Origin of the sequence: Dactylosporangium sp. CS-033363, from assembly GCF_050942475.1 — a bacterium.
GTDB lineage: Bacteria > Actinomycetota > Actinomycetes > Mycobacteriales > Micromonosporaceae > Dactylosporangium.
Genome location: NZ_CP192032.1, coordinates 2,094,469 through 2,150,235 on the forward strand (window position 1 = coordinate 2,094,469; position 55,767 = coordinate 2,150,235).

General features: G+C 71.5%; 54 protein-coding genes (2 of these 54 cut by a window edge). 34 read left to right on the top strand and 20 right to left on the bottom strand.

All coding sequences use genetic code 11. The features are described from left to right. The 4 genes from ACQPZ4_RS09630 to ACQPZ4_RS09645 all read left to right on the top strand — a co-directional run. Positions 1-1,212: the 3' portion of an aminopeptidase P family protein gene (locus ACQPZ4_RS09630; protein ID WP_433058035.1), read on the top strand. The gene continues 228 nt to the left of window position 1, outside the view; 1,212 of the gene's 1,440 nt are visible here — the last part of the coding sequence; the start codon falls outside the window, past its left edge; its stop codon occupies positions 1,210-1,212. A 68-nt stretch (positions 1,213-1,280) separates the two neighbouring features. Continuing rightward, complete coding sequence (locus ACQPZ4_RS09635; RefSeq protein WP_433058037.1) at positions 1,281-1,847, top strand: LemA family protein; 567 nt, start codon at positions 1,281-1,283, stop codon at positions 1,845-1,847. A gap of 5 nt (positions 1,848-1,852) precedes the next feature. After that, positions 1,853-3,667, top strand: a complete 1,815-nt coding sequence (locus ACQPZ4_RS09640; RefSeq protein ID WP_433058039.1) for a DUF2207 family protein — start codon at positions 1,853-1,855, stop codon at positions 3,665-3,667. Positions 3,668-3,733: 66 nt separating this feature from the next. Beyond that, complete coding sequence (locus ACQPZ4_RS09645) at positions 3,734-4,261, top strand: YbhB/YbcL family Raf kinase inhibitor-like protein (protein ID WP_433058041.1); 528 nt, start codon at positions 3,734-3,736, stop codon at positions 4,259-4,261. A 15-nt stretch (positions 4,262-4,276) separates the two neighbouring features. Here ACQPZ4_RS09645 and ACQPZ4_RS09650 read toward each other — a convergent pair whose 3' ends face one another. Together ACQPZ4_RS09650 and metE are read right to left on the bottom strand one after the other, a co-directional pair. Beyond that, entirely contained in the window at positions 4,277-4,759 is a 483-nt protein-coding gene (locus tag ACQPZ4_RS09650; protein ID WP_433058042.1) for a cupin domain-containing protein, read from the bottom strand. Between the two features lie 4 nt (positions 4,760-4,763). Further along, positions 4,764-6,872, bottom strand: coding sequence for a 5-methyltetrahydropteroyltriglutamate--homocysteine S-methyltransferase (metE, locus tag ACQPZ4_RS09655; RefSeq protein WP_433058044.1), 2,109 nt, complete (start codon positions 6,870-6,872; stop codon positions 4,764-4,766). Positions 6,873-6,946: 74 nt separating this feature from the next. Between metE and ACQPZ4_RS09660 the strand changes: the two genes are divergently transcribed. From ACQPZ4_RS09660 to ACQPZ4_RS09670, 3 genes are all read left to right on the top strand, one after another. Then, on the top strand, positions 6,947-7,786 hold the full coding sequence (locus tag ACQPZ4_RS09660; protein ID WP_433058046.1) for a LysR family transcriptional regulator: 840 nt from the start codon (positions 6,947-6,949) through the stop codon (positions 7,784-7,786). Between the two features lie 168 nt (positions 7,787-7,954). After that, a complete protein-coding gene (gene trmB / locus ACQPZ4_RS09665) occupies positions 7,955-8,611 on the top strand; it encodes a tRNA (guanosine(46)-N7)-methyltransferase TrmB (protein WP_433058048.1) in 657 nt (218 codons plus the stop codon). Next, positions 8,608-11,118, top strand: coding sequence for a DEAD/DEAH box helicase (locus tag ACQPZ4_RS09670; RefSeq protein WP_433058050.1), 2,511 nt, complete (start codon positions 8,608-8,610; stop codon positions 11,116-11,118). Before trmB ends, ACQPZ4_RS09670 begins: the two co-directional genes overlap by 4 nt. Here the strand turns inward: ACQPZ4_RS09670 and ACQPZ4_RS09675 are convergent. From ACQPZ4_RS09675 to ACQPZ4_RS09685, 3 genes are read right to left on the bottom strand one after another with little or no spacing between them, the layout of a single operon-like run. Next, positions 11,108-11,941, bottom strand: coding sequence for a class II fructose-bisphosphate aldolase (locus ACQPZ4_RS09675; protein WP_433058051.1), 834 nt, complete (start codon positions 11,939-11,941; stop codon positions 11,108-11,110). The two genes, ACQPZ4_RS09670 and ACQPZ4_RS09675, sit on opposite strands and share 11 nt — an antisense overlap. Then, complete coding sequence (locus ACQPZ4_RS09680; protein WP_433058053.1) at positions 11,935-12,852, bottom strand: 1-phosphofructokinase family hexose kinase; 918 nt, start codon at positions 12,850-12,852, stop codon at positions 11,935-11,937. Before ACQPZ4_RS09680 ends, ACQPZ4_RS09675 begins: the two co-directional genes overlap by 7 nt. Before the next feature lie 39 nt (positions 12,853-12,891). Continuing rightward, a complete protein-coding gene (locus tag ACQPZ4_RS09685) occupies positions 12,892-13,770 on the bottom strand; it encodes an SIS domain-containing protein (protein ID WP_433058054.1) in 879 nt (292 codons plus the stop codon). A 117-nt stretch (positions 13,771-13,887) separates the two neighbouring features. On the opposite strand from ACQPZ4_RS09685, the gene ACQPZ4_RS09690 reads away from it, so the two are divergent. Together ACQPZ4_RS09690 and ACQPZ4_RS09695 are read left to right on the top strand one after the other, a co-directional pair. Beyond that, positions 13,888-14,667, top strand: coding sequence for a DeoR/GlpR family DNA-binding transcription regulator (locus tag ACQPZ4_RS09690; RefSeq protein ID WP_433058056.1), 780 nt, complete (start codon positions 13,888-13,890; stop codon positions 14,665-14,667). Continuing rightward, positions 14,664-15,914, top strand: coding sequence for a Gfo/Idh/MocA family protein (locus tag ACQPZ4_RS09695; RefSeq protein WP_433058057.1), 1,251 nt, complete (start codon positions 14,664-14,666; stop codon positions 15,912-15,914). The genes ACQPZ4_RS09690 and ACQPZ4_RS09695 overlap by 4 nt, the downstream gene beginning before the upstream one ends. On the opposite strand, the gene ACQPZ4_RS09700 is transcribed toward ACQPZ4_RS09695, so the two are convergent. Continuing rightward, positions 15,911-16,954 carry an alpha/beta fold hydrolase gene (locus ACQPZ4_RS09700; RefSeq protein ID WP_433058059.1) on the bottom strand — a complete coding sequence of 348 codons (1,044 nt, stop codon included), beginning with the start codon at positions 16,952-16,954 and terminating at the stop codon, positions 15,911-15,913. The genes ACQPZ4_RS09695 and ACQPZ4_RS09700 overlap by 4 nt on opposite strands. A gap of 89 nt (positions 16,955-17,043) precedes the next feature. Here ACQPZ4_RS09700 and ACQPZ4_RS09705 point away from each other — a divergent pair, with 89 nt between their 5' ends. After that, positions 17,044-17,622 carry a TetR/AcrR family transcriptional regulator gene (locus ACQPZ4_RS09705; RefSeq protein WP_433058061.1) on the top strand — a complete coding sequence of 193 codons (579 nt, stop codon included), beginning with the start codon at positions 17,044-17,046 and terminating at the stop codon, positions 17,620-17,622. Here the strand turns inward: ACQPZ4_RS09705 and ACQPZ4_RS09710 are convergent. After that, positions 17,602-18,396, bottom strand: a complete 795-nt coding sequence (locus tag ACQPZ4_RS09710) for an MBL fold metallo-hydrolase (protein ID WP_433058063.1) — start codon at positions 18,394-18,396, stop codon at positions 17,602-17,604. The genes ACQPZ4_RS09705 and ACQPZ4_RS09710 overlap by 21 nt on opposite strands. 150 nt (positions 18,397-18,546) lie before the next feature. Further along, positions 18,547-18,966, bottom strand: coding sequence for a thioesterase family protein (locus ACQPZ4_RS09715; RefSeq protein WP_433058065.1), 420 nt, complete (start codon positions 18,964-18,966; stop codon positions 18,547-18,549). A gap of 108 nt (positions 18,967-19,074) precedes the next feature. On the opposite strand from ACQPZ4_RS09715, the gene ACQPZ4_RS09720 reads away from it, so the two are divergent. Both ACQPZ4_RS09720 and ACQPZ4_RS09725 read left to right on the top strand, forming a co-directional pair. After that, positions 19,075-19,230, top strand: a complete 156-nt coding sequence (locus tag ACQPZ4_RS09720; RefSeq protein WP_433058067.1) for a hypothetical protein — start codon at positions 19,075-19,077, stop codon at positions 19,228-19,230. Positions 19,231-19,267: 37 nt separating this feature from the next. Beyond that, a complete protein-coding gene (locus ACQPZ4_RS09725) occupies positions 19,268-20,023 on the top strand; it encodes an SIR2 family NAD-dependent protein deacylase (protein ID WP_433058069.1) in 756 nt (251 codons plus the stop codon). 370 nt (positions 20,024-20,393) lie between these two features. Here ACQPZ4_RS09725 and ACQPZ4_RS09730 read toward each other — a convergent pair whose 3' ends face one another. From ACQPZ4_RS09730 to ACQPZ4_RS09740, 3 genes are read right to left on the bottom strand one after another with little or no spacing between them, the layout of a single operon-like run. After that, positions 20,394-22,259 carry a PH domain-containing protein gene (locus ACQPZ4_RS09730; protein WP_433058071.1) on the bottom strand — a complete coding sequence of 622 codons (1,866 nt, stop codon included), beginning with the start codon at positions 22,257-22,259 and terminating at the stop codon, positions 20,394-20,396. Next, a complete protein-coding gene (locus ACQPZ4_RS09735; RefSeq protein ID WP_433058073.1) occupies positions 22,256-22,759 on the bottom strand; it encodes a PH domain-containing protein in 504 nt (167 codons plus the stop codon). Before ACQPZ4_RS09735 ends, ACQPZ4_RS09730 begins: the two co-directional genes overlap by 4 nt. Further along, positions 22,756-22,965, bottom strand: coding sequence for an acetone carboxylase (locus ACQPZ4_RS09740; RefSeq protein WP_433058075.1), 210 nt, complete (start codon positions 22,963-22,965; stop codon positions 22,756-22,758). Before ACQPZ4_RS09740 ends, ACQPZ4_RS09735 begins: the two co-directional genes overlap by 4 nt. Before the next feature lie 315 nt (positions 22,966-23,280). Here ACQPZ4_RS09740 and ACQPZ4_RS09745 point away from each other — a divergent pair, with 315 nt between their 5' ends. From ACQPZ4_RS09745 to ACQPZ4_RS09775, 7 genes are all read left to right on the top strand, one after another. Further along, the gene (locus ACQPZ4_RS09745) at positions 23,281-24,378 is read left to right on the top strand and encodes an AAA family ATPase (RefSeq protein ID WP_433058077.1); all 1,098 of its coding nucleotides are present in this window, start codon (positions 23,281-23,283) and stop codon (positions 24,376-24,378) included. Positions 24,379-24,434: 56 nt separating this feature from the next. Continuing rightward, entirely contained in the window at positions 24,435-25,298 is an 864-nt protein-coding gene (locus tag ACQPZ4_RS09750; protein ID WP_433066412.1) for a DUF58 domain-containing protein, read from the top strand. Then, a complete protein-coding gene (locus ACQPZ4_RS09755; protein WP_433058079.1) occupies positions 25,295-26,245 on the top strand; it encodes a VWA domain-containing protein in 951 nt (316 codons plus the stop codon). The genes ACQPZ4_RS09750 and ACQPZ4_RS09755 overlap by 4 nt, the downstream gene beginning before the upstream one ends. Before the next feature lie 453 nt (positions 26,246-26,698). Next, on the top strand, positions 26,699-27,403 hold the full coding sequence (gene fabG / locus ACQPZ4_RS09760; protein WP_433058081.1) for a 3-oxoacyl-[acyl-carrier-protein] reductase: 705 nt from the start codon (positions 26,699-26,701) through the stop codon (positions 27,401-27,403). A 32-nt stretch (positions 27,404-27,435) separates the two neighbouring features. Then, a complete protein-coding gene (gene fabI, locus ACQPZ4_RS09765) occupies positions 27,436-28,209 on the top strand; it encodes an enoyl-ACP reductase FabI (RefSeq protein WP_433058083.1) in 774 nt (257 codons plus the stop codon). Positions 28,210-28,271: 62 nt separating this feature from the next. Then, complete coding sequence (locus ACQPZ4_RS09770; protein WP_433058084.1) at positions 28,272-29,276, top strand: ferrochelatase; 1,005 nt, start codon at positions 28,272-28,274, stop codon at positions 29,274-29,276. Positions 29,277-29,299: 23 nt separating this feature from the next. Next, positions 29,300-30,088 (top strand): HAD-IIA family hydrolase, encoded by a 789-nt coding sequence (locus ACQPZ4_RS09775; protein WP_433058086.1) that lies wholly within the window; start codon positions 29,300-29,302, stop codon positions 30,086-30,088. A 23-nt stretch (positions 30,089-30,111) separates the two neighbouring features. Here the strand turns inward: ACQPZ4_RS09775 and ACQPZ4_RS09780 are convergent, their stop codons facing one another. Then, on the bottom strand, positions 30,112-30,894 hold the full coding sequence (locus ACQPZ4_RS09780) for a hypothetical protein (protein WP_433058087.1): 783 nt from the start codon (positions 30,892-30,894) through the stop codon (positions 30,112-30,114). 75 nt (positions 30,895-30,969) lie between these two features. Here ACQPZ4_RS09780 and ACQPZ4_RS09785 point away from each other — a divergent pair, with 75 nt between their 5' ends. Next, on the top strand, positions 30,970-31,776 hold the full coding sequence (locus ACQPZ4_RS09785; RefSeq protein ID WP_433058089.1) for a DUF3097 domain-containing protein: 807 nt from the start codon (positions 30,970-30,972) through the stop codon (positions 31,774-31,776). A 42-nt stretch (positions 31,777-31,818) separates the two neighbouring features. Here ACQPZ4_RS09785 and ACQPZ4_RS09790 read toward each other — a convergent pair whose 3' ends face one another. Beyond that, complete coding sequence (locus ACQPZ4_RS09790) at positions 31,819-33,141, bottom strand: serine hydrolase domain-containing protein (RefSeq protein WP_433058091.1); 1,323 nt, start codon at positions 33,139-33,141, stop codon at positions 31,819-31,821. Between the two features lie 111 nt (positions 33,142-33,252). Here ACQPZ4_RS09790 and ACQPZ4_RS09795 point away from each other — a divergent pair, with 111 nt between their 5' ends. After that, on the top strand, positions 33,253-33,687 hold the full coding sequence (locus ACQPZ4_RS09795) for an NfeD family protein (protein ID WP_433058093.1): 435 nt from the start codon (positions 33,253-33,255) through the stop codon (positions 33,685-33,687). Positions 33,688-33,765: 78 nt separating this feature from the next. Continuing rightward, a complete protein-coding gene (locus tag ACQPZ4_RS09800) occupies positions 33,766-34,815 on the top strand; it encodes an SPFH domain-containing protein (RefSeq protein ID WP_433066415.1) in 1,050 nt (349 codons plus the stop codon). On the opposite strand, the gene ACQPZ4_RS09805 is transcribed toward ACQPZ4_RS09800, so the two are convergent. Then, positions 34,812-35,612, bottom strand: coding sequence for a TrmH family RNA methyltransferase (locus ACQPZ4_RS09805; protein WP_433058095.1), 801 nt, complete (start codon positions 35,610-35,612; stop codon positions 34,812-34,814). The two genes, ACQPZ4_RS09800 and ACQPZ4_RS09805, sit on opposite strands and share 4 nt — an antisense overlap. A gap of 22 nt (positions 35,613-35,634) precedes the next feature. Between ACQPZ4_RS09805 and ACQPZ4_RS09810 the strand changes: the two genes are divergently transcribed. The 4 genes from ACQPZ4_RS09810 to lepB all read left to right on the top strand — a co-directional run bounded on the left by ACQPZ4_RS09810 (position 35,635) and on the right by lepB (position 38,297). Then, entirely contained in the window at positions 35,635-37,155 is a 1,521-nt protein-coding gene (locus tag ACQPZ4_RS09810) for a PucR family transcriptional regulator (protein WP_433058097.1), read from the top strand. Continuing rightward, a complete protein-coding gene (locus ACQPZ4_RS09815; protein WP_433058099.1) occupies positions 37,155-37,280 on the top strand; it encodes a hypothetical protein in 126 nt (41 codons plus the stop codon). The genes ACQPZ4_RS09810 and ACQPZ4_RS09815 overlap by 1 nt, the downstream gene beginning before the upstream one ends. Positions 37,281-37,288: 8 nt before the next feature. Continuing rightward, positions 37,289-37,711 carry a DUF3592 domain-containing protein gene (locus ACQPZ4_RS09820; RefSeq protein ID WP_433058100.1) on the top strand — a complete coding sequence of 141 codons (423 nt, stop codon included), beginning with the start codon at positions 37,289-37,291 and terminating at the stop codon, positions 37,709-37,711. A gap of 70 nt (positions 37,712-37,781) precedes the next feature. Next, positions 37,782-38,297, top strand: coding sequence for a signal peptidase I (lepB, locus tag ACQPZ4_RS09825; RefSeq protein WP_433058102.1), 516 nt, complete (start codon positions 37,782-37,784; stop codon positions 38,295-38,297). Here lepB and ACQPZ4_RS09830 read toward each other — a convergent pair. The 4 genes from ACQPZ4_RS09830 to ACQPZ4_RS09845 form a co-directional block, all read right to left on the bottom strand. Continuing rightward, positions 38,294-39,601 (bottom strand): hypothetical protein, encoded by a 1,308-nt coding sequence (locus ACQPZ4_RS09830; RefSeq protein ID WP_433058104.1) that lies wholly within the window; start codon positions 39,599-39,601, stop codon positions 38,294-38,296. The two genes, lepB and ACQPZ4_RS09830, sit on opposite strands and share 4 nt — an antisense overlap. Next, positions 39,598-40,131 (bottom strand): NUDIX domain-containing protein, encoded by a 534-nt coding sequence (locus tag ACQPZ4_RS09835; protein WP_433058106.1) that lies wholly within the window; start codon positions 40,129-40,131, stop codon positions 39,598-39,600. Before ACQPZ4_RS09835 ends, ACQPZ4_RS09830 begins: the two co-directional genes overlap by 4 nt. A gap of 51 nt (positions 40,132-40,182) precedes the next feature. Then, on the bottom strand, positions 40,183-41,889 hold the full coding sequence (locus tag ACQPZ4_RS09840) for a GH25 family lysozyme (protein ID WP_433058107.1): 1,707 nt from the start codon (positions 41,887-41,889) through the stop codon (positions 40,183-40,185). A 138-nt stretch (positions 41,890-42,027) separates the two neighbouring features. Continuing rightward, positions 42,028-43,047, bottom strand: coding sequence for a coiled-coil domain-containing protein (locus ACQPZ4_RS09845; RefSeq protein ID WP_433058108.1), 1,020 nt, complete (start codon positions 43,045-43,047; stop codon positions 42,028-42,030). 47 nt (positions 43,048-43,094) lie between these two features. On the opposite strand from ACQPZ4_RS09845, the gene ACQPZ4_RS09850 reads away from it, so the two are divergent. The 7 genes from ACQPZ4_RS09850 to ACQPZ4_RS09880 all read left to right on the top strand — a co-directional run bounded on the left by ACQPZ4_RS09850 (position 43,095) and on the right by ACQPZ4_RS09880 (position 51,598). Next, positions 43,095-44,369 carry an aspartate aminotransferase family protein gene (locus ACQPZ4_RS09850; protein ID WP_433066418.1) on the top strand — a complete coding sequence of 425 codons (1,275 nt, stop codon included), beginning with the start codon at positions 43,095-43,097 and terminating at the stop codon, positions 44,367-44,369. Between the two features lie 317 nt (positions 44,370-44,686). Beyond that, entirely contained in the window at positions 44,687-45,694 is a 1,008-nt protein-coding gene (locus ACQPZ4_RS09855; protein ID WP_433058110.1) for a MurR/RpiR family transcriptional regulator, read from the top strand. A 38-nt stretch (positions 45,695-45,732) separates the two neighbouring features. Continuing rightward, positions 45,733-46,485 (top strand): sugar isomerase domain-containing protein, encoded by a 753-nt coding sequence (locus ACQPZ4_RS09860; RefSeq protein WP_433066420.1) that lies wholly within the window; start codon positions 45,733-45,735, stop codon positions 46,483-46,485. A 22-nt stretch (positions 46,486-46,507) separates the two neighbouring features. Continuing rightward, the gene (gene ngcE, locus ACQPZ4_RS09865) at positions 46,508-47,911 is read left to right on the top strand and encodes an N-acetylglucosamine/diacetylchitobiose ABC transporter substrate-binding protein (protein ID WP_433058112.1); all 1,404 of its coding nucleotides are present in this window, start codon (positions 46,508-46,510) and stop codon (positions 47,909-47,911) included. 32 nt (positions 47,912-47,943) lie between these two features. Next, positions 47,944-48,885 (top strand): carbohydrate ABC transporter permease, encoded by a 942-nt coding sequence (locus tag ACQPZ4_RS09870; protein ID WP_433058114.1) that lies wholly within the window; start codon positions 47,944-47,946, stop codon positions 48,883-48,885. A gap of 154 nt (positions 48,886-49,039) precedes the next feature. Then, positions 49,040-49,846, top strand: coding sequence for a carbohydrate ABC transporter permease (locus ACQPZ4_RS09875; protein WP_433066423.1), 807 nt, complete (start codon positions 49,040-49,042; stop codon positions 49,844-49,846). A gap of 66 nt (positions 49,847-49,912) precedes the next feature. Then, positions 49,913-51,598: a bifunctional 3'-5' exonuclease/DNA polymerase gene (locus ACQPZ4_RS09880; protein ID WP_433058116.1), complete on the top strand. Its 1,686-nt coding sequence runs from the start codon at positions 49,913-49,915 to the stop codon at positions 51,596-51,598. Here ACQPZ4_RS09880 and ACQPZ4_RS09885 read toward each other — a convergent pair. Further along, complete coding sequence (locus tag ACQPZ4_RS09885) at positions 51,580-52,077, bottom strand: NUDIX domain-containing protein (RefSeq protein ID WP_433058117.1); 498 nt, start codon at positions 52,075-52,077, stop codon at positions 51,580-51,582. The two genes, ACQPZ4_RS09880 and ACQPZ4_RS09885, sit on opposite strands and share 19 nt — an antisense overlap. A gap of 39 nt (positions 52,078-52,116) precedes the next feature. Between ACQPZ4_RS09885 and ACQPZ4_RS09890 the strand changes: the two genes are divergently transcribed. Beyond that, positions 52,117-52,695, top strand: coding sequence for a nucleotidyltransferase family protein (locus ACQPZ4_RS09890; protein WP_433058119.1), 579 nt, complete (start codon positions 52,117-52,119; stop codon positions 52,693-52,695). Here the strand turns inward: ACQPZ4_RS09890 and ACQPZ4_RS09895 are convergent. After that, a protein-coding gene (locus tag ACQPZ4_RS09895) for a hypothetical protein (protein WP_433058121.1) crosses the window boundary here: on the bottom strand, positions 52,692-55,767 show its 3' portion. It continues 92 nt past the right edge of the window; 3,076 of the gene's 3,168 nt are visible here — the last part of the coding sequence; the start codon falls outside the window, past its right edge; the stop codon is at positions 52,692-52,694. The two genes, ACQPZ4_RS09890 and ACQPZ4_RS09895, sit on opposite strands and share 4 nt — an antisense overlap.

Sequence of the window (55,767 nt, forward strand, 5' to 3'; positions counted from 1 at the left end):
CGCCCCGGCACCGAGCACGTGTGGCTCACCGGCGAGCACGACCCGGAGTCGGTGCTGGTCCTGCACCCGACCGACGGCGGCCACGACGCCACCCTCTACGTGCGCCCGCGCTCGCCGCGCGACACCGACGAGTTCTTCACCGACCGCAACTACGGCGAGCTGTGGATCGGCCGCCGGCACACGCTCGCGGAGAAGTCGACCGAGCTGCAGGTGCAGACCGCGCACGTCGACGCGCTCGCCGCCGCCCTGGACGACGCCCGCCCCGGCCGCACCCGCGTGCTGCGCGGCTTCGACCCGACCGTCGACGCGGCCGTGCGCAGCACCGACCCCGAGCGCGACCAGGAGCTGGCCCGCGTCCTGTCCGAGCTGCGGCTGGTCAAGGACGCGTGGGAGCTCGAGCAGCTGCAGGACGCGATCGACGCGACCGTGCGCGGCTTCGAGGACGCGGCCCGGGCCCTGCCGGCCGACCGCCCGGTGAGCGAGCGGCTGATCGAGGGCGTCTTCGGCCTGCGCGCCCGGCACGACGGCAACGACGTCGGCTACGGCTCGATCGTCGGCAGCGGCGCCCACGCGGCGATCCTGCACTGGATGCGCAACGACGGCCACACCCGCCCCGGCGACCTGCTGCTCATGGACATGGGCGTGGAGAACCGCAACCTCTACACCGCCGACGTGACCCGGACCGTGCCGGTGTCCGGGACGTTCACGCCGCTGCAGCGCCAGGTCTACGACATCGTCTTCCGCGCACAGCAGGCCGGGATCGACATCATCCGGCCCGGCACCGCCTACGACGACATCCACCAGACCTGCATGCGGGCGCTGGCCGAGGGCCTCGCCGACCTGGGCGTCCTCCCGGTCTCGGTCGAAGAGGCGATGGACAGGGACAGCATCTTGTACCGCCGGTGGACGCTGCACGGTTTCGGCCACATGCTCGGTCTGGACGTGCACGACTGTGCTCATGCGCGCAAGGAGCGCTACCGGGAGGGGCACCTGGAGGCGGGGTACGTGCTGACCGTCGAGCCGGGCCTGTACTTCCAGCCGGAGGACGAGCTGGTCCCGGCCGAGCTGCGCGGGCTGGCGGTGCGGATCGAGGACGACGTGCTCGTCACGGCGACGGGCGCGGAGAACCTGTCCGCGGGCCTGCCGCGCACGTCGGCCGACGTCGAGTCGTGGCTGGCCGCCCGGCGCGCGGAGGAGTTCCGCCTGCCGTAAGCGGTTGTCTTTGTCGGATCGGCGACCTGTTAGCGGTTTTGGCAACCCGTGAAGGTCACCATGCGGCCATGACCGCTCTGATCGTGCTCGGCGCCGTCCTGGTTGTCGTGATCGTGCTCGTGTGGTGGGCCGTGGCCACGTACAACTCGCTGGTCAAGGCCCGCACCCAGGTCGACGCGTCGTGGGCGCAGATCGACGTCCAACTCAAGCGCCGGCACTCGCTGATTCCGAACCTGGTCGAGACGGTGAAGGGGTACGCCGCGCACGAGCGGGGCACCCTGGAGGCCGTCGTCGCCGCCCGCAACGCCGCCGCGTCCGCCGGCGGGGTCGACCCGGGTCGCCAGGCGCAGGCCGAGGGGCAGCTGACCCAGGCCCTCGGCCGGCTGTTCGCGCTGGCCGAGGCCTACCCGAACCTCAAGGCGAACCAGAACTTCCTGCAGCTGCAGGGCGAGCTGGGCAACACCGAGGAGAAGATCGCGTACGCGCGGCAGTTCTACAACAGCGCCGTGCAGACGTACAACCAGAAGATCCAGACGCTGCCGACCAACGTGATCGCGGGCGTCGGCGGCTTCCGGGCCCGGCCGTACTTCGAGGCCGCGGGCGGCGAGCGCGCCGACGTCAACGTGCGGTTCTGACGGCCGTGTCCGGGATTGATCCGAAATCGGTGGTCGAGGCCGGGATCGCGGCGATCGGCCTCGCCGTCTGGTTCGCGGCGTTCCTCGGGGCGCTGGCCGTCACCCGGCCCCGGCCGGTGCCCGTGCCGCCGCCGACCCAGGATTTCGGCGGCCCGGAGTCGCCGGCCGTCGTCAGCCTGATCACCGGGCGGTGGGAGCTCACCGTGGACGCCGCGGAGGCGACGTTCATCGACCTCGCCGCGCGGAAGGTGCTCGAGTTCCGCCAGCCCGGCAACGATCCGCTGCAGACGACCGTGCACGTCCGGCAGGAGAACCCGGCCGGGCTGAACGCGTACGAGCGGCTGATCTTCGACCGCGTCACCGCGCTGGCCCGGCAGGGCGTCGTGCCGCTCACCGCGCTCACCTTCCGCGACGAGCAGGAGGCCAAGGGCTGGACCAAGCGGCTGAACGCGGCAATCGTGGCCGATGCGCGATCGCTCGGGTTCTCGCAGCGCCGGTTCTCCTCCGGCGTGGTGGCCGCGCTGTCGGTGCTGGCCGCCGTCCCGTCGTTCGCCGTCGGGCTGGCCATCTTCCTGCACTCGGGCAGCGGCGGTTCGGTCGTGGCGGCCCTGTTCGTCTGGCTGGGGCTGGGCATCTTCGCGGGGAAGTCGCGGGGCGAGCGGGACACGCCGGCCGGGCGCGACGCGGCGGCCCGCTGGCTGGGGCTGAAGGCGTTCCTGCGCGCGCACGAGAGCTTCGCCGACCTGCCGCCGGCGGCCGTGGCGGTGTGGGACCGGTACCTCTCCTACGGCGACGCGGTCGGCGCGACGCGGGTCTGCGCGGACGTGATCGACCTCGGGATGGGCAACCGGCGCAAGGTGTGGAGCTCCTTCGGGGGCGCCTGGCACCGGGTGCGCGTGGCCTATCCGTCGTTCTGGCCGCGGTACGGGCAGCGGGCCGTGCGGCTCACGGTCAAGGGCGTCATCGCGCTGGGCATCACCGCCCTGCTCGTGCGCTCCAGCGGGTTCAGGCCGGAGCTGGTGCCCTCGCTCGCCGTGCAGATCGTCGTGCTGGTGCCGCTGCTCTACGGGGGGTACACGTTGCTCGGCACCCTCGTCGACGTCGTCACGCCGGTCACGGTGACGGGCGAGGTGCTGTGGGTCGAGACCTGGAAGACCAAGAGCCAGGGGGAGGACTCGCCCTCCATTCCCGTCATCCACTATCTGGCGGTGGATTCGGGGAGCGGGGATCGTACCGTCGCGTGGGCCTGCCCTTCCGAGTTGGCCGGACGGACCGGCGTGGGGGATGTGGTGACGTTCACCGCGCGGCGGTGGACCCGGCGGGTGCTCGAGCTGCGGGTGGAGACGGCCGGGCGGGTGCGGTCGCAGACGTATGGGGACGAGAAGACCGACGCGCTGATTCTGCGCGCGATGAACGCGGGGGCGCCGGCGCTGGCCACCGCGGTGCGGCCGTCGACCGTGGTGGCTTCCTCGCTGGTCACGGCGGAGGAGGCGGGGCGGGTGCTGCAGCAGCCGGTCACGCTGGCCGGGGGCTCGGGTGCCGTGGCGGTGGGGGCGATGAACCTGGCGGAGTACCGGGCGGCCGACGGCTCGGGGCTCATCGTCGCGGTGGTCACGGGGGACACGGCTTCTCTCGCAATTCGGGCGCATCGGGGCGGAATGCCTGTTCCGGGCGTCGGCGATGAGGCGTTCGCCTCGGGGCAGTGGGCGGTTGCCCGGCTCGGCGCAACGGTGGTCACCCTCGAGCAGCGCAGCCGGACTGCCATTCATCAGCCATACCTTGCGTGGTTGCTCGGGATTGCCGTCGGCCGCCTCACTTGAGTGGGACGGTCGTTGGGTAAGAGGATTCCCGGTAGACAGCTCCAGCCACTCGCAAGGAGATTGCGCATGTCCGATCGTCCGCGCCCGCCGTCGCCGTACGACTTCCTCCCCGCGGTGCCGGCGTTCAGCTTGACCAGCGAGGACCTGACCGACGGGGGCACGCTGCCCGACGCCCAGGTCCACGAGCGCGGCAACACCTCACCCCACCTGGCCTGGTCGGGCGCGCCCGAGGGCACCAAGGGCTTCGCGGTGACCTGCTACGACCCCGACGCCCCGACCGGCGGCGGCTTCTGGCACTGGCTCGTGTACGACATCCCGGCCGGCGTGACCGAGCTGCCGACCGGCGCCGGCACCGGCGACAAGGACGGCCTGCCGGACGAGGCGATCCACGCCCGCAACGACTACGGGACCCGGGACTTCGGCGGGGCGGCGCCGCCGCCGCAGGACGCGCCGCACCGGTACTTCTTCGTGGTGCACGCGCTCGACACCGACTCGCTGGGAATCGACGCCGACGCCAATCCGAACGTGGTGGGCTTCAATCTGACGGCCCACACGCTCGGACGCGCGATCCTGGTGTCGAGCTTCGGGTTCTGACCGTTCCTTGGTCCTTTAGTCGAGCCAGAACGTGTCGTGTTCGAGCATGAAGGCGGCGCGTTCCTCGTCGGTTTTCGAGCCGAGCTCCGGGAGGCCCTCGAAGTAGGCCTCCCGGGGCGCGCCCGGCGCGAAGTGCAGCAGCATCTCGGCCGGGGCGCCCGACTCGTTGCGGAACGCGTGCACACCGCCCTCCGGAACGTGCACGAAGTCGCCCGGCTCGGTGTCGATCCAGCGCTTGCCGTCGTAGATGCGCACCGAACCGCTCAGGATGTAGAACGACTCCGAGATCGAGCGGTGGAAGTGCGGGTCCGGTCCGCTCGGCTTCGGGCCCATGACCCAGCGGTACAGCCCGAACTGCCCGTTCGTCGACTGCCCGGTGGCCAGGTAGTGCACGGTGTTGCCGCTCGAGTACGTGAACTCCGGGGGCGTGCCGGCGGGCCGGTAGGTGGCGCTCAGCTCGCCCTTTTCGCCGCGATACTTCGGGGACGGGTACGACATACCCTCACTGTACGGATTCGCGGAGTTTGTGCGCGGCCGCGACCACGTTGGCGAGCGCCGCGCGCACCTCGTCGTACGTGCGCGTCTTGAGGCCACAGTCCGGATTCACCCACAGCCGCCCCGCCGGAATCACCTCCAGCGCGCCGCGCAGCCGCTTGACGACCTCGTCGACGCCCGGGATGCGGGGGGAGTGGATGTCGTACACGCCGGGGCCGACCCCGCGGGCCAGGGCGTCGTTCGTGGGTTTCAGCCCCAGCCCGCTGCGCGCCGCCTCGATGCTCGTCACGTCCGCGTCCAGCGCGTCGATGGCCGCCAGCACGGAGGGCGCGTCGGAGTAGCACAGGTGGGTGTGGATCTGGGTGGCGTCGGCGGCGCCGCTCGTCGCCCGCCGGTACGCGGCCACCGCCCAGGCCAGGTACGCCGCCTGCTCCTCCCGCCGCAGCGGCAGCAGCTCGCGCAGGGCCGGCTCGTCGACCTGGATGATCCGGATGCCGGCCGCCTCCAGGTCGCGCACCTCCTCCCGCACGGCGTCGGCGACCTGCATGGTCACCTCGCGCAGCGGGCGGTCGGGCCGCACGAACGACCAGGCGACGATGGTGACCGGGCCGGTGAGCATGCCCTTGACCGGCTTCGCGGTGCGCGATTGCGCGTACTTGGCCCAGCGGACGGTGATCGGCGCCGGTCGTGCGACGTCGGCGTGCAGGATGGGCGGGCGCGTGCAGCGCGAACCGTACGACTGCACCCATCCGTTGCGCGTAACGGCGAAGCCGTCGAGGTGCTCGGCGAAGTACTGCACCATGTCGTTCCGCTCGGGTTCGCCGTGCACGAGCACGTCCAGGCCGAGCGCCTCCTGCTCGTCCACGACCCGATCGATCTCCGCCGCGATCCGGGCGTCGTACTCGGCTGTTGGCAGCTGCACGCGGGCCCGGCGGATCTCGGCCGTCTGCGGGAACGAGCCGATGGTGGTGACCGGGAGCAGCGGCAGGTTCAGGTCGGCCTGGGCGGCGACCCGGATCGCATATGGACTGCGCGATTCGGTGCTCGTGCCGGCCGTGGTGCGCGGCCGCTCGGGCAGCGGTCCCGGCTTCGGCCCCAGCTCGGCCAGCGCCACCACCTCGGCGACCTTCTCCTCGGCGAAGGCGAGGCGGGACACAAGGCCCGCCGGCAGCCCCGGCTCGCCGCGCAGCGTGTACGGCACGTGCAACAGCGAGCAGCTCGTGGACACCGACGTCGCGCCGGCCGCCGCGAGCAGGGCGCGGGCCGTGTCCTGGTCGCTGCGCCACACGTTGCGGCCGGACACGACGCCGCCGACGATCGTGCGTCCCTCGAACAGCTTCAGGTTCGCCGGCACGCCGTGGGTCAGGTCGACCGCGACCCCCTCGACCGGCGCCACCGCGAGGGCGGGCAGGGCCTCGTCGGCGTTGCCGAAGTACGACGCGACGAGCAGCTTCGGCCGGCGTTCGAGCGCGGCCAGCCGCCGGTACGCGTGCCGGACGGCCGGTGCACCCCCGTCGACCACGAGCACCGGCTCGTCCAGCTGCACCCACTCGACGCCGGCCGCGTGCAGGGCCTGCAGGATCTCGGCGTACGCGTCCAGCAGGTCGTCGAGCCGGTGCAGGTGGTCCTGCAGGAACGTGACCGGGCCGAGCAGCACGGGCCGCGTCTCGTGGCCGAGTGCGCGCGCTTCGCGCAGTTCGGCGAGCGGCTTGTCGGCAACCGCGCGGAACCGGGTGCGCGGTCCGATCTCCGGCACGATGTAGTGGTAGTTCGTGTCGAACCACTTGGTCATGCGCAGCGCCGGGACGTCGTCGGTGCCGCGGGCCATCGCGAAGTACGGGTCGGGCGCGTCGCGGAACCGGTCGGGGATCGCGTCGACCGCGACGGCCGCGTCGAGCACGTGGTCGTAGAGCGAGAACGTGTTCGAGGGCAGTCCGGCCAGCCCGAGCTCGTGCAGCCGCCGCCACGTGTCGGCGCGCAGCCGGCGCCCGGTCTCGTCGAGCGCGGCGCGGTCGAGGCGGCCGCTCCAGTACCCCTCGAGGGCGCGCTTCAGCTCCCGGTCCGGCCCGATGCGGGGATAGCCGAGCACGGTGGAGATGGGGAATCGTTCGGTCACAATGGCGGATCGTGCAGGTTCGCGCAGCACTTCGCGCGATCGATAAGCGCCGCGAATAGCCGATACTTGACCGCGTGGCGGCGCTGCGGGACATCGAGTGCTTCGCGCTGGTGGCGCGGCACCGCTCGTTCTCGCGCGCGGCCGCCGCGCTGTCGCTGTCCCAGCCCGCGGTGAGCCAGGCGATCGCACGCCTCGAGCGGGAGCTGGGGCAACGCCTGTTCGCACGCACCAGCCGCGCGGTCGAGCCGACCTCCTTCGGCGCCGCGCTGCTCCCGTTTGCCACGGCCGTGCTCGATCAGGCAGCGGCGTTCGCGGCGGAGGCGGCGCGACTGGCGGTACCGTCGCCGCTCGGTATTCGGCTTGTTTATGCGCCGGTCGCGGGGACGTTCGCGGCCCGCCTCGCGCGCCGGCTGACCCTGCGCAAGCCGGGCCTGGACCTGACCCTCGTCCCGGCCGGTTGGTCGGCCGCGGCGGATGAGCTGCTGATTCCCGGGACGGCGGCCCTGATGAGCGCGCCGTTTCCGCCGGGGTACGCCACGGCCGCGCGGTTCCACGTGCCGCTGAGCCACTTGGCGCTTTCGTCGTCCGATCCGCTCTCGACCGCGCATTCGCTCACGCTGGACCGCGCGGGCCGGGTGCTGCTGCCGCGCGGCCTGCCCCTCCCGCCGGGCATCCGGCTGGCGGCGGAGCCGGTGGACGACCCGGCGGCGGCTCTGGACCTGGTCGCGGCGGGGCGGGGCGCACTCCCGGTGCCGCAGCTGCTCGTCGATACCGTGCGCCGGCCCGATGTTCGTTTCGTGCCGTTGGGCGGGCCGCCGCTGCGCCTGACGTTCGCGCTGGTGTGGCGCGCGGAGACGGCGGGGGAGGACGTGATGGCGCTCGTGCAGGCGGCGCAGGATGCCTTGCGGCGCTGAATGGTGGGGCGAAATGTCGGGCGCTGGCGCGCCGCGACATTTCGGACTTATCGCCTGTCAGGCGATAAGTCGGATTCGCGGCTTTTGACCGCCCTGGGTCGCGGGTACGCTTGTTGCCATACCCCCTCTGGTGCGGGAAACGTGAGACGAGGGGAGACTTGAGGCCCCATGACTACCGTCGACCGGCCGCTGCGGATCGTCCGGACCTATCACCCGCGCCGCGGGCGGCTCAGCGGTCGGCACTTCGACGCGCTGGAGCGCCTGGCCGCGCGGTACGCGTTCGCGCCCGGCGGCGGTTTCCAGGTCGACGTCCTGGAGATCGGCTCCGGGATGGGCGAGGCCACCGCGCAGATGGCCGCCGCCGACCCGCAGCGCCGGTACCTGGCCGTCGAGGTGCACACCCCCGGCGTCGCCAACCTGCTGCATCTCATCGACGATCTTGCGCTCGGCAACGTGCGCGTCGCGGACATCGACGCGTTCGAGTTGCTGGCGGGTCCGTCCATCCCGGCCGCGAGCCTTGACGCGGTGCACGTGTTCTTCCCGGACCCGTGGCCGAAGGCGCGCCACCACAAGCGCCGGCTGATCGTTCCTGCGCGAGTCGCCATCCTGCGCGAGCGACTGCGGTCCGGCGGCGTCCTGCACTGCGCGACCGACGACGAGGGATACGCGCACGCGATGCTCGAAACGCTCACCGCCGACCCCGGCCTGCGCAACCGGTACGACGGCTTCGCGCCGCGCCCCGCGCACCGGCCCGTCACCAAGTTCGAGCAGCGCGCGGTCAAGGCCGGCCGCGCCGCCTACGACCTGATGTTCGAGAAGCGATGAAGAACCTCGCGGCGCGCGTGCCCAGGGGCGGCGACCCGGACGCCGTCTTCGAGGCGTTCTCCACCTGGGCGCAGGAGCAGGGGCTCACCCTGTACCCGCACCAGGAGGAGTCGCTCATCGAGATCGTCTCCGGGGCCAACCTGATCCTGAACACGCCGACCGGTTCGGGCAAGAGCCTGGTCGCCGCGGCCGCGCACTTCGCCGCGCTCGCGAGCGATCGCACCACGTTCTACACCGCACCCATCAAAGCGCTCGTCTCCGAGAAGTTCTTCGCGCTCGTGGACATGTTCGGGCCCGAGAACGTCGGCATGCTCACCGGCGACGCGAGCGTCAACGCGGATGCGCCCATCATCTGCTGTACCGCCGAAATCCTCGCCAACATCGCACTGCGCGACGGGGCGAGCGCCGACGTCGGCATCGTCGTCATGGACGAGTTCCACTTCTACGCCGACCCCGACCGCGGCTGGGCGTGGCAGGTCCCGCTGATCGAGCTCGCGCAGGCCCAGTTCGTGCTCATGTCCGCCACGCTCGGCGACGTGACGCGGTTCGAGGAGGACCTCACCCGGCGCACCGGGCGCCCGACGGCGGTGGTGAAGAACGCCGAGCGGCCCGTGCCGCTGATGTTCAACTACTCCATGGACCCGCTGCACGAAACGATCGAAGAACTGCTGTCCACGCGCCAGGCGCCGGTGTACATCGTGCACTTCACGCAGGCCGCGGCGCTCGAACGCGCACAAGCGCTCATGAGCGTGAACGTCTCCACGCGCGCCGAAAAGGACATGATCGCCGAGGCGATCGGCAACTTCCGGTTCACGGCGGGCTTCGGCAAGACCCTGTCGCGGCTGGTCCGGCACGGGATCGGCGTGCACCACGCGGGCATGCTCCCGAAGTACCGGCGGCTGGTCGAAACGCTCGCGCAGGCCGGCCTGCTCAAGGTCATCTGCGGCACCGACACCCTCGGCGTGGGCATCAACGTGCCCATTCGCACCGTGCTGTTCACGGCACTGTCCAAGTACGACGGACAACGAACGCGTCTGTTGTACGCCCGGGAGTTCCACCAGATCGCCGGTCGCGCGGGCCGGGCCGGGTTCGACACGGTCGGTACCGTCGTCGTGCAGGCGCCGGAGCACGTCATCGACAACGAGCGCGCACTCGCGAAAGCGGGCGACGACCCCAAGAAGCGCCGCAAGGTCGTGCGCAAGAAGCCGCCGGAGGGCTCGATCGGCTGGGGGCGGCCCACGTTCGACCGGCTCGTCGAGGCCGAGCCGGAACCGCTCAAGTCCAGCTTCCAGGTGTCGCACGCGATGCTGCTCAACGTGATCGGCCGCCCCGGCGACGCGTTCGCCGCGATGCGCCACCTGCTCACCGAGAACCACGAGGATGCGCACTCGCAGCGCCGGCTCATCCGCCGCGCGATCGCCATCTACCGCGCCCTGCTCGCCGGTGGCGTGGTCGAGCAGCTGCCCGAGCCCGACGAGGACGGCCGCCGCGTGCGGCTCACCGTCGACCTGCAGATGGACTTCGCGCTCAACCAGCCGCTCTCGCCGTTCGCGCTCGCCGCGATCGAGCTGCTGGACCGCGAGGCGCCCGGGTACGCCCTCGACGTCCTCTCCGTCATCGAGTCCACATTGGACGACCCGCGCCAGGTGCTCTCCGCGCAGCAGTTCAAGGCGCGCGGCGAGGCGGTCGCGGCGATGAAGGCCGAGGGCATCGAATACGAGCAGCGACTCGAACTGCTCGACGAGGTCACCCACCCCAAGCCGCTGCTCGACCTGCTCGACAACGCGTACAACATGTACAAACAGGGACACCCCTGGGTGGCCGACTACGCCCTCTCGCCCAAGTCCGTCGTGCGCGACATGTTCGAACGCGCCATGACGTTCGTCGAGTACGTCGGTTTCTACGGCCTGTCGCGCTCGGAAGGCCTGGTGCTGCGCTACCTGGCCGACGCGTACAAGGCCGTGCGCCAGACGGTCCCCGAGGACGCGCGCACCGAGGACCTCACGGACATCATCGAGTGGCTGGGCGAGCTCGTGCGCCAGGTCGACTCCAGCCTCATCGACGAGTGGGAGCGCCTGCGCAACCCCGGCGACGTCGAGGAACGCGCAGTCCGCGACGACAGACCGCCGGCCGTGACGCGCAACCTGCGCGCTTTCCGCGTGCTCGTGCGCAACGCGCTGTTCCGCCGCGTCGAACTGGCCGCCCTGCGCCGCTACGACGAACTCGGCGAGCTGGACGGCGAGGCCGGCTTCACCGCGGACACGTGGGAGGACGCGATCGAGTCGTACTTCGACGAGTACGAGACGATGGGCGTCGGCCCGGACGCGCGCGGCCCGGCCCTGCTGGTCATCGACCAGAAGCCGGACCGCTGGCACGTGCGCCAGATCTTCGACGACCCCGAGGGCGACCGCGACTGGGCCATCACCGCCGAGGTCGACCTGGCCGAGTCGGATGCCCAAGGAGCCGCGGTTGTACGCGTAGTGTCCGTCGGCCCTGCTACTCCGTGAGCACCCGCAACGCCCGGGCGACCGTTTCGGCCATCGCATCGCGCGCGCCGCGCAGGTAGCTGCGCGGATCGACCACATCGGCCTGTTGCGCCATCGCCACGCGAATCGCCCCGGTGAACGCCACGTTCAGGGCGGTCCCGATGTTCACTTTCACCAGTCCGCCCTTGACCGCCGCGCGCAGTTCGTCATCGGGCACCCCGGACGACCCGTGCAACACGAGCGGCACGCTGACCGCCGCGCGCAGCCGCCCGATCAGCTCGTGATCGAGCCGCGCATCCCGGGTGGTCATGGCATGCGAGGACCCGACGGCCACGGCGAGCGCGTCGACCCCGGTCGCGCTTACGTATGCGGCGGCCTCGCCGGGATCGGTGCGTACACCCGGCTTGTGGGCGCCGTTCTTGCCGCCGACCTCGCCCAGCTCGCTCTCGACCCAGAGCCCGGAGGCATGCCCCCGCCGGACGGCATCCGCGGTGGCGGCGACATTGGCCGCGTACGCGAGCCTCGACGCGTCGAACATCACCGACCCGAACCCGTTCCCGGCCGCCTGATCGAACAGCTCATCGCTCTCGACGTGGTCGAGATGCAGCCCGACGGCCACGGTGGACAGTTCGGCCACGGCCCGGGCGGCGGCCGCGATCGGCGCGAGCCGCCCCTGATGGAACCGAACGGCGTTCTCGCTGATCTGCAGGATCACCGGGCACCCGGCCGCCTCGGCCCCGGCCACCACCGCCTCGGCGTGCTCGACCGTGATGACGTTGAACGCCCCGGCCCCCACCCCGCGCCGCCGGGCATCCTCGACGATCTGACCAGTGGGGATCAGCATGGGTGGTGCTCCTCGCTCAGGTCGGCGGGTGTGACGGCGATGCGTCCGCGCAGCGCTCGGTAGCGGTCCTGGTCGACGGCCCCGGCGACGGGCGCGGCCACCGCGGCGGCCGACAGCGCAACGGCATCGGCGAGCAGCGCGGGCCAGGGCGTGTCGTCACGGAGACCACGGGCGAGCGCGGCGACACACGCGTCGCCGGCCCCGGTTGGATTGCCGCGCTCAGGTCCCGGCGGCACCGCGCGCCACGACTCCCGCTCGTGCACCGCGAACAGACCGTCGGCGCCACTGGACACGACCACGCACCCAGCACCCAGACCGCGCAGCGCACTCGCCTCCATCGCAAGGTCGGCGAGTTCGCCGCGGTTCGGTTTGACCACGTCCGGACGGCCCGCGACGCCCATTCGCAGGGGTTCGCCGCTCGTGTCGAGCACCGTGCGGACACCGTGCTCGCGGGCGGCGGCGATGAGGACCGCGTACGCGTCGACCGGCAGCCCCCGCGGCAGCGACCCGGACAGGGCCACGACGGTCGCGTCGGTGAGCAGCCGGCGGTACAGGAGAAGGAATTGCTGCCATTCCTCCGCCGTGACGTCTGGTCCCGGCTCCCACAGTCCGGTGGCGTCGGCACCGTCGGCAATCGTGACCGTGCGGCGCGTCTCGGCGGCGATCGGCGCGAACGCGTGCGGCAGACCGGCCGCGCTGAGCAGGTGGCGCACCCGGTCGCCGGTGGCGCCGCCCAGCAGCCCGGTCGCGAGCACCGGTTCGCCCTGCGCGTGCAGGACGCTCGCCACGTTGAGGCCCTTGCCCCCGGCGCGTTCGTGCACGGCCCGCACGCGATGGGTGGTGTGCGGCCGCAGCTCGTCGACCGCGTACGTCAGGTCCAGCGCCGGATTCAGCGTCACGGTCAGGATCACGGGCGCGCCTCCGGGGGTGTGCTGCCTGCGCGCCGGTGGTCAGGCCAGGATGACGGAGCGGGTCAGCAGGCGGGGCTGGTCGGGGTTCAGGCCGCGGTGCTCGGCGAGGGCCACGGCGAAGCGCTGCGCGAGGACCAGCTGGGCGAGCGGGTCGCGGGCATCGCGGTACGGCAGGGCGCCGGCGTCGCGCGCGGCCTCGTCGAGCGACTCGGGCACGTCGCCGAACGACCACACGAGGCTGCGCGGACCGGCGACGGCGACGGGGCCGTGGCGGTAGTCGCGGGCCGGGTACGACTCGGACCACGCCTGCGCGGCCTCGCGCGCTTTGAGCGCCGCTTCGTGCGCGAGTCCGACCGTCCAGCCGGTACCGAGGAACACGAGGTGCTCGATCGTGGACGGATCGGCCGGCAACTGCGCGGCCAGGGCGGCCTCGCCGTCGGCGACCAGGTGGCCCAGGTCCTCGCCGAACGCGGCGCGGGCCAGGGCCAGGACGGTGGTGGGGAAGCGGGTCTGCACGACGCTGCGCTCGTCGGCGAAGTCGAGCAGGAGCCGGGTGTCGGCGAGGTCGTCGACCGGCTCGCCGTCGACCGCGGTGATCGCCACCCGGTGCGTGCCGGCCGGTACCAGCCGCAGGGCCTCGAGGACCTCGGTCGAGGTGCCGGAGCGGGTGACGGCGACGACGCGGTCGTACCGGCGGCGGGGGACGTATTCGGAGGCGCACACGGCGTCGGTCTCGCCCAGCCCGGCGGCCTCGCGCAGTTCGGCGATGCTCTGGGCGACGAACCAGGAGGTGCCGCAGCCGAGCACGAGCGTCCGCTGCCCGGGTGCCGCGAGCGCGGCCCGGGCCTCGCCGGCGAGCCCGAGCCCACGGCCCCACACGGCCGGCTGGCTGGCGATTTCGCGCGCGGTGTCGGTCATGAGCAGGACGCTATGCGCGTTCGTGTTCGTTCGACAAGGCGAACTGCGCAAGTGAACAGTTGATATTGCGCGTTTGACCTTTGCCGCGCATGCGTGGATGCACTAGCGTCACTGCGCGTGGTGCAGAGTTCGCCCAAGCGCGCCGAGCGCCTGTCGGGGATCGTCGAGCGCGTCTCCGGTACGGGCTCCGGCGACGTCCACGCGCTCGCCGAGGCGTTCGCCGTCTCGCCCGCGACCATCCGCCGCGACCTGCAGCTGCTGGAGGATCAGCACCAGATCGCGCGCACGCACGGCGGCGCGGTGGCCATGGACGTGGCCTTCGAGCTGCCCGTCCGGTACCGGTCCGGGCACCGTCGCGAGGAGAAGGCGCGCATCGCGAAATGCGCGGCCGGACTCCTCCCGCACGGGCCGCTGACCCTGGGGCTGAGCGGGGGCACGACCACGCTGCTGCTGGCCCGGCAGCTCGCCGAGCGGCACGAGCTGACCGTGGTGACCAACGCGATCAACATCGCGTCCGAGGTGGTCCCGCGGCCGCGGCAGAAGCTCATCATGACCGGCGGGGTCTCCCGCACCCAGTCCTACGAGCTGGTCGGGCCGATCGCGGACCAGGCCCTGGCCGGGCTCAACATGCAGGTCGCCGTGATCGGCGTCGACGGGATCAGCGCCCGCGGCGGCCTGACCACCCACGACGACGTCGAGGCGCACACCAACGCGGCCATGATCCGCCGGGCCGACCGGGTCGTCGTGGTCGCCGACGGCTCCAAGATCGGGAAGGTCTGCCTGGCCGGCATCTGCCCGCTCACCGCGATCGCGGTGCTCGTGACCGACGCGAGCGCGGACATTGACGAGGTCGAGGCGATCCGCCGGGCCGGACCCGAGGTCGTGATCGCGCCGTGAGCGATGCGACGGTACGGCTGGCGGTCATCGGCGCCGGCCAGCGCGGCACCTGGTACTCCCGGCTCGCGGTGCGGACCGGTCGCGCGCAGGTCGTGGCCGTCGCCGAAGCCGATCCGGCCAGGCGGGCGGCGTTCGCGCGGGAGTTCGCGCTCCCCGCGTCGAGGGTCTTCGACGCGTGGGAGCGGCTGGCCGAAGGTGAGCGAATGGCCGACGCCGCGATCGTGGCCACGCAGGACACCATGCACGAGGGACCCGCGGTCGCGCTCGCCGGCCGCGGGTACCACCTGATGCTCGAAAAGCCGATGGCGCCCGAGGAACCCGCGGCGCGCCGCATCGCCGAGGCGGTCGTCCGGTCCGGGGTGATCGCCGCGGTGTGCCACGTGCTGCGGTACACCCCGTACACCGCCGCGCTCAAAGCGCTGCTCGATGATGGTCGTATCGGCCGGATCGTGAGCATGCAGCACCTCGAACCGGTCGGCTGGTGGCATCAGGCGCACTCGTTCGTGCGCGGAAACTGGCGCAGTGCGAGCGTTTCGTCGCCGATGTTGCTCGCCAAGGCCTGCCACGACGTCGATTGGCTCTTGTACCTCGCGGGGGAGCCCGTCCGCCGCGTCAGCTCGTTCGGCGGCCTTGCGCACTTCCGGCCCGATCAGCGCCCGGACGGCGCCGCCGATCGGTGCCTGGACTGCGCGATCGAGCACGACTGCCCGTACTCGGCGCCGAAGCTGTACTTCCCGCTCGTCGACGCGCAGCCGCCGGACGAACCCGTGCATTGGCCGCTGTCCGTGGTCACCGCCGAGCCGACGCACGAGGCCGTGCGGGTGGCGCTTCGCACAGGACAGTACGGACGCTGCGTCTATGCCTGTGACAACGATGTGGTCGATCACCAGGTGGTGTCGATGGAGCTGGCCGGGGGCGGGACCGTCGCGCTGACGATGACCGCGTTCACGCCGCTCGAGCACCGCAAGACGCGCATCTTCGGCACGCACGGGTTCGTCGACGGGGATGGCCATTCGATCAGGCTCGTCGACTTTCGCACCGGTGCGGACACCACGACGAGCATCGCCGCCGGAGGGTCCGGGGACCACTCCGACGGCGATGCCGGTCTGGTCGAGGCGTTCGTGGCCGCGGTGGCCGCGGGCGACGCCTCGCTGTTGCGCTCGGATGTGCGCACGAGCCTGGCCGGCCACCAGGTCGTGTGGGCCGCCGAGGAGGCCCGCCGCACCGGCACCGTCGTGACGCTTTAGCAGCGAACGGTGCGCAGTGCGCTCAGGAACTGGCCCGGCTCGCTGAACGCGCAGAAGTGGCTGGCGTTCTCGATCAGGACGAGCTGCTTCTCCGGGGCGTCGACCTCGGCGAAGTACTCGACCGCGGGGCCGGTCAGGGTGACCACGTCCCGCGCGCCCTGGAACAGGTAGAACGGGACCTCGAACGAGGTGCCGAGCGCGCGGGCGTCCCACCGCATGAACTGCTCGAACATGGTGTCGCGGGACTTGCCGAAGCCCTTGAGCCAGGCGGACACGTCGGCCAGGGAGTAGTCGGGCTTGGTCAGCAGGAGCTTGAAGAGCCTGGTCAGGGCCGCGTTGCCGGTGGTCGGGTCGGTCCCCATGCTCCACTGCATGCGGGTGCCCCAGCTCTTGACGTCCCAGGTGCGCGGGTCGTCGTCGAGCTTCTCGAGCGCCGCGACGCCGCGCTTGTTGTTCGCCGCGCGCAGCCGGTCGATGGTGTCCAGGCGGCCCTTGCGCTCGTTTTCGACCATGTTCACGTAGAAGTCGGTGCCGACGTACGCGCAGAACAGGTCCGGGCGGCGCTTGACCATCGGCAGGCCGACGATGGTGCCCATCGAGCCGGCCATGAGCAGGATGCGGTCCTGGCCGAAGTACTCGCGCAGGTGCTCCGCGACCTCGATGCCGTCGTTCACCATGAGCTCGAAGTCGAGCTCCTCGGCGTTGAAACCGTTGCGGCGCAGGGTCTTGCCGGCGCCGCGCCGGTCCCAGTGCACGACGGTGAAGAAACGCTCCCATTCGCGCAGTACCGGAGTGAACACCGAGTAGGGGGAGCCGGGGCCGCCGTGCACGACCAGCAGCACCGGGTTGGTGCGGTCCTCGCCGCGGATCTGCAGCCACTGCTCGACGCCGCCGATATTGACGTACCGGCCCTCGACGATGCCGTTAGGGTTGTCGATTCGTGCATCGTTCGCGCGCTGAAGCTTGCGAATGCCCCGGTACACGAACGGTGCGGCGGCGACGGTGGCGACTGCGGCTCCGGTGATGGCGGCGGTGATCATGTGGTGCCTCCCCTGTGGTGTGGTGAGACCACTGTACAAAATTCTAAGACGTTTGTCCAAGACAAAATTCTTAGACGTATGCTTCAGGCATGGGTAACCGGGAGAAGCTGCTCGACGGCGCGCTGCGATGCCTGCTCGAGAAGGGGTACGCGGCCACCACCGCGCGCGACATCGCCTCCGCGGCCGGCGTGAGCCTGGCCGCGATCAACTACCACTTCAGGACCACGGAGGCGCTGCTCAACGAGGCGCTGCAGCGGGCCATCGAACAGTGGGCCGACGAGATGGAGCGCGCGCTGCGGGACGCGGCCGGGGTGGACGGCGCGGCCGAGCGGTTCGAGGCGGTGTGGGCGAGTGTGATCGCCTCGGTCACCGCGAACCGTCCGTTGTGGACAACGCAGTTCGAGGTCGTCACGCAGCTGGGGCGGCAGCCGGCCCCGTCACCCGCCTGGTCGGAACCGCAGGCCCAGGCCCAGGCCGGGCTCGCCGCGCTGTTCCACGGCATCGACCCCGAGGCCGAGCCGGAACGCGCGCAAGTGATCGGCGGTTTCTACCACGCCCTGCTCACGGGCGTCGTGGTGCAACATCTGACCGTGCCCGATCGCGCCATGAGCGGCCGCGACCTGGCCGTCGCCCTGCGCTTCGTCGCCTCACGGCTGGTTGAGGTGTAGATACCCCCGTCGTACCGCCGGCAGCGCGATCTCCTGCGGAAACGCCGATTTGGCCGCGACCCGCTCGGCGGGCGCCCCGTCGGCGTCCCCCTCCCGGATCAGCCAGGCGAGGTCGGCGAGCTGCTCGTGTTGCGCACGAACGAACCGCCGATCGGTCACCGCGCCGTGCCCCGGCACGACCTGACTGTCCGCGGTGAGCAGCGCGAGCAGTCCGGCCACGGTGTCCGGCCAGTCCAGCGGATAGGCGTCGTCGAACTGCGGGGGCCCGCTCTGTTCGACCAGGTCACCCGCGATGAGCAGGTCGGCGTCGGGCACCACGGCCACGAGATCCCCGATGGAGTGCCCTCGTCCGAAATGCCGCAGTTGTACCGTACGATCGCCGAGCTCTATCTCTTGCGCACTGCGCACGAGTGCCGTTGCCGGTGTCGGAGTGGTGCACGCCAGTTCATCGGCGAGCTCGGGAAAAGCGAGCACTGCGCGTTCGCGCAACGCCGGCCCGATGAGCGCGGCGGCCTCTTCGTGGGCCCAGATCGGTACACCCGCGAAAATGGCGTTCCCGAAGACGTGGTCGAAATGGTGGTGCGTGTTGACGACCACGAGCGGCAGTGCCGTCACGCGCCGGACCGCGGCGAGAAGGTCCTCGGCCTGCCGCGCGCTCGACAACGTGTCCACAACGAGCGCGGCCTCACCCCCGACGACGAGCGTCGCGTTCACCTCGAGCACCGGATGGCGCAACACGTGCACGCCGGTGGCAATCTCGCGCAGCACTGTCATGGCTCTTCCGCCTTTGTCTTGGCGCCGGTCCTCCATGGCCTTCGCCAGTCTTCAGGTCCGGTCTTGCACGGCCTTCGCCAGTCTTCAGGTCCGGTCTTGCACGGCCTTCGCCAGTCTTCAGGTCCGGTCTTGCATGGCCTTCGCCAGTTTCTAGGTCCGGTCCTCCATGGCCTTCGCCAGGAAGCGCGCCCGTTCGACGACGATCCGCTCGACCCGGCCCTCGGCCACGACCTTCTCTCCGTCGCGTACCACGATCTCGAACATCAGCCGCCGCCCGTCCGCCTTGGCCAGGCGCGCCTCGGCCACCACCCGCCCCCCGATCGGCGTGGCGGCGCGATGCTCCAGGTCGACGCGGATGCCGACGGTCGTGAACCCGGGCGGAAGCCGGCTGGCGGTGGCGCCGACGGTGGCCGCCTCGGCGAGCGCCAGCACCCGGGGCGTGCCCAGCACCGGTACGTCCCCGGACCCCAGCGCCTGCGCCGTGTCGGCGTCGGTGACCGTGAGCTGGACGCGGGTGACCGCGCCGACCCAGGAACTGGCATCGACCGTGGGGCGCTCGCTCGGCTGCATACCCCCAAGACTAGCGACCGCGATGATTGGCCGGGCCGCCATGCTGTGCGACCACGGCCACTGTGCGTTTCGTCCACTTGCGTTTCGTCCACCCTGCGCCTCGTCCCCGTGCGTCTCGTCCTCGTGCGTCTCGTCCTCGTGCGTCTCGTCCTCGTGCGTCTCGTCCCCGTGCGCTTCTTCCTCGTGCGCTTCTTCCTCGTGCGCTTCTTCCTCGTGCGCTTCTTCCTCGTGCGTTTTTTCCACTGCCCAGGTCGCGGGAATTGACACCGGGATGACACCGGCGGGGGCCTAGCGTGGCGGCATGAACGTTGCTGGTGAGTGGATCGGACTCGGGAAGGTCGTCGCGCTGACGGGGGCGGGGATCTCGACCGACTCCGGAATCCCGGACTTCCGCGGCCCCAACGGCGTCTGGACGCGGGACCCGGAGGCGATGAAGCTGTCGTCGATCGAGCACTACGTCGCCGACCCCGAGGTGCGCCGGCGCGCGTGGCAGGAGCGACTCACCCACCCGGCCTGGGGCGCCGTGCCGAACGCGGCCCATCGCGCCCTCGCCGACCTGGACCGCGCGGGCCTGCTCGACGCCGTGATCACCCAGAACATCGACGGCCTCCACCAGCGGGCCGGCCTCGATCCGGCGCGAGTCATCGAGCTGCACGGCACCATCCACGAGACCGAGTGCCTGCAGTGCGGGGCGCGCGGCCCGATGGACGACACTCTGGCCCGCGTACGGTCCGGCGAGCCCGACCCCACCTGCCTCGGCTGCGGCGGCATGCTCAAGTCGGCCACGATCTCCTTCGGCCAGCAGATGAACATGACCACCCTGACGGCCGCGGCCGAGGCCTCGATGTACTGCCGGACCTTCCTCGCCATCGGTACCTCGCTGACCGTCCACCCGGCCGCGGGCCTGGTCTCGGTCGCCTCCAAGCAGGGCGCCCGGATCGTGATCCTGAACGACGCCGAAACCCCCTACGACCACCTCGCCGACGAACTCATCCGCGAACCGATCGGGGAGGTGCTGCCCGCGTTGGTGGAGTCCGCAACCGCCGCGCGCACCTGACCGTTCGCCCGGGAGCAGAACAGGAGACCGTGACCGCCGCCGCGCGCGCCTGACAACCCGCCCGACGGCAGACAGGAGACCGTGACCGCCGCGCGCACCCGACAACCCGCCCGACGGAGGAACAGGAGACCGCAGCCGCCGGGCTTACCTGACCTCAGCCGGGGTGGAGATCGCCGGCAGGGCGCGAGCTGGGCCCGCGGTGGAGGTTGCCGTGAGCGTGGGAGTCGCTGTCGCGGCGGAGGTCGCCGGCAGGTTGTCAGTCGGGCTCACGGTGGGGGTCGCCGTCGGTCCGGGGAGCCCAGTGTCGGGGTGGGGGCCGCGGGCGGGGTGCGAGCCGGGCCGACGGTGGAGGTCGCCGTCGGTGCGGGATTCAGTGTCCGGGGTGGAGGTCGCCGACTGAGTGCGAGTCGGGCCCGTGGTGGTGGAGATCGCCGTCGGTGCGAGCGTCGGTGTCGGGCCCGCGGCGGGCGTTGGTGTCGGTGTGCGAGGCCGGGCTGGGGCCGAAGTCGGGATCTGGCTGAGAGGGAGTGGTCGAGCGGGAGTCGGTGCCGTGGTGGAGGTCGCGGGCGGTGTGCGAGTCGGGCCCATGGTGGAGGCCGCCGTCGGTGCGAGCGTCGGTGTCGGGCCCGCGGTGGACGTTGGTGTCGGTGTGCGAGCCCGGGCGAGGGCCGAAGTCGAGATCTGACTGAGGGGGAGTGGTCGAGCTGGACTCAGTGTCCGAGCGGAAGCCAGTGCCCGAGTGGGAGTCCGTGGCCGCGCCGACGTCAGTGGTCGAGCGGGAGTCAGTGGCCGGGCGGGAGTCGGTGGCCGGGCGGAAGTCGGGGTCTGAGCGGAAGTCGGCGTCGGCGGGGAAGGCCTGAACGGGGTGCGGGGCGGCGCCAGCGTCCGTGGCGGGAGTGGCGACAGGCGCCTGCGGCCGGGGGCGGGTTGCCGCCACCCGCGTGGAGAAGGTTCTCCGGGCCGTGCGGGAACGCGTCGCCAGCTCGTCGGCCAGGCGGTAGGCCTCGTCCGCGGCGCGGAAGCGGGCTGTCGCCGTCAAGCCGCCCGCCGTGTCGACCGTCACCGTGGCCAAGGAGAGCATGCGCTGCCAAGGGCCCTGGACCACCCGGACGCTCTGGACCCGGGCCAGCGGCACCGCCACCAGTTCGCGGGTCAGCACCCCCTCGCGGACCGCTACGAAGTCGTCGGTCACCGCTACGCCGATGCGGGACCACGCCAATGGGGCGAGCCAGCGCGCCCGGCGGGGCGGGCCGGACATCGACAGCGTGGTGACGTCCACGGTGCCGATGACGGCTGCGCCCAGTACCGCCGAAGCGACCGCCACCGCGCGAGGTGAAGCGGCGACCGGGACCAGGGTGCCCGCCCGCAGCTGTTCCTCGCCGTCGCCGCCGTAGCCCGCCACGTCCATGCGGGCGCGGGCCCAGCCGCCGCCGCGCCACAGCAAGGGCCAGGTCAGCTTCACGGCCTGGACGCGGCGTGGAGGGACGGACTGGCTGCGCTTGTTCAGCAGGCCCTGCCGAACGCGCAGCGCCGCGGTGTCGTCGGTGATGCGGAAGTCCCATTCGTCGAGGACCCGGCGTACGGGGACCTGGAAGACGCCCAGGAAGGCCGTGATGGTGCTGGCCGCGCCGATGAGGGTCCAGTCCGGGTGGGACAGGGCCGGCCAGATGACGAAGGCGGCCCCGATCGGGACGGCCAGGGCCTGGGGCGTGAGGAGCTGGGCGAGCAGCAGGCGGTTGTTGTCCACCGCGAACAGCGGCCGCTCGTCGGACGGGGCGGCGGGGGCGGCACCGGTGGCCAGGCCCAGCAGGGAGGCGCGCAGTTCGGTGGCGCCGGCCAGCGTGAGGTACGCCAGCGGGGCCTCGGTCTTCCCGCCGCCGATCACCTCCAGGCGGAGCTCGGCCAGTCCGAAGACTCGGGCCAGGGCGGGGCGGACGACGTCGATGGCCTGGACGCGCTCCAGCGGGATGGTCCGCACCCGGCGGGAGAGCAGGCCCTCGTGCACGCGCAGCTCGCGGCCGACTACCTCGTACCCCGTGACGGCCCAGACCACGGCCGAGACGAGCACCGCGCCGACCAGGATCACGACCATGGCGATCAGCCAGTGGAGCAGCCCCAGGTCGGACAGGCCGCGCCAGGAGACGGCCACGGCGGCGATGGCGACCAGTTTCGCCCCGCGGACCAGCGGCGTCAGTGGGTGCAGACGCCGGCGCGGCACGCCCCCGACTGCGGTCACAGGCCCTCTTCGCGGATCTCGCCCAGGGCGGCCAAGCGGTCGCGCAGGCGGGTCGCCTCGGCGGCCTCCAGGCCGGGCACCGTGGCGTCGCTCGCCGCGGCCGCGGTGTGCAGGGTGACCGTGGCCAGGCCCACGGCGCGCTCGAGCGGGCCGGCGGTCACGTCGACGAACTGCATCCGGGCGTACGGCACGATGGACAGCCGCCGCACCAGCAGCCCGTGCCTGACCAGCAGATCCTCGGCGCGCTCGGCGTAGCCCCAGGCGCGGATGGAGCGGCGCAGGAAGAACGCGCGGAGGGCGCCGAGGGCCAGGACGAGCACGGCGGCGGCGAGGAACCAGGCCGACCACACCAGGCCGGTCACGACGCAGGCCAGGGCGAGGATGAGCACCCAGACGGTCAGGACGACCAGGCGGACCAGGTAGTACCGCGGCGAGATCGGCCGCCACTCGACCGTGTCCGGCCAGGGGCGCAGCGGGTCGGGCGCGACCGGTGCGTTCACCGCTCAAGCCTATCCGCAGCGTCGATCGGCGCCGTGTCCCGAAGAAACCCGCGAACGCTCAAGAACTCCGACAGCGAGACCCGGTGGTCGTCGCAGGCCAGCCAGATCTTGCGCCGATCGGGAGTGTGCAGCTTCGGATTGTTCCACAACAGCTGCCAGACAGCCTGGGAACGGCAGCCCTTCGCGGAGCAGATGAGCGAGTCCACACCGGAATTGTGGCGCAGGCGAAGAGGGTGAGCGCCGGGCGGCCACGGGGGAAGCCGCCCGGCGACGGGTGAATCGTACCCGTCCCGGTACGGGTGATGTCCAGTCGTGCCGGCCGCCCGGTGACGAAAATCCCCAGAATCGATGGCCGCATTTGCGATATATCGGGCAAAGCGCCTTCGAAGCGAACTCTCAGTAGGCTCTCAGCGGCGTCGGTCGCGATCGGTCGCCGCGCCGTGCGACGCTAGGTTGGCCGACGTTAGGTTTGTTCCGGCGTTAGGTTGATCGGAAATAGACGAAACGCGCGTGGAGGACCGGTGACCCAGCCGAGCAACCCTGTCTCGACCCCCGCTCAGGACGCCACGGTGCTCGAACGCGCCCTGTTCGAGGTCAAGCGGGTGATCGTCGGCCAGGATCGGATGATCGAGCGGATGTTCGTCTCGCTGCTCAGCCGCGGGCACGTGCTGCTCGAGGGCGTGCCGGGCGTCGCCAAGACCCTCGCCGTGGAGACGCTGGCCCGGGTCGTGGGCGGCACGTTCTCCCGCATCCAGTTCACGCCCGACCTGGTGCCGGCCGACATCGTGGGCACCCGGATCTACCGGCAGTCCAGCGAGAAGTTCGACGTCGAGCTCGGGCCGGTGTTCGTGAACTTCCTGCTGGCCGACGAGATCAACCGCGCGCCCGCCAAGGTGCAGTCGGCGCTGCTGGAGGTCATGGCCGAGCAGCAGGTGTCCGTCGGCGGCGAGACCTACGACGTGCCCCGCCCGTTCCTGGTCATGGCCACTCAGAACCCGATCGAGCAGGAGGGCGTCTACCCGCTGCCCGAGGCCCAGCGCGACCGGTTCCTCATGAAGATCCAGGTGGGGTACCCCACCGACGCCGAGGAGCGCGAGATCGTCTACCGGGTCAGCGTGAAGACGCCGGAGCCGCAGGCGGTGCTCACCACCGAGGAGCTCATGGCGCTGCAGGACAAGGCGGACGACGTCTTCGTGCACAACGCGCTCGTGGACTACGCGGTGCGGCTGGTGGTCGCCACCCGCAACCCGGCCGAGCACGGGCTGGGCGACATGGCGCACCTCATCCAGTACGGTGCGAGCCCCCGTGCCTCGCTCGGCATCGTGCGGGCCTGCCGCGCCCTCGCCCTGCTGCGCGGCCGGGACTACGCGCTGCCGCAGGACGTGCAGGACATCGCCCCCGACATCCTGCGCCACCGGCTGGTGCTCTCCTACGACGCGCTGGCCGACGACATCCCGGCCGACGACGTCGTGCGCCGCGTGCTCGCGGCCGTGCCGCCGCCCACCGTCGCGCCCCGCCAGCAGGCCACCACGGCCCCGAACGGCCAGGCCGTCCAGCCCGGCGGTCCGCAGCCGGGCCAGCCGCCGACGACCACGATCACCACCTGGCCGGGTCGGTGAAGATCGAAAGCGGTACCGGACTGGACGACGCCCGCGCGGAGGTCGTCCTCAACCGCATGCAACTGCTCGTCACGCGCAAGCTCGACGGCCTGCTCCAGGGCGACTACCTGGGCCTGCTGCCGGGGCCGGGCACGGAGGCGGGCGAGTCGCGCGAATACCGCCCGGGCGACGACGTGCGGCGCATGGACTGGCCGGTCACCGCGCGGACCACGCTGCCGCACGTGCGCCAGACCGTGGCCGACCGGGAACTGGAGACCTGGCTCGCCGTCGACCTGAGCGCCAGCCTGGACTTCGGCACCGCCAACTACCTCAAGCGCGATCTCGCGATCGCCGCCGCGGCCGCCGTTGCGCACCTGACGGTCAGGGGTGGAAACCGCATAGGAGCCGTCGTCGGTACCGCCGAAGCTCTCACCCGCCTCCCCGCCCGCCCCGGCCGCAAGGACGCGCAGGGCCTGCTGCGCACCATCGCGCTCACCAGGGGACGGCCCGGCCGCGCGGACCTCGGCGCGCTCATCGACATGCTGAACCGGCCCCCGCGCCGGCGCGGCATGGCCGTGGTGATCTCGGACTTCATGACCCCGCCGCAGCAGTGGGCCCGCCCGCTGCGCAAGCTCGGCGTCCGCCACGACCTGCTCGCCGTCGAGGTCGTCGACCCGCGGGAGCTGGAGCTGCCCAACGTCGGCGTGATCGCGCTCGTGGACCCCGAGACCGGGCGCATGCACGAGGTACAGACGGCGGACCCGAAACTGCGGCACCGCTACGCACACGCGGCCGCCGCCCAGCGCGCCGAGATAGCCTCGGCCCTGCGCGGCGCGAACGCGGCCCATCTGCGGCTGCGCACCGACTCCGACTGGCTCCTGGACATCGTCCGGTTCGTCGCGGCCCAGCGACACGCTCGAACTCGAGGTACGACCCGATGATCCGACTGCTCTCGCCATGGTGGCTGCTCGCCCTGATCCCCGTTGCCGCGGTGATCGGCGTGTACGTCTGGCGGCAGCTGCACCGGCGCGCGTTCGCCGTGCGCTTCACCAACGTGGACCTGCTCAGCAGCCTCGTCCCCAAGGGGATCGGCGTGCGCCGGCACATCAGCGCGGCGGCGTTCCTGCTCAGCCTGGTGATCCTGGCGTTCGGGATGACGCGCCCGTCGTACGACACCAAGGAACCGCTGGAACGGGCCACCATCATGCTGGCGATCGACGTGTCGCTGTCGATGCAGGCCACGGACGTCGCGCCGACCCGGATCGAGGCGGCGAAGTCGGCCGCCCAGGACTTCGTCAAGCAGCTGCCGGCCAGCTTCAACGTCGGGCTGGTCTCCTTCGCCAAGACCGCCAGCGTGCTGGTCTCGCCGACCAAGGAGCGCAGCGCGGTGATGCAGGCCATCGCGGGCCTGACCCTGCAGGAGTCCACGGCGACCGGTGAGGCGGTCTTCACCAGCCTCGACGCGATCCGCACGGTGCCGGCCGACGGCGCCAACGGGCCGCCTCCCGCCCGGATCGTGCTGCTCTCCGACGGGTTCCGCACCGCCGGGCGGTCCCTGGAGGACGCGTCGGCGGCGGCCTCGGCGGCCAACGTGCCGGTCTCGACGATCGCCTTCGGCACCGACGAGGGCGTCGTGCGCATCGGCAACACCCCGCAGCGGGTGCCGGTCGACCGCCCGTCGCTGCAGAAGGTGGCCGAGGTCACCAAGGGGTACTTCTACGAGGCCGCCAGCAAGGACGAGCTGAAGCGGGTCTACTCCGACATGGGCAGCTCCATCGGCTACCGCACGAAGCCGAAGGAGATCACCCAGTGGTACCTCGGCTTCGGCTTCCTGATGGCGCTGTGCGCGGGCGCGCTGAGCCTGCTCTGGGGCTCGCGACTGCCCTAGAGCGGAGAGTTGGCCGGTGCCCGGTCTGACCGGGTGCCGGCCGTCATCACCATCAGTGCGCGCCGACCATGTAGAACAGCGCGGCGACCCAGACGGCGGCCAGGAAAAAGCCCACGGGCGCGACAAAACGGCTCACGACAAGCTCCAACGGGTGTTGTCTCAACAGAGAACGAGAGAACAGACACACGGAAGCCGTGGCGGGGATGCGGTTGCTCTACCGGCCACGACTGGAGGGATCGCTACTTCGCACAGCGATCACCTCCTGGGAGCAGCTGCCGTGCCGGACGGGCAGCGAAACGAGCCCAGCCGTCAGCGCGGCCGGACGATCGTGAACGAGTACATCGTACGCCTACGCGCGACGCCCGGCATCCGCCGCCCGGCCGAGTGGGCCCTACCATCTGGTAACGCCTAGTCTCCGTACAGCATTCGCAGCTCTTCCAGAAAGGCGGCACCGTGGCGAGGACCGTGCTGGTCACCGGCGGGAACCGGGGCATTGGACTGGCGATCGCGCAGGCGTTCGCCAAGCAGGGGGACCGCGTCGCGGTGACGCACCGCGGTTCCGGCGCTCCGGAGGGTCTCTTCGGCGTGCAGTGTGACATCACCGACAGCGCCGCCGTGGACGCCGCCTTCACCGAGGTCGAGAACGCGCTCGGCCCGGTCGAGGTGCTGATCGCCAACGCCGGCGTCACCCAGGACACGCTGCTGCTGCGCATGAGCGAGGAGCAGTTCACCGGGGTCATCGACACCAACCTGACCGGCTCGTTCCGCTGCGCCAAGCGCGCCGCGAGCAAGATGCTGCGCGCCCGCTGGGGCCGGATCGTCTTCATCTCCTCGGTCGTCGGCCTGTACGGCAGCCCCGGTCAGGTCAACTACGCCGCCAGCAAGGCCGGCCTGGTCGGCATGGCCCGCTCGATCACCCGTGAGCTCGGCAGCCGCAACATCACCGCCAACGTGGTGGCGCCCGGCTTCATCGAGACGGACATGACGGCGGTGCTGCCCGAGGCGACGCAGGCGGAGTACAAGAAGAACATCCCGCTGGGTCGCATGGCCAAGCCGGAGGAGGTCGCCGACGTGGTGACGTTCCTCGCCAGCGACGCCGCGGCCTACATCACCGGCGCCGTCATCCCCGTCGACGGCGGCCTCGGCATGGGCCACTGAACCACTTCTTTCTGAGGGAGACTCCGGAAACCATGGCAGGACTTCTCGAGGGCAAACGGCTGCTGATCACCGGGATCATCACCGACCAGTCGATCGCCTTCGCCGCCGCGCGGCTCGCCCAGGAGCAGGGCGCCAAGGTCGTGCTCACCGGCTTCGGCCGGCTGTCGCTGGTCGAGCGCATCGCCAAGCGGCTGCCGGAGGAGGCGCCGGTCATCGAGCTCGACGTGACCAACCAGGAGCACCTCGACGGCCTCGCCGACAAGGTGCGCGAGCACGTGGACGGCCTCGACGGGGTCCTGCACTCGATCGCCTTCGCCCCGGCCAGCTGCCTGGGCGGCGACTTCCTGACCGCGCCGTGGGAGGACGTCGCCACCGCGGTGCACGTCTCGACGTTCTCGTTCAAGTCGCTCGCGGTCGCCTGCCTGCCGCTCATGGGCCCCGGCGGCTCCGTCGTGGGCCTGGACTTCGACGCCTCGCGCGCCTACCCGGTGTACGACTGGATGGGCGTGGCCAAGGCCGGCCTCGAGTCGACCTCGCGCTACCTGGCCCGCGAGCTCGGCCCGCGCGGCATCCGGGTGAACCTGGTCGCGGCGGGCCCGCTGCGCACGATGGCGGCCAAGTCGATCCCGGGCTTCGCGGTCTTCGAGGACTCGTGGTCGAAGCAGGCGCCGCTCGGCTGGGACCTCTACGACCAGGCCGCGGCCGGCAAGGCGTGCTGCGCGCTCATGTCCGACTGGTTCCCGGCCACGACGGGCGAGATCGTGCACGTCGACGGCGGGTACCACGCCATCGGTGGCACGTCCTGACGACCGGCTGACCCGGGGCCTCCGCTCGGGGCCCCGATCCGGGCGGGGGCAGAATGAACAGCGTGGCTTATGACGCGTTCCTCCTGCTCTCGTTCGGCGGTCCGGAGGGGCAGGACGACGTCCTGCCGTTCCTGGAGAACGTGACCCGCGGGCGGGGCATCCCGCGCGAGCGCCTGGAGGCCGTCGCCGGCCACTACCGCCACTTCGGCGGCGTCTCCCCGATCAACGCGCAGTGCCGCGAGCTGATCGAGGCCCTCAGGCCCCGCCTCGACCTGCCGATCTACTGGGGGAACCGCAACTGGCACCCGATGCTGGCCGACACTGTCGAGCAAATGCGCGATGACGGTGTACAGCACGTGCTCGCCTTCGTGACCAGCCCGTTCGGCTCCTACTCGTCGTGCCGGCAGTACCTCGACGACATCGACCGGGCCCGCGCACAGGTGCCCGGCGCGCCCGTCATCGACAAGATCAGGCATTACCACGACCATCCCGGGTACATCGCGCCGCACGCCGACGCCGTGCGGGCCGCGCTGGCGAGCCTGCCGGGCAGTACACCGGCGAATATCGCGTTCACCGCGCACTCGATCCCGACCGCGATGAACGCGGCCAGCGGCCCGGGCGGGCAGGGGCGCTATGTGGCCCAGCTGCGCGAGACCGCCGCGCTCGTGGCCGCCGCGGCCGCTCCCGGACTGGCGTGGGACCTGGTCTGGCAGAGCCGCTCCGGGCCGCCGCAGGTGCCGTGGCTGGAGCCGGACATCAACGACCACCTGGAGCGGCTGGCCAAGGACGGGGTGCGCGAGGTGGTGGTGAGCCCGATCGGCTTCATCTCGGATCATCTAGAGGTGATCTGGGACCTCGACGAGGAGGCGAAGGCGACGGCGGAGCGGCTCGGCCTGGCGTACGCGCGAGCGGGCACGCCCGGCGCCGACCCGCGGTTCGCGGACATGGTGCGGGAGCTGGTGGACGAGCGCGTCCTTGCTCACAGTAATGTGCGTCACGCGCTTGGCACCGTTCCGACCTGGGATTTCTGTCCGGCTGACTGCTGCGCGTCACCAAAACGCGCATAGGCCCGAAACGTTTACGAGGGAGCATGGTGCGCGTGAGAGAACGCAAGCCCATCGAGTCCTGGCTCACCGACATGGACGGGGTCCTCGTGCACGAGGGCGTCCCCGTGCCGGGCGCACCGGAGTTCGTCAACCGGCTGCGCTCATCGGGCAAGCCGTTCCTGATCCTGACCAACAACTCGATCTACACCGCGCGCGACCTGCAGGCCCGGCTGCGCCGGATCGGCTTCGACGTGCCGGAGTCGGCCATCTGGACCTCCGCGCTGGCCACCGCCGAGTTCCTGAACACGCAGCGGCCCGGCGGCACCGCCTACGTCATCGGCGAGGCGGGGCTGACCACGGCCATGCACGAGGTCGGGTACATCCTCACCGACACCGAGCCCGACTACGTGGTGCTGGGGGAGACCCGGACGTACTCGTTCGAGGCCATCACGCAGGCGATCCGGCTCGTCAACGACGGGGCCCGGTTCATCTGCACCAACCCCGACGCCACCGGGCCGTCCAACGAGGGCGCGCTGCCGGCCTGCGGTGCGGTCGCGGCGCTGATCTCGAAGGCGACGGGCATCGAGCCGTACTTCATCGGCAAGCCCAACCCGATGATGATGCGCTCGGCGCTCAACAGCATCGACGCGCACTCCGAGACCACGGCGATGATAGGCGACCGCATGGACACGGACGTCCTGTGCGGGCTGGAGGCCGGCCTGGAGACGATCCTCGTGCTCAGCGGCATCAGCACGGCGGCGGACGTGGAGCGCTACCCGTACCGCCCGTCGCGGATCATCCCGTCGGTCGCCCAGCTGATCGACGAGGTCTGACCGGGAACAGCCAGGGAGAACGGCTAGAGCAGCGGGGCGTTGCAGGCGGCCACGAGGGCCCGGCGGCAGGCCGTGGTCAAGGGCCGAAGCGCGGCGTCCCGCTGTTGTACCTCGTAGCCGTTGACCGCCCCGCCCGGCGCCGCGTGCTCGGCGAGGGCGAGCACCCGGTCGAGGATGCTGGCCCGCGCGTACAGGCGGCGGGCCCGGGGGTCGTAGCCGGGCGGCAGGTCGGTCGCGCCGTCGGGCTTGCGGATGGCCTCGATCGCGCCCGCCAGCTCGGGGCGCCACTGCGCGATGTCGAGCTTCGCGAGGGTGCGCGTGGCCGTGGCCAGCTCGGCCGACAGTTCCGCCTCCGCCTCGGCGGTGCTCGGCTCGTGGTTGCGGGGCCGCTCCTCCGGCAGGGCGAACACCTGCCAGCGCACCGTCTCGAACTCGTCGCCCGAACCCGACGTGTGCAGCCGCACCTCCGGCACGAAGCCCAGCTCGCCCGCGACCACGCCCTCCCCGGCCAGCAGCGCCGCGCCGGTGAACGGCCCGGGGCCCGGCAGGCCGCGGGGGTCGCCGGGGGCGGGGAGCACGAGCCGTACCTCGTCCGGGTGCAGCTTCGCCAGCTGTGCCAGGGCGTCGGCGAGCGACACGTCGGTCCAGGTGCCGGGGACGTCGGAGACCATGTGCTCCTCGTCGCCGGAGATCTCGGCGGCGGCGTCGTCGCACGGCACCAGGCCGGCGCGCCACGCCCGGACCCATGCCACGAAACGCGCCGAGCGGCGCGCCTGGAGGGTCGCCGCGCGTGCTGCGGGGGACATGGGAGCAAGGGTACGTGCTGACGTGCCGGTATGTCTCGCAGGCGAACAGGCCGTCAGCCGATACGCTTCCCGGCCATGGACGTCCTGGCGAACAACGACTGGCGGCGCCGCCGCGCGGTCCCCGTCGTCGAGGCCGAGCTCGACCTGGTCGTGGAGGACGCCGACTCGGGTTTCTGCGGAGCCGTGGTCGGATTCGAGTTCGGCGCCGTGGTCCTCGAGGACCGCCACGGCAACAAGCGCAACTTCCCGCTCGAGCCGGCCGCGTTCCTGCTCGAGGGCAAGGCGGTCACGCTGGTGCGTCCGGCCCCTCAGCGGGTACACCAGCAGCAGCAGCGAACCGCGAGCGGCTCCATCGCCGTGTCCGGCCAGACCGCCCGCGTCGCCCGCCGGAGCCGGATCTGGGTCGAGGGCATCCACGACGCCGCCCTGGTCGAGCGCATCTGGGGCGACGACCTGCGCATCGAGGGCGTGGTCGTGGAGCCGCTGGACGGCATCGACGAGCTCGCCGCCGCCGTCCGGGACTTCTCACCGGGCCCGGTCGCGCGCCTCGGCGTCCTGGTCGACCACCTGGTCCCGGGCTCGAAGGAGAGCCGCATCGTCGCCTCCGTGCAGTCGCCGTACGTGCTGGTCACCGGCCACCCGTACGTGGACGTCTGGCAGGCCGTGAAGCCGTCCGCGCTCGGCATCCGCGCCTGGCCCGTCGTCCCGCCCGGCCGGCCGTGGAAGGAGGGCGTGTGCGCGGCCCTGGGCGTCCGGGAACCCGCCGACATGTGGCGCCGCGTCCTGGCCTCGGTCTCCAGCTTCCGCGACGTCGAGACGCCTCTGATCAACTCCATGGAACGCCTGATCGACTTCGTCACCGAACCGGACGAAGACGTCTGAAACTCCGAAATGTCCGTTGCGCAGCGGCGGATATTTCGCGTACTAGAGCTCAGGCCACGGGTCGCGGGTGAAGACGAAGGTCGCGATGTCCAGGGCGACCACCTCGCCCGCCGGGGAGCGGCGGACCTGGAGCAGCTCGCCGTCGTTCTCGCCCGAGCGGCCCCGCCAGCGGTCGGGCGCCGGGCCGTCCGGCTCGAAGCGCCAGGGGGCCTCGCCGGTCGTCAGGGGCGTGATCACCAGGGCGCCGTCGAGCCAGCCGGCCTCGTACTCGCGGCCCATCCACCACCAGCGGCCCGTCAGCGGGGCGACGGCGGGCGGCGGGGGAGTGCCGGGCCGCCACGGGGCCGGGCGGGCCGGTTCGCGGTCCAGGACCGTCTCCAGCAGGTCCAGGCCGAAGGCGGACAGGCCGCCCGGGTACTGCATCGTGTACGCGTTCGCGAAGGTCACCACGGCGGTCCGGGACGGGCGGTGGACGGCGAGCGCGGCGGCGTACCCGGGCATGGAGCCGCTGTGGCCGGCGAAGACGCGGTCGGCGCGGCGCCACAGCTGCAGGCCGAGGCCGTGGCCCTCGCGCCAGCCGTCCAGGTCGGAGAGGACGACCGGGGCGCACATCTCCTCGACCGTCGCCGGGGCGAGCACGGCCGGGTCGGGGTCGGCCAGGAAGGCGGCCCAGCGGGACAGGTCCTCGACCGTCGACCACAGCTGGCCGGCCGGGGCCATCGCGCCCGCGTCGAGGCGGGGCTCCTCGCGCAGGCGGTCGAGCCAGGGGTGCACGACGTACCCGCGGGCGAAGGGCTCCTGCGCGGCGTACGTGGTGCGGTCCAGGCCCAGCGGGCGCAGGAGCCGCTTCTCCGCCTGCTCCCGCCAGGCCGCGCCACCCACGCGGGCCACGACGGCGCCCAGGAGGCCGTAGGCGAGGTTGGAGTAGTGGAAGCCGTGCAGCGGGGGGTACGCGACCTTGTCGGCGGTCAGCGTGGCCAGGAACGTGTCGACGTCGGTGCCGCCGTTGCGCTCCCACCAGTCGCCGTCGGGCTCGCGCTGGACGCCGCCCGCGTGGCCCAGCAACTGGCGGAGGGTCACCGCACCCACCGGGGTCCCCGGAAGGTGCCGGTACAGCAGGTCGTCGAGGGCCAGGCGGCCTTCGTCGCGCAGGGCCAGTACCAAGGCGGCGGTCATGGTTTTGGTGATCGAGCCGATCCGGAACTGTTCCCCGGGCCGGTGGTCCCCGGCCGCGGCCACGTGGGCCAGGGCGCCGTCCCGGACCAGGCCGGCGACCAGGGCGGGGACCCGGGCGGCGGCGTGTGCGCGGGCGAGCAGGTCGTCGAGGCGGGCGGTGGTCTCGGGCAGCAGGGGCGGCACGGTCACGCCCCTCCCAACTGTCCACCGCGCGAGAGGGTGGCGGCCCGATTGCAACGTTCCCACGACGTCCGGCTACCGAGGGCGACGGGACGTGCATCGGCGTGACACGATCGAGGTGTGGATGTCTGGCTGATCGTCTGGTTGATCGTCGGCGCCGCTCTCGTCGCGGCGGAAATCTTCACGACCACGTTCGTGCTGCTGATGTTCGCGATCGGGGCGTTCGCCGCCGCGGGGGCCGCCGCCCTGGGGGCCAACGAGCCGGTCCAGGCCGCGGTGTTCGCCGTGGTCAGCGCGCTGGCGTTCGTGGCGGTCCGGCCGACCCTGCGCCGGTACATGCACCGCGACGAACGCGACACGCAGATGGGTGTCGAGGCCATCGAGGGCTCGATGGCGCTCGTCATGGAACCCGTGGACAACGACAGTGGCATGATCAAGATTGACGGGGAGCTCTGGCGGGCCCGTCCATACGACGCGACCCAGACCTTCGACAAGGGCGAGCGGGTCCGGGTGATCGAGATCAAGGGTGCGACCGCAATGGTGTGGAAGGACTGAGGCCCAGTGGATCCAAGCGTTTTCCTGGCGGTGCTGGTCATCGCCGTCGCCCTCATCGCCATCGTGACCATCGTCAAGATGGTGAAGGTGGTGCCGCAACAGGTCGAGTACGTGGTCGAGCGGCTGGGCAAGTACAGCCGGACCCTGACCCCCGGCCTGAACATCCTGGTGCCGTTCATCGACTCGGTGCGCAACAAGGTGGACAAGCGGGAGGCGGTCGTCAACTTCCCGCCGCAGCCCGTCATCACGTCCGACAACCTGGTCGTCTCGATCGACACCGTCCTGTACTTCAAGGTCGTCGACTCGGTCCGCGCGACCTACGAGATCTTCTCCTACCTGCAGGCCATCGAGCAGCTGACGGTCACCACCCTGCGCAACGTGATCGGCTCGCTGGACCTGGAGAAGGCGCTCACCAGCCGCGACGAGATCAACCGGCACCTCTCCGGCGTGCTCGACGAGACCACGGGCCGCTGGGGCATCAAGGTCACCCGCGTGGAGATCAAAGCGATCGAGCCGCCGCCGAGCATCCGCGACTCGATGGAGAAGCAGATGCGCGCCGAGCGGGACCGCCGCGCGGCCATCCTGCACGCCGAGGGCCTCAAGCAGTCCCAGATCCTCACCGCTGAAGGCGAGAAGCAGGCTGCCGTACTGCGAGCAGAAGGCGAGCGCCAGTCCCGCATCCTGACCGCCGAAGGCCAGGCCAAGGCCATCCGGACGGTGGTCGACTCGATCCACCTGGCCAACCCGGACTCGAAGGTCATGGCGTACCAGTACCTGCAGTCGCTGCCGCAGATCGCCGCCGGCCAGTCCAACAAGCTGTGGATCCTGCCGGTGGAGCTGACCAAGGCCCTGGAGGGCATCGGCGGCGCCTTGGGCGGCATCAGTTCGATGTCGAACGAGGAGCGCAGCCGCCACGTCGACCAGAGCTCCCTGGAGGAGGCGGAGTCCGAGGAGGTGCTCGAGGCCCGCCGCGCCGCCGAGGAGGCCGCCGCCGCCGCGAACGCGGAGGCCGCCGCGGCCGCCGCCCAGGTCTCCGGCGACCAGGGGACCCGGCAGCTGCCGGGCGCCCCGGAGGCACCGGCGTCGGGGCTGTTCGACACCCCGGGCCAGCACCGCGAGAACGGTTAACGGCAGAGTTCGTAGAAGGCGACGGCGGCGGCCGCGGCGACATTGAGCGAGTCGACGCCGTTGTGCATCGGAATCACCACGCGGACGTCGGCGGCCTGCATGGCCGCCGGCGTCAGCCCCGGCCCCTCGGCGCCGAGCACCAGGGCCGAGCGCTCCCGCTGATCCGGCCGCAGGTCGCGCATCGGGATCGCGTCCGGCGCGGGCGTCATGGCGAGCAGCGTGAACCCGGCTGCGCGCACCGACTGCAGCGCCGACGGCCAGGGATCCAGCCGCGCGTACGGCACCGCGAAGACCTCGCCCATGCTGACTCTGACGCTGCGGCGGTACAGCGGATCCGCGCACGACGGCGACAGCAGCACGGCATCCATGCCCAGCGCCGCCGCCCCGCGGAAGATCGCGCCCACGTTGGTGTGGTTGTTGACGTCCTCCAGGATCGCCACGCGCCTCGCCGTCTCGAGCACCTCGGCGGCGCTCCGGTCCGGCTTGCGGTGGAAGCTCGCGAGCACCCCGCGGTGCACGTGGAAGCCCGTCGTGCGCTCGAGTACGTCCTGGGTGGCGGCGTACAGTACCGACACATCGGAGAAATCCGCGAGATCCTCGGCGCGCTTGGCGTCCACCAGGAACGACCGCGGCCGATAGCCGGCCTTCAGCGCGCGGCGGATGACGAGCTCGCCCTCGGCGATGAAGAGCCCGTTCGGCGGCTCGAACCGGGTGCGGAGGGCGACGTCCGTCAACGCACGGTAGTCGGCCAGACGCTCGTCTTCGGGGTCGGTGATCGAAACGGCCACGGGCCCCATTCTGCTTGTACCATCCGCGCTGATGTTTCCGACCGTCCGCGAAGTCCTCGAGCTCGAACCGGTGCGCAACGGCGCCCCGCGCCTGGTGGCGGGCGAACGGGGCCTCGACCAGGCCGTACGCTGGGTGCACAGCTCCGAGGTGCCCGACATCGCCACGTTGCTGCGCGGCGGGGAGCTGGTGCTGACCACGGGCATCGGGCTGCCGGCGGACGAGGCGGGGCTGCGGCGGTACATCGCGGATCTGGCCGAGGTCGGCGCCTGCGGCCTGGCCGTGGAGCTGGGCCGCCGCTACGCACAGCGACTGCCCACGGTCATGGTCCGCACCGCGGACACCCTGGGCCTGCCGCTGGTCGAACTGCACCGCGGCACCCCGTTCGTGGCCATCACCGAGGCCGTCCACTCCATGATCATCGACGCCCAGCTGGCCGAGCTGCGGGCGGCGGAGGAGATCCACCAGCGCTTCACCGACCTGTCCGTGGAGGGCGCGGGCCCGGCGGAGGTCGTGGCCCAGGCCGCCCTGCTGGCCGGCGCCCCGGTGGTGCTGGAGAACCTGTCGCGCCAGGTGCTGGCCCACGACGCCGCGGGCGGCTCGGCGGAGCTGCTGCTGGCCAGCTGGGAGGCGCACTCGCGGGCGATCCGACCTGCGGGCCGTACCGGCTACGACCCCGGCTCCGGCTGGCTCGTGACGGCGGTGGGCGCCCGCGGGCAGGACTGGGGCCGCCTGCTCATGCGGGTGTCGTCGGCGGAGGCGCGGTACGTGATCCTGATCGAGCGGGCCGCCTCCACCTTGGCGCTGGGCCGCCTGATCGACCCCGACCCGGAGGGCCCGCACCGCTTCCTGCTGCAGGCCCTGCTGAACCACTCGATGCCGGTCGAGGAGGTCATGCTGCGCTCGCGGGCCCTGGGCGTGCCCCTGGAGCGCCGCGCCCTGGTCGGCGTGGTGATCCGCCCGGCCATGGCGACGGTCGCGGAGCGGGTCCTGTCGGAGATGTCGGTCAGGGGCCTGGTGGCGAGCCTGGACGCCCAGTCGACCGGCGTGCTGATCACGCAGGCGTCGGACGAGGTGCTGCGGGTCTTCGCCGAGAAGGTCCACAAATCGGACGCAACGGCCATCATCGCGGCCGGCGAGACGGTGGACTCCCCGCGCGAGGCCCGCCGCTCGCTGGTGGAGGCGGCCCAGGTCGCGGACGCCGTGCGGCACCCGGCCCCCGGCGTGGTCCGCATGACCGACGTGGGCCTGGCGGGCCTGCTGCACATGCTGCGCGACGAGCCGCGGTTGCAGACCTTCGTGGAGCGCGAACTGGGCCCCCTGCTGGCCTACGACGCCCGCAACCCGCGCGAGCAGCTGTTGGAGGTGCTGCGGGTGTACCTCGACTGCGGCCGCAACAAATCCGCCGCCGCCGAACACAGCCACTTGTCGAGACCGGCCTTCTACGAGAGATTGTCCCGCATCAGCAAGATCTCGGGCGCCGACCTCGACTCGGTCCAGGCTTGCTTGTCGCTGCACGTGGCCCTGCTGGCCCTGGACGCCCTGAGAAGCTGATGACGACGCACCGCCCTTCTACGGTCACTGCCGCCGCCTGCGCGCTGCTGCTCGGCCTGGTCCTGCCGGCCACCCCGCCGGCGAAGCGCTACTTCGACCCGCCGATCCCGGCACCGACGGGGTGAAGGGCCCGGTGCGGCGCGTGGCACTCGGCTTCGTGATCGCCGGGGTCGTGGTGTTCGTGCTCGGGATCGCCGCCGCCGTCGACTGGTACACCACGCCCGCCCGGCGGATGCGCGAAGGTGTGCCCGTGCCGGCCCTCGTGGAGCGCGTCGGCACCTGGGGCGGCGCGAACTCGGGCGGGGCGTGGATTCGGGTGCGGTACGAGATCGGCGGTGTGACCCATCGCGTCGGGCTCGGCGCGCACTTCGACGACGCCGGGGTGGCCGCGGGCGAGGTCATCACGGTGTACGTGGACCGCGCCGACCCCGAACGCGTCGCCGCCGCCAACGGCCTGGTCAGCGACTACCGCCGCGCGAACCTGCCGCCGCTGCTCGTGGCGGCCGGCATCATCGCGCTGGGCATCGCCGGTCCGCGCCTGCGCCGGCGGGCTTGAGCGCGAGCAGGCGTGAGGGCGAGCGATTTCGGGTCATCGCGATTGATCCGCATCTGCCAGGATCGGCGGGATGAGGAGACTCGTGTCGATGGCCTTGATTGTCGTACTGGCCGGGGTGAGCGCATGCGGCGGCGGTGAAGCCGGGACCGAGCAGTTCACCCAGGGCGGCGGCAGCATGGAGCCCGGCATCAAGCCCGGTCAGGTCATCTCCGCGCGGCAGGTGACGGGCTACGAGCCGAAGCACGGCGACGTGGTGCTGTTCCATCCGCCCGCGGAGTGGTCGGCCAAGGGGTCGCCGATGCTCAAGCGGGTCCTGGCCGTCGGGGGCGAGGTCGTCGCCTGTTGCACGGTGGAGGGCAAGGTCACCGTCAACGGGGTACCGCTGGACGAACCCTATCTGGGCGAGGACGGGCCGCTCGACGTCGAGCCGAATCCCCGGTCCTGCGGGTCGCGCCGGTTCGGGCCGCTGAAGGTGCCGGAGGGCAGCGTGTTCCTCGCCGGGGACCATCGTGCGGCGTCCAACGACTCGCGGTGCCTCGGCGCGGTGCCTGCGTCGGCGGTGTTTGCGGTCGTGAGTAATAACTAGGCGCGGGGCGACGTCGGGAACTCCACGATGCCGGCCGGGCGGCGGGTGATCTGCACCGTGTCCTTGCGGGTGCTGTTGGCGAAGAACTTGAAGGCCCACCACCCGAAGGCGCCGATCGACAGGAACGAGTGCAGCGGCACCAGGCTCATCCGCCACGCCGTCAGCTCGCCGATGGCGGTCACCACCGGGGCGCTGGCCACGTTCACGGCGCCCTCGACGATCAGGAGTTCCTTCGGGGCCGCGGCGCGGGTCGCGCGGTTGATGCGCCGGGCGTACTCGTGCAGGCTCCGCTCCGCCCGCTGGCGCATGGTGTCGACGACGGTGGGCGGGGTGTCCGGCGGGAGGTTCACCAGGGCCCGGGACGCGGCCGCCCATTCGTGGCCGTAGTCGCGCAGTTCGAACAGGCGGTTCGGGCCCAGGGCCATCAGCACGTCGAACCGCGGAATCCGCTCCTCGGCGGTGAACTGCCAGGTCGCCGCGCCGGGCTGGGGATCGGAGGAGAGGCCGGGCGACGGGACCAGAGCGAGGCTTCCCGGGTTGGCCGCGGACAGCTGCGGCTTGACGCTGAAGGCGCTCGCCTGGTTGAAGTGCCAGAGGTCGTCGATCCAGTCGAAGAAGTTGCGCACCGCCTCGCGGCGGGGGTCGTGCTCGGCGATCGCGGCGAAGACGGCGTGCGTGTCGAGGGCGCTCGGGTCGTACGGCAGAACGCCCATGATCCTCGCGACGACCTTCACGATCTCGCCGCGGCGCACGCCCGAGCCCGTGCGCCCGCGCTCCACGTCGACGGCCTCGGCGATGACCTCGCGCCGCAGCCACTCCGTCGCGCGCCAAGTCTCGTCGTCGATGAGGGATCCGGCGTACCGCGGCGGCAGGACGGGATCCGACAGCTGCGTGGTCAGCAGGTGGAGGTAGCGGTCGCCCATCCGCTCGGGCCACAGCACGAACTGGCCGGGGGCGACGCTGTACCGCGCGGCCAGCTCCTCGACCTCGCCCGGTGGGAGGGCGCCGAGCAGCTCGTAGCGGCGGACGTAGCGCGCGATGTCGGCGAACGAGTCCACCGGCTCGCGGACGGTCGGCGTGACGATGCCGCGCATGATGGCGTGCTCGAACAGCGAGGGCGCGTCGCGGGCGGCGCGGACGTGCTCCAGTACCGTGGGATTGTTGAAGAAGATGCTGTCGGACAACAGGATCCGGTCGTCGAACAGGATCATGTTGACCAGGTCGCGCTCGAACGTGGCGCGGGAAACCGGGCCTCCGGCGTGCCGCGGGTCGACGCCGCCGTAGTAGGCGTCGTTCCCCGTCACAGAGCAGCCCGCACGGGCCGGCCGAACTCGGTGTGGATCGGTCCCTCGCCGGACTGCGCCGCGGCCACCGCGACCCGCAGACGTCTGGCCAGCGACGGCTTCAGGCGGGGCTCGGCCTCGTCCAGCGTCATCGGCAGGATGGCCCGCAGCTCCGGGTCCCCCGGCCGCAGCCGGTCCACCGCGCCGGCGTCCAGCACGCCGCCGTCGAAGACGAAGGTCAGGCCGTCGCGCCAGATGCCGTGGGCCGGGGTCCAGTCGACGACGAGGAGGCGGCCGATCGGAAGATCAAGACCAAGCTCCTCGTGTACTTCACGCCGGCACGCCGCCAACGGCGACTCGTTCTCCTCGGCCACGCCACCCGGGATCTCCAGGGTCGGCTTGTAGATCGGTTCCACGAACACCAGGCGGTTGCCGGGATCGCGCAGGAGCAGCGCTCCGCCGACCGCCTTGCGGGCCATCCGCGCGGCGATGCCGGGCGTGAACTCCCGTTCCGGCTCGCCCTCGGCGAGGAGATCCTCATCGATGGTCATACCCGCAGGATAGGCCACGAGGACTCCTCGCCGAGGTACGGCGAACACCGTTCAGTCGAGCAGGGAGAACCGCTCCCACGCGCCGGCCTCGTTGCGGTTGGCGATGAGCGGCCGGTTGCCGCCGTCGTCGGCCGTGACGTACTTGCCGTTGATGAGCGCGACGATGCTGACCGTGTTGTCGTCCTTGTTCTCCACGATCTTGAACCGTTCCCAGGCCCCGACGGCCGTGCGGTTGGCGACCAGCGGGCCGTCGCCGGCCGCGTCCGCCGTCACGTAGGCGCCGTTGGCGTGCGAGCGGAACGCCACCTCGCCGTGGCCCAGGTCGACGATGTCGAACTGCTCCCACGTGCCGACCTGGCCGCGGTTGGCGATCAGCGGGCTGCGACCGCCGTTGGCCGCCGACACCAGGCTGTTGTTCACGCCGGCGCGGAAGGAGGCGACGGTCGGTACCGCAACCTTGGTGAACTTCTCCCAGGCGCCGATCTCGGTGCGGTTGGCGATCAGCGGCCTGCCGCCACCGGCGTCCGCGGTCACGTAGCGGCCGTTGACGCTCGCCTTCAGGCTGATCGTGCCGTCCTCGTTCTCGACGACCCGGAAGCGTTCCCAGGCGCCGACGGCGGTCCGGTTGGCGATCAGCGCGGCGTTGCCCCCGGCGTCGGCCGAGACGTACCGGCCGTTGGAGTGCGAGCGCAGCCCGACCTCGCCGCCGCCGACGTCCACGAGGTCGTACTGCTCCCACGCCCCGACCGCGTCCCGGTTCGCGATCAGCGGCTTGCCACCGCCGCCGTCCGCGGTCACGTACCGGTTGTTCGCGCCCGCGCGCAGCTCGAACGGGTCGCCGATCGCGGGCAGGTCGCCGGCCAGCTGGGTCAGCGCCGCGTAGTCGCCGTTGAACGCGTTCTTGTCATAGTTGCCCTGCTGGCTGTTGTTGCCGCCGCCGTACTGCCAGATGTGGTACTTCGTCCACGACGCGGGCAGGTTGGTCGGCGCCTGCGGCTTGAAGTACGCCAGGTCGAGCGGGTTGTTCGAGAACGAGGCGTCGTTGCCGGTGCACATGCTCCACCAGCTCGTCGCCGTGTAGATCATCGGCTCGCGGCCGATGCGGGCCTTGATCCGATCGGAGAACGCGTGGATGTACGCGACCATCTCGGCCGGCGTCAGACCCCAGCAGTTCGGGTCCGCCAGCTTCAGCGACGCGTACGGCCACTCGAGATCGATGAACGGCACGAGCGTCCGCGCGTCGTTGCGCCACTCGATGTGGTCGACGAAGAAGTTCGCCTCGCCCACCGGGTCCCGCTGGTCCGGCCGCGCGAACGCGTACGCGCCGGTCAGCAGGCCCACGCCCTTGGAGGCGTTGTAGTCGCCGGAGAAGTACGGGTTGACGTACGAGCGGCCCTCGGTCGCCTTCACGTAGGCGAAGCTCATGCCGGACGTCGCGACCGCGCCCCAGTCGATGGTGAACCGGCTGTGGTCGTTGCTCGACACGTCGATGCCGAAGACCGAGTACCCGTCGGGGCCGCCGATCGCCTGCGCGCTGACCGACCCCTTCGCCGCGCCCGGCGGCAGCCCGGCCTGCGCGTGCCCGCCCGGATCGTCCGCCGTACCGGCCTGCGCCGCCCCCACCCCGACGAGCACCGCCAGGCCGGTCAGGACGGCGAGCGCCCGGACCGTCGCGCGGGCGCGTTTCGAGTTGGGAAAGCGCGGCCCGGGCTTGCGATGCCGGAACTGCCCCGGGCCGAAAGATTTGTACACCGACATGTATTGAGACCCCGTAATGGTGATGGCCGATCGATGACGGGACACACCATACGCAACGGGATCATGCGGCGGGGACCCGCCGACCGGTCAATCTGCCGCACCATTCGACGGCGCCGGTAGCACGGCGCCACGAGGCGGCTACTGCATTGAAATGTGGACGTGGTTGTAGTGGTCGCCGGCCGGTGTTCCGTCGCCGCCGTAGGACTTCCAGCCGCTGCTCGGTTGCCAGATCCGCTTGTACCAGATGACGTACTTGATGCCGAGATTCTTGGCGTTGGCCAGGGCCCAGGCGGCGAGATTGTCGCCGTAGGTCTTGTCCGCGCCGGTCGCCCTGGCATTGACGAAGGTCGACGCATTGGCCGAGAAGTCGCAGGCTTTTCCGAGGGGGTGGTCGCCGCCTCCGCCGCTTCGGTAGCACGACGTGTAGTGGGTGAAGCCGGCCTTGCGCGCCTCGTTGTACATGTTCGTGGTGCGCGGGGACTGGCAGCCCGTCGTCGTCGGGTCGTCGCCGGAGCAGGACTCCTTCGGGTACGAGCCGTCGGAGTTGCGCGCGACCGGGTTCGTGGTGACCTTGCCGCCCGAGGGGGCGCCGGAGCTGACGTCCGCGCCGCCGCCGGCCTTGCGCAGGGCGTCCTCGGCGGTCTTCTTGTTGGTCTCCATGATCTTCAGCTGGGCCTGCTGGTTGGCCACCGCCGCGTCGATGTCCTTGCGCTGCTGCTCCAGCTGGCGCTGGGTCTGGGCGATCTCGCGCAGCTGCTTGTCCTCCTGCTGCAGCATGTACTCGACCGTGACCATGTTGTGCAGCATGTCGTCCGGGTCGGCGGCGCCGAGCACCACGTTGGTGAGGCTGACCCGGTTGCCGCGGTAGGCGGCGTTGGCGATCGCGCCCGCCGAGGCCTGCAGCTCGCCGAGGCGGGTCTGGGCCTTGGCCATCTGGTCGCCGATCGCGGCCTGGTCGGCCACGGACTTGTCCAGCCGGCCCTTGGCGTCGTTGTACTCCGCAGTCGCCTTGTCCAGGGCCTGACGGACAGTGAGGTTCTGGCCGCCGTCCTCGTCCGCGCCGGGGGTCGGCTCGGCCGAAGCGGCGTCACCGAACGTGGTCACCAGGAGGAGCGCGGTGACCAGGAGCGTGAGGACCCTTCTCGGTGCCGTCGACATCGCCGGACAGCATATCGAAGCGGCCTGAAAACGCCAGCGCGAGAATGTTGGGCATGGACGACCTACTCAACCGGCATCGGCGGGTCATGCCCGCCTGGATGCCCGTGTACTACGACGAGCCCCTCGAACTCGTCACCGGTAAGGGTTCCCGGGTCACGGACAGTAATGGAAAAACTTACCTCGATTTCTTCGCCGGGGTGCTGACGAACTCGCTGGGTTACGACCTGCCGGAGGTGCGCGAGGCGGTCGAGCGGCAGTTGCGCACCGGGATCGTGCACACCTCGACGCTGTACCTCATCCGCCAGCAGGTCGAGCTGGCCGAGAAGATCGCCAGGCTGTCCGGCATCCCCGACGCGCGGGTGTTCTTCACCAACTCCGGCACCGAGGCGAACGAGGCCGCGCTGCAGGTGGCCACGAACACCCGGGGCAGCAACAGCATCCTGGCGGTGCGCAACAGCTATCACGGCCGTACGGCCGCGACGATCGCCGTCACCGGGAACCGTGCGTGGTCGGCTTCGGCCTACAGCCCGTACAACGTGAGCTATCTGCACTCCGGGGATCGGCTCCGTGGACTGTTCCGCGGGATGAGCGACGAGCGGTATCTGGAGGCGGCCGAGGAGGACCTCCGCGAGGTGCTCGCCACGACGACGGCCGGCCCGGTCGCGTGCCTGATCGCCGAGCCGATCCAGGGCGTCGGCGGGTTCACGCACGGCCCCGACAAGCTGATGTCCGTGTGGCAGCGGGTCCTCGACGAGCACGGCATCCTGCTGATCTCCGACGAGGTGCAGACCGGCTGGGGCCGCACCGGCGAGCACTTCTGGGGCTACCAGGCGCACGGCGTCACGCCGGACCTGCTGACCTTCGCCAAGGGCATCGGCAACGGCTTCGCCCTGGCCGGCGTGGTCGGGCGGGCCGAGGTGCTGGAGTCGGTGCAGGGCATCTCGTTCTCGACGTTCGGCGGCAACCCGATCTCCACGGCGGCCGGCAACGCGGTGCTGGACTACATCGTGGACCACGACCTGCAGGCCAACGCCGCGCGCGCGGGCGCGATCCTGCTCGGCGGGCTGCGCGAGGTGGACAGCCCGATCGTGGCCGAGGTGCGCGGCAAGGGGCTCATGATCGGCATCGAGCTGACCAGCGCGGCGGCGACGGCCGCGGTGTTCGAGTCGTGCCGGCGCGACGGGCTGCTGGTCGGCAAGGGCGGCCTGTACGGCACGACGATCCGGATGGGACCCCCGCTCAACCTCTCGGAGGACGACGCCCGGGAGGGTTTGGAAATTCTGACCAACGCGCTTCGGGAACACGCGAGTATTTCGGGCTGATAACGCGAAGGCCGAACCGTCCCAAGGGGTCTGGTTCGGCCTTTTGCCTGCCAAAAATGGACAAAACGCCGACCGGTCGCGCGTAACAAATCGGGCAGGATTCCGGGCGATGCTGCCGTGGGAGCGTTCCCGGATGATCTGCTGAGGAGACCGGAAAGTGCGCTACCAAAACGGCTCTGACCTGCGCTTTTAGGCCCCCTTAAGATCCACTTCGCAGGTAACGGTTTGAAAACTTCGCCCAACTCCTTGACAAGAAGGGGTGCTCAGTAAGAACTTTTACCACTAACAGTTAAGGAACCTTGCTGAAAGGGAGCAGGATGGTGTCTCGCGAGGAACTCACGACGGTGGCGCCGGCCGCCGTCAGTGCGTCGTCGCTGGCATCCGTCCCGGTCTCCCCGGCGCCGGCCCCCTCTTCGGGCGACGGGCTCGCGCTGGCCGGCAACGGCGAGAGCGTCCTGGTCCGGGTCCGCGCCGGGCTGCCCGAGCTCACCGGCGCCCTGCAGCGCGTGGCCGAGCTGATCCTGGCCGACCCCGCCGCCGCGGCCCGCTCGACCATCGTCGAGCTCGCCGAGCGCAGCGGCACCTCGCCCGCCACCGTGACCCGCTTCTGCCGGGCGCTGGGCTTCGTCGGCTACGCCGACCTGCGGCTGGCCATCGCCGGCGAGACCGGCCGGGCGGCGCGCACCGGCGGCTGGACGATGGACATCGGCCGCGAGATCCAGCCGACCGACCCGCTGGAGCGGGTGCTGGGCCAGATCATGGCGGCCGACACGCAGGCGATGCACGACACCGCCTCGCTGCTGGACCTCTCCGAGGTCGAGCGCGCCGCCGAGGCCATCGCCCGCGCCGACCGCGTCGACATCTACGGCGCGAGCGGCAGCGCGCTGGTCGGCGGGGAGATGCAGTTCTGCCTGCACCGCATCGGCATCGCCGCCTGGGCCTGGACCGACGTGCACAACGGTCTGGCCAGCGCGGCGCTGCTCAAGTCGGGCGACGTGGCCCTCGGCGTCTCACACAGCGGGCAGACCCGCGAGACGATCGAGATGATCGCCGAGGCGAGCAGCCGGGGCGCGACGACGATCGCGCTGACCAGCTTCCCGCGCTCGCCGCTGGCCGAGGTCGCCGACATCGTCCTGCTCACCGCGACGCAGGCGACAACCTTCCGGCCGGACGCCCTCTCGGCCCGGCACCCGCAGCTCGTGGTGCTCGACCTGCTGTACATCGCGGTCGCCCAGCGCACCCACGAGCGCGCCCACGCAGCGTTCTCCGTCACGGCCCAGGCGGTCGCCGGCCATCGGTCGGCCTCCGGAAAGGAAGCGTCGTGACCACTCTCCAGGACGCTCGCGCGAGAAAGGGCGACGGGATGGCCGTCACCGCTCACGGTTACGTCTCGGCGATCCAGTCGGTCATCGACCGGATCGCCCTTACCCAGGCCGACAACCTCAGCCAGGCGGCGGACCACATCGCCGTGGCGCTGCGGGCCGGCGGCCTCCTTCAGGCGTTCGGCACGGGGCACTCCGAGGCGGTGGCGGTGGATTTCGCCGGCCGCGCCGGGGGGCTGGTGCCGACGAACAAGATCCTCCTTCGGGACCTCGTCGTCTACGGCGGCGAGGACCCGAAGATCCTCGAGAACGAGAAGCTCGAACGCGATCCTGGTATCGCGGCCAAGCTCTACGAGATCGCCGCGCCGCGTCCCGAGGACGTGTTCGTGATGGCCTCACAGTCGGGGATCAACGGGGGGATCGTCGAGATGGCGCTGCTGATCAAGCAGCGCGGGCACAAATTGATCGCCATCACATCGGTCGAGCACACCGTCCGGGTGTCCCCCAGGCACCCCTCGGGCCAGCGGCTCGCCGACATTGCCGACGTCGTGCTGGACAACGGCGCGCCGTACGGCGACGCACTGCTGTCGCTGGATAGCGGCGGCGCGGTCTGCCCGGTCTCTTCGGTCACCAACGCGCTCATCGCGCAGCTGGTGGTCGCCGAGGTCGTGCGACGCATCGAGGCCGCGGGTGAGGTGGCTCCCGTCTACCTGTCCGCAAACGTCCCCGGCGGGGACGAGCACAACCACACCCTCGAGTCGCGGTACGCCGGACGTGTCCGGCGAACCGCCTGACCCGAACCGAGGAGACCCCCAAATGTCCAATGAACTGACTCGTCGTACCGTCCTGCGGCGCGCGGCTGCTGCGGGCCTGCTCGCCACGCCGGCTGCCGGTCTGCTCAGCGCATGCGCCGGTTCCAGCACCGATGACAAGGGCGGCAGCGACACCGGCACCAAGTCGGCCGACAACCCGTTCGGCGTCAAGGACGGCAGCACCGTCAAGGTCGTCGTCTTCGACGGTGGTCTGGGCACCGACTACGCGAAGAAGGACGTGACGATCTTCAACGCGAAGCACGCCAACGTCACGGTGAACCAGAGCGCCACCCAGAAGATCAAGACGCAGGAGCAGCCGAAGATGGCGACCTCCCCGAGCGACCTGATCAACAACTCCGGCGCCGACATCATGGACACCGCGACGCTGATCAGCGAGAACGCGATCCAGCCGCTCGACGACCTGCTCGACGCCCCGAACTGGGACGGCACCGGCAAGATCCGTGACACGCTGCTGCCGGGCACGATCAACGACGGCACGTTCAACGACAAGTTCTACACGCTGAAGTACGCCTACACCGTGTGGGGCATGTGGTACGACGCCGCGCTGTTCGAGAAGAACAGCTGGACCGCGCCGAAGACCTGGGCCGACTTCTTCACCCTGGCCCCGAAGATCAAGGCCGCCGGCATCGCCCCGTTCGTCTACGACGGCGTGCACGGCTACTACCCGCGCTGGCACATCATGGCGACGGTGTGGAACGCGGCCGGCAAGCAGGCCGTGGTCGACATCGACAACCTCAAGCCGGACGCCTGGAAGGCCGCGGGCATCCTCGAGGGCCTGCAGAACATCGAGAAGATGGTCAAGGACGGCCTGATCCTCGCCGGCAGCCAGGGCCTCAACCACACCCAGTCGCAGCAGGCGCACCTCGACCGCAAGGCCGCGTTCATCCAGGTCGGCACCTGGTACAAGAACGAGATGGCGAAGACCCTGCCGCCGGACTTCAAGCTGACGCTCTCGAACTACTGGGACGTGGCCAGCCCGAAGGCGGCCGGTGCGGTCTACGCCGGTGCCGGCGAGGACTGGGTCGTTCCGGCCAAGGCCGAGAACGCCGCTGGCGCGAAGGAGTACCTGCGCGCGATGCTGTCCACCGAGGGTGCCGGCGCGTTCGCGTCGCTCACCAAGTCCCTCGCGTCCGTCAAGGGCTCGGGCGACAAGGTCGACGACCCGGCGCTGGCCAGCGCCAACACCCTCATGAAGAGCGCCCCCGCCGACCTGATCTCGTTCCGGTTCCCGGACTTCTACGCCGACTACGGCAAGGAGAGCGAGAACCTGTCCGAGGACCTGATGGCGGGCCGCGTCGACGCCGCCGGCTTCGTCACCAAGATGCAGGCCGTCGCGGACAAGATCGCGAAGGACGACAGCATCAAGAAGCAGACCCGCAAGAACTGACCCCCGTTTCCCGGTTAGGTAGTGACTGAATCATGCGGCACGGTAAAGCGCGGTTCGTGACGGGCTTCCTCGCCCTTCCGGTACTGCTCTTCGCGTTCTACGTGGTGTGGCCGTTCGCCCAGGCGGTGGGGTACTCGTTCACCGACTGGGGCGGCTACTCGGACAAGCAGAACTTCGTTGGCGTGGACAACTACGTCAAGCTGTTCAAGGACGAGCTCGTCCAGAAGGCCTTCTGGCACAACGTGTTCTTCCTTGTCACCGTGCCGCTGTTCACGATCGCGCTGGCCTTGTTCTTCGCGTTCCTGCTCAATGTGGGCGGACGCGGAGACAAGGCCGGCATCCGGGGTGTGTTCGGGTCCAGCGTCTACAAGGTCATCTTCTTCTTCCCCCAGGTGCTCTCGCTGGTGCTGATCGCCGTCATGTGGCAGGCGATCTACCGCACCGACAACCAGGGTCTGCTCAACGGCCTGCTCATGAAGGCCGGGATCATCGACCCGGAGCACCCCAACCTGTTCGTGGCCGACCCCGAGCCGTTCCTCGGCATCCCCGCGGTGCTCTGGTGGCTGCTGCTCATCGCGATCTGGAGCGGCGTCGGCTTCTACATGGTCCTGTTCTCCGCCGCCATGCAGGGCATCCCGAAGGACATCTACGAGGCGGCGCTGCTCGACGGCGCCGGCCGCGTGGCCACCTTCGTGCGGATCACGCTGCCCCTGCTGCGCGACAACATCTCGGTCGCCTGGGTCTACCTGGGCATCACCGCGCTGGACATGTTCGCCCTGGTCTACGTCATGACCCCCAGCCAGGGCGGCCCCAACCACGCCTCCGAGATCTTCGCCTCGGTGATTCAGTTCACCGCCTTCAACCGCGGCCAGTTCGGCTACGCGTGCGCCCTCGGCGTCGCGCTCGCGATCTTCACGATGCTGATCGCCGCCCTCCAGCTGCGGATCACCCGCCGCGAACGAATCGAGTTCTGACATGGCTGACACGGTGGTGAACGACAGGCGGACGGCCCCCGCCGGCGGCGGCAACGGCCACCGCGCGGTACCGAAGGCCAAATCGGAGCCGCTCAAGCTCGGCGACCGGGTGTTCGGCGGCTTCTCCCACCTGTTCCTGGTCGTCTGGGCCCTGATGGTGGTCTACCCGATCCTCTGGGTGATCATCTCGTCGTTCAAGGACGACAAGTACATCATCAAGGAGCCGCTGTCCCTCAACCCGCACGGGCTGCACTGGGACAACTTCTCCCGCGCCTGGACCAACGGCGGGCTGGGCTCGTTCTTCGGCAACACCATCATCGTCGTCGGCGGCGGCGTGATCCTCACGATGCTGCTGGGCTCGATGGCCGCCTACGTGCTGGCCCGCTACGAGTTCCCCGGCAACCGGGCGATCTACTTCCTGTTCCTGTCGGGCCTGACGCTGCCGGTGTACCTCGCGATCGTGCCGCTGTTCAAGGGCGTCTACAACACCGGCGTCACGTTCCCGCTGCTCGGCCTGAACTCCCGGTTCATGCTGATCCTGGTGTACGTCGCCTGGTCGCTGTCGTTCACGATCTTCTTCATGCACTCGTTCTTCCGCACGCTGCCGACCTCGGTCGCCGAGGCGGCGCTGGTGGACGGCGCGTCGCACAGCACGCTGTTCTTCCGCGTGATGCTGCCGATGGCCAAGCCCGGCCTGATCAGCATCGGCATCTTCAACGTGCTCGGCCAGTGGAACCAGTGGTACCTGCCGACGGTGCTCATGCAGGACACCAGCGGCGCCGGCAACGTGCACCAGGTGCTGGCCCAGGGCCTGATCGGGCTGTCGGTCAACCAGGGGTACAAGTCCGACTGGTCCGGCCTGTTCGCCGGTCTGACCATGGCCATGCTGCCCGTGCTCGTCGTCTACATCGCCTTCCAGCGGCAGGTGCAGGCCGGCCTCACCAGCGGCATCTCCAAGTAACCCAGGGACCCGCGCGGCCCCGGCGCTTCCACGAGAAGTACCGGGGCCGTGCGATGTAATGCCTACATGCTCATCGCGGTTTCGCCCTCCGGCGCCGGCGGCCTCCTGCGGCCCCTGGCCGACGACGGCACGCCAACCGGCGACGAGCAGCACGTCCAGGACCTGGCGGGGGCGGTCGCTCGAGTCGAGTCACGCGATCGCCCCCGCTGGCTCTGGGCGTCCACCGCCGAGCTGTACCCGCGCCTCGTGCGCGCCGGCGTCCGCGTCGAGCGCTGCCACGACCTGGAGCTCGCCGAGGCGCTGCTGCTCGGCGCGGAGGGCGCCTGGGGCCAGCCCCGCATGCTCCCCGCGGCCCTGGCCCGGCTGGAGGGCCGACCGGTGCCGCCAGACCCGCCGTCGCGGGCCGCCGAGCCGCCCGGCCTGTCGCAGGACTCACTCTTCGACGCGTTCGATGCGGCAACGGTACCGTCGGATGCTCTTCTGAAGGTTTTTCTCGCCCAGCGGCGGCGGGTGGAAGCGCTGCCGGAGCTCGAGTCCGCCCACCCCCTCGCGCCACGGGCCGGCGGGATGCGCACCCTGATCGCCGCCGAGTCCGCGGGCGCCCTGGTCGCCGTCGAGATGGGCCTGGCCGGCCTGCCCTGGCGCGCCGACGTCCACGACGCCCTGCTGCGCGAACAGCTCGGCGCCCCCTCGCCGGTCGGCGGCCCGCCCGCGCGCCTGGCCGAGCTCGGGGTCCGGCTCAACGAGGCCCTCGGCCAGCGGGTGCACCCCGAGTCCCCGTCCGAGCTGCTGCGCGCGTTCGCCCGGGTCGGCATCATGCTGCGCAGCACCCGCAAGTGGGAGCTGGAGCACGTCGAGCACCCGGCCGTGCCGATCCTGCTGGAGTACAAGGAGCTGTACCGGCTCTGGACCGCGCACGGCTGGAGCTGGCTGGACCAGTGGGTCGAAGGCGGCCGCTTCCGCGCGGAGTACATCCCCGGCGGCGTCGTCTCCGGCCGCTGGGCCACCCGCGGCGGCGGCGCCCTGCAGATCCCCAAGGTGGTGCGCCGGGCCGTGGTGGCCGACCCCGGCTGGACGTTCGTGGTGGCCGACGCGGGCCAGCTCGAACCCCGGGTGCTCGCCGCCGTCTCCGGCGACCGGCGGCTGGCCCGCGCGGGCGCGGCCGGGGACCTCTACGCGGCCCTGGCGGCCGAGGCGTTCGGCGGCGACCGGGCCAAGGCGAAGATCGCCCTGCTCGGCGCGATGTACGGCCAGACCGGCGGCAACGCCGCGCCCGCCCTCGCCGCGCTGCGCCGCTTCTACCCCGACGCCTGGGACCTGGTCGAGGAGGCCGCGCGCACCGGCGAGGCCGGGGGACTGGTGCGCACCTGGCTCGGGCGCACCTGCCCGCCCTCGTCCGTCACCTGGCGCGAGGGCTTCGACGAGCCCGGCGCCGAGGTCGAGTCCCGCGGCGGCGCCAGGGGCCGGGCCCGCGGCCGGTTCACCCGCAACTTCGTCATCCAGGGCACCGCAGCCGAGTGGGCGCTGGTGCTGCTGGCCCGCCTGCGCGCCGCCCTCGCCGGCCGCCGCGCCGAGCTGGTGTTCTTCCAGCACGACGAGGTCATGGTGCACTGCCCGCAGGACGAGGCCGAGGCCGTCGCGGCCGCCGTGCACGCCGCCGGCGACGAGGCCCGGCGGCTGCTCTTCGGCGACACCGAGGTCCGCTTCCCGCTGGACGTGTCGATCGTGGAGCGCTACTTCGACGCGAAGTAGGCCTTCAGCATGTCGGTGTGCGTGGGGAAACACAGCTCCTGCGGCCCGAGGGCGAGCTCGAAGCCGAGCGATTCCTCGGTCCGGGTGGATTCGGGGATCTCGACGAAAGGACGCGGCGGCAGTACCCCGAAAACGATCAGATTCCCGCTCGTCACGCTGTGCACGTCGAAGAGCCGCACGTCGGCCGCGTCGGCGCGGATGGTGGTCTCCTCGCGCAGCTCGCGGACGGCCGCCTCCTGCCACGTCTCGCCGACCTCGATGAAGCCGCCGGGCAGGGCCAGCTCGCCGCGGCGGGGCTCGATGTCGCGGCGCACCACCACGATGCCCCGCCCCTCGTCGGTGTCCACCGGCAGCAGCGTCACCGCCACCGGCAGCGGGTTGCGCCAGGTGGTCTCGCCGCAGACGTCGCAGACCCGCGGCCAGGGCGCCCCTTGCGCATAGGCGGCGCCGCAGTACGAACAGTGATCATGGAGGGCCATGAGCATGCAGCCTACCGAGCGGGTACTAATCTGACGCGGGTGAGCGCGATTGCCGGTCTCGTACTCGCCGCAGGTGGTGGCCGCCGGTACGGCGGACCCAAGGCCCTCGTGCGCCACGAGGACGGCCGCCTGCTGGTCGAACGCGCCGTTGCCACCCTCCGCGACGGCGGCTGCACACGCATCTGGGTCGTCCTCGGCGCCGAGTCGGGCCGCGTCCGCGACGAGGCCACGCTCGGTGACGTCACCGTGGTGGACAACCCGACCTGGAAGAGCGGGATGGGCTCGTCGCTGCGGGCCGGCCTGGCCGCGCTGGCCGAGTCCGACGCGCCGGCCGTCGCCGTGCTGCTCGTGGACACGCCGGGCATCGGGCCCGACGCCGTCGCGCGGTTGCTCGCGGCCGCGCCGGAGGGGCCGGGGGCGCTGATGACCGCGACGTACAAGGGGAAGCGCGGGCATCCCGTGATCCTGGGCCGCGACCACTGGGCCGGTGTCACCACCCTGGCGACCGCGGACGTCGGGGCGCGGGCCTATCTCGTCGCGCACGCCGATCTGGTGCAGGGCGTGCCGTGCGAGGACATCGCCGACGACGCCGACCTGGACTTCCCGCCGGAGTCCTAGGTGCGGTGGGCCTGGTTCCACAGGCCGGGCCAGCCCGAGGGGCCCAGCCAGCCGGCCGGGGCCAGCAGGCCGTGGGCGGCGACGTGGTCCCAGAACGCCTCGCGGTCGGCGCCCAGTTCCGTCGCGTCCGGCCAGGCCGACTCCCAGGGGTCCTCGTTGAGGCGGGTGACCGGGAAGCCGGGCACGGTGACCCGGCGCGGCTCGGCGACCGGCACGCCCGGGCCGGCCCACGTGGTCACCGCCAGGGTGCACGCGCACAGCATGGGTTCGTCGAGCCCGTCCGGCCGGCGCGCGGTCAGGACGGGGGAGTCCGCCCGCAGCAGCGCGCCCAGCGATCGCCGGATCCGCCGCGCGACCAGCTCGGTCGTGCGCGCCTCGGCGATCCCGGGGGCCCGGGCCACGGTGCGCAGGGAGCCCGGCAGCGGCTCGTCGAGCGCGAGCGGGGCCAGGTCGGGGTGCCCGTACCCGGCGAGCGCCGCACTCATCGGCCGCGCATCCCTTGCTGAGTTGGGGTGCGCGTACGCGGTGAGGGCCGCGCTCATCGGCCGCGCGTCCCTTGCTGAGTTGGGGTGCGCGTACGCGGTGAGGGCCGCGCTCATCGGCCGCGTGCCGCCGGCTCGCCAGGCCTCGCCCGCGGTGAGCCGGTCGGCGTCGAGCGCCGTGGCCAGGGCCCGGGTCAGCGCGCCCGGCGGGACCCGGCGCAGCGCCGTCATCTCCGGCGTGCCCAGGAGCCGGCCGAGCAGGTCGATTGCCGCGACGGTACCGGGCTGCAGCACCGCCGCGGCCGCCAGCTCGCCGAGCGCCGGGCCGTGCTCGCGGCTGATCCGCGCCGCCGGGGTGCGCGGGCGCCGCGGGGCCCGCTCGGCGCGCGGTTCGTGGATGGTGCTGTTCGGAAGGGCCGGCGGCGGGGCCAGCGCGGCCAGCCACGCCTTCACCCGCGCCGTCAGCTCCGGCTCGGGGTCCTGGTTGAACCGCCCGCGCAGCTCGTAGATGCGCCAGCCGCGCGCGCTCGGGCGGATGTCGGCGTTGGCCACGATCCGCCCGCCGGGGGCGCGCAGGGCGACCAGGAATGCCTTTCCGGACAGCGCATTGCCGGTGTACCACGAGCCGCCGATACAGTTGCCCATGAACGTGCCCCACTCGGCGGTCTGCCGCGGGGTACGCGCGATCTCGATCACCTCGTCCCCGCCCGGCAGCGTCGTGCCGTCGGTGGCCAGCACGGCCTCGGGCACCGGGAACGCGCCGGTGAGCGCCTCGGTCACGGCCGCGCCGGCCTGCAGCGCCGCGATCAGCTCCGGCCAGGTCTTCGCCTTCGCGAGACTCGGACGGGCCCCGGCCAGCCCCGCGAGCTGAGCGGTCCCGGCCGCGACCAGCGCGATCGAGTCCCAGCGCGGGGCGAGCGGCGAGTCCTCGTCCGCGGGCAGGTTCCAGTTGACATCCGGGATCCGCCCGTACTCCACGATCGCCGGCGCGCACCAGTACAGCTGGGCGAGCGCGTCGCCGAGGTCCGCGAGCCAGACCATGTTCCCGACGCGCTCCGGCCCCGGCTCCAGCTCGAACAGCGGCGGCTGCTCCCACCGCGCCCGCTCGGACGCCGGCCGCCACCGCTGCATGGGCTGCGCGGCCCACGCGATCGCATCCTCCCGCCCGGGCGCGTCGGGCACCTCGATCATCTCGACCAGCAGGCCGGAGGCGTTGCCGTACGCCAGGCGGCCGTACACCCCGGCGCTGGCGACCGCGGTCCGCACGAACGCTTCGTCCCGCGCCCGCCCGGCCTCGTCTCGCGCCCGCCCGGCGTCGTCTTGCGCCCGCCCGGCGTCGTCCCGCGCCCGCCCGGCCTCGTCCCGCGCCCGCCCGGCCTGGTCTCGTGCGTGCCCGGCGTCGTCTTGCGCCCGCCCGGCGTCGTCCCGCGCCCGCCCGGCCTCGTCCCGCGCCCGCCCGGCATCGTCTCGTGCGTGCCCGGCCCGGTCTTGTGCGTGCCCGGCGTCGTCTCGTGCGTGCCCGGCCAGGTGCTGTTCGTTTTCGCGCTGGTTCGCTTCGGGCTGCGCGGCCAGGTGCTGTTCGTTTTCGCGCTGGTTCGCTTCGGGCTGCGCGGCCAGGTGCTGTTCGTTTTCGCGCGGGATCGCCTCGGGCCGCGCGGGCAGGTGCCGCTCGATCTCGCGCAGGATGACCCCGGGCCGCGCGGGCAGCCCCGTGAAGCCGGGCACGTGTTTCGCGGCTCGACCGGCCTGCTCGCCATTCATCCGCGCGGCCTCGGTGACGATCTCGTCCCGGTGCAGCTCCAGCGCCGCGGCGACCCCGTGGTCGGCGACACTGACGGCGAGCCGCAGCAGCAGGGTGGCCGCCAGGCAGTCCTCCAGCGCGCCGTCGGCGACCTGCCGCCGGTACCACGAGGGCCGCTGCCAACGCGCGGCCTGGGCGAGCGTCGGCTCCTGCCCGATGGTCCGGCGGACGGCGAGGACGATCTCGTCATCGTCGTACCGGTCGAACCGCCTCTCCAGATCCCGGAGCCGATCCACCTTGGCCTGCGTGCCCCGCCGCCGCTCCCGCCGCCGCAACATCTCCCGATGCTCTTCGACCCGCGCCCAGAGATCGCCGAGCAGCACGGCCCGCCGGGCGCGGGGGAGCGGCTCCAGGACCTGCCGCAGGTGCGCCCCGACCACGGACGGCAGCCCGTCCGGGAACGGGTCGGCCCCGTCCAGCTGCAGCAGTTCGACCAGCTGCTCGGGCCCGAGCAGCTCGGCCGCCGCGACCGCGAGCCGCAGCGCCGACCACCGCCCGGCCACGACGGCCGCGGTCGCGGCGGCCCCGAGCGGCTTGGTCGCCTCGATCCCGAACAGCGCCACCGAGATCGCCGCCGGCGACCCGAGCGCCTCGGCCCCGACCACCCCGAGCGCCGCGAGCATCCCGTCCCGCCGATTGCCGGCCCCGCCCTCGATCCGGGCCGAGCGGAACCCGCCCCCGAGCTCGACCCCGGCGTCGGCGGCCACCACCCCGGCCCGCGCGACAAGCCACTTGAGCCGATCGAGCGCGGCATTGACCTGCTCCTCGGAGGCGTCCACGGGCCCGACC

What these genes read in the sequence shown, in the direction of transcription:
- ACQPZ4_RS09635 (WP_433058037.1), top strand. Translation starts at nt 1,281, where the DNA reads ATGACCGCTCTGATCGTGCTCGGCGCCGTCCTGGTTGTCGTGATCGTG.
- ACQPZ4_RS09645 (WP_433058041.1), top strand. Translation starts at nt 3,734, where the DNA reads ATGTCCGATCGTCCGCGCCCGCCGTCGCCGTACGACTTCCTCCCCGCG.
- ACQPZ4_RS09650 (WP_433058042.1), bottom strand. Translation starts at nt 4,759, where the DNA reads ATGTCGTACCCGTCCCCGAAGTATCGCGGCGAAAAGGGCGAGCTGAGC.
- trmB (WP_433058048.1), top strand. Translation starts at nt 7,955, where the DNA reads ATGACTACCGTCGACCGGCCGCTGCGGATCGTCCGGACCTATCACCCG.
- ACQPZ4_RS09670 (WP_433058050.1), top strand. Translation starts at nt 8,608, where the DNA reads ATGAAGAACCTCGCGGCGCGCGTGCCCAGGGGCGGCGACCCGGACGCC.
- ACQPZ4_RS09675 (WP_433058051.1), bottom strand. Translation starts at nt 11,941, where the DNA reads ATGCTGATCCCCACTGGTCAGATCGTCGAGGATGCCCGGCGGCGCGGG.
- ACQPZ4_RS09685 (WP_433058054.1), bottom strand. Translation starts at nt 13,770, where the DNA reads ATGACCGACACCGCGCGCGAAATCGCCAGCCAGCCGGCCGTGTGGGGC.
- ACQPZ4_RS09700 (WP_433058059.1), bottom strand. Translation starts at nt 16,954, where the DNA reads ATGATCACCGCCGCCATCACCGGAGCCGCAGTCGCCACCGTCGCCGCC.
- ACQPZ4_RS09705 (WP_433058061.1), top strand. Translation starts at nt 17,044, where the DNA reads ATGGGTAACCGGGAGAAGCTGCTCGACGGCGCGCTGCGATGCCTGCTC.
- ACQPZ4_RS09710 (WP_433058063.1), bottom strand. Translation starts at nt 18,396, where the DNA reads ATGACAGTGCTGCGCGAGATTGCCACCGGCGTGCACGTGTTGCGCCAT.
- ACQPZ4_RS09715 (WP_433058065.1), bottom strand. Translation starts at nt 18,966, where the DNA reads ATGCAGCCGAGCGAGCGCCCCACGGTCGATGCCAGTTCCTGGGTCGGC.
- ACQPZ4_RS09725 (WP_433058069.1), top strand. Translation starts at nt 19,268, where the DNA reads ATGAACGTTGCTGGTGAGTGGATCGGACTCGGGAAGGTCGTCGCGCTG.
- ACQPZ4_RS09750 (WP_433066412.1), top strand. Translation starts at nt 24,435, where the DNA reads ATGCAACTGCTCGTCACGCGCAAGCTCGACGGCCTGCTCCAGGGCGAC.
- ACQPZ4_RS09755 (WP_433058079.1), top strand. Translation starts at nt 25,295, where the DNA reads ATGATCCGACTGCTCTCGCCATGGTGGCTGCTCGCCCTGATCCCCGTT.
- fabI (WP_433058083.1), top strand. Translation starts at nt 27,436, where the DNA reads ATGGCAGGACTTCTCGAGGGCAAACGGCTGCTGATCACCGGGATCATC.
- ACQPZ4_RS09775 (WP_433058086.1), top strand. Translation starts at nt 29,300, where the DNA reads ATGGTGCGCGTGAGAGAACGCAAGCCCATCGAGTCCTGGCTCACCGAC.
- ACQPZ4_RS09780 (WP_433058087.1), bottom strand. Translation starts at nt 30,894, where the DNA reads ATGTCCCCCGCAGCACGCGCGGCGACCCTCCAGGCGCGCCGCTCGGCG.
- ACQPZ4_RS09785 (WP_433058089.1), top strand. Translation starts at nt 30,970, where the DNA reads ATGGACGTCCTGGCGAACAACGACTGGCGGCGCCGCCGCGCGGTCCCC.
- ACQPZ4_RS09800 (WP_433066415.1), top strand. Translation starts at nt 33,766, where the DNA reads ATGGTGAAGGTGGTGCCGCAACAGGTCGAGTACGTGGTCGAGCGGCTG.
- ACQPZ4_RS09805 (WP_433058095.1), bottom strand. Translation starts at nt 35,612, where the DNA reads ATGGGGCCCGTGGCCGTTTCGATCACCGACCCCGAAGACGAGCGTCTG.
- ACQPZ4_RS09810 (WP_433058097.1), top strand. Translation starts at nt 35,635, where the DNA reads ATGTTTCCGACCGTCCGCGAAGTCCTCGAGCTCGAACCGGTGCGCAAC.
- ACQPZ4_RS09815 (WP_433058099.1), top strand. Translation starts at nt 37,155, where the DNA reads ATGACGACGCACCGCCCTTCTACGGTCACTGCCGCCGCCTGCGCGCTG.
- lepB (WP_433058102.1), top strand. Translation starts at nt 37,782, where the DNA reads ATGAGGAGACTCGTGTCGATGGCCTTGATTGTCGTACTGGCCGGGGTG.
- ACQPZ4_RS09835 (WP_433058106.1), bottom strand. Translation starts at nt 40,131, where the DNA reads ATGACCATCGATGAGGATCTCCTCGCCGAGGGCGAGCCGGAACGGGAG.
- ACQPZ4_RS09840 (WP_433058107.1), bottom strand. Translation starts at nt 41,889, where the DNA reads ATGTCGGTGTACAAATCTTTCGGCCCGGGGCAGTTCCGGCATCGCAAG.
- ACQPZ4_RS09845 (WP_433058108.1), bottom strand. Translation starts at nt 43,047, where the DNA reads ATGTCGACGGCACCGAGAAGGGTCCTCACGCTCCTGGTCACCGCGCTC.
- ACQPZ4_RS09855 (WP_433058110.1), top strand. Translation starts at nt 44,687, where the DNA reads ATGGTGTCTCGCGAGGAACTCACGACGGTGGCGCCGGCCGCCGTCAGT.
- ACQPZ4_RS09860 (WP_433066420.1), top strand. Translation starts at nt 45,733, where the DNA reads ATGGCCGTCACCGCTCACGGTTACGTCTCGGCGATCCAGTCGGTCATC.
- ngcE (WP_433058112.1), top strand. Translation starts at nt 46,508, where the DNA reads ATGTCCAATGAACTGACTCGTCGTACCGTCCTGCGGCGCGCGGCTGCT.
- ACQPZ4_RS09870 (WP_433058114.1), top strand. Translation starts at nt 47,944, where the DNA reads ATGCGGCACGGTAAAGCGCGGTTCGTGACGGGCTTCCTCGCCCTTCCG.
- ACQPZ4_RS09875 (WP_433066423.1), top strand. Translation starts at nt 49,040, where the DNA reads ATGGTGGTCTACCCGATCCTCTGGGTGATCATCTCGTCGTTCAAGGAC.
- ACQPZ4_RS09880 (WP_433058116.1), top strand. Translation starts at nt 49,913, where the DNA reads ATGCTCATCGCGGTTTCGCCCTCCGGCGCCGGCGGCCTCCTGCGGCCC.
- ACQPZ4_RS09885 (WP_433058117.1), bottom strand. Translation starts at nt 52,077, where the DNA reads ATGGCCCTCCATGATCACTGTTCGTACTGCGGCGCCGCCTATGCGCAA.